Annotated in this window: 55 protein-coding genes (2 of these 55 only partly in view); 27 read left to right on the top strand and 28 right to left on the bottom strand. The window is 62.8% G+C overall.

Annotation, left to right across the window (positions count from 1 at the left end; all coding sequences use genetic code 11):
* The 7 genes from fdhD to hsaA all read right to left on the bottom strand — a co-directional run.
* On the bottom strand, positions 1–353 hold the start of the coding sequence (fdhD, locus tag FHU29_RS18385; RefSeq protein ID WP_064442545.1) for a formate dehydrogenase accessory sulfurtransferase FdhD. 484 nt of this gene lie to the left of the window's left edge; the window shows 353 of its 837 coding nt (coding positions 1–353); the start codon lies at positions 351–353; the stop codon falls past the left edge of the window.
* A gap of 15 nt (positions 354–368) precedes the next feature.
* Positions 369–2654, bottom strand: coding sequence for an FdhF/YdeP family oxidoreductase (locus FHU29_RS18390; protein ID WP_064442546.1), 2286 nt, complete (start codon positions 2652–2654; stop codon positions 369–371).
* Positions 2655–2840: 186 nt separating this feature from the next.
* Positions 2841–3638: an SDR family NAD(P)-dependent oxidoreductase gene (locus tag FHU29_RS18395; RefSeq protein ID WP_221195080.1), complete on the bottom strand. Its 798-nt coding sequence runs from the start codon at positions 3636–3638 to the stop codon at positions 2841–2843.
* A 2-nt stretch (positions 3639–3640) separates the two neighbouring features.
* A complete protein-coding gene (gene hsaB / locus FHU29_RS18400; RefSeq protein WP_341478981.1) occupies positions 3641–4207 on the bottom strand; it encodes a 3-hydroxy-9,10-secoandrosta-1,3,5(10)-triene-9,17-dione monooxygenase reductase subunit in 567 nt (188 codons plus the stop codon).
* A 2-nt stretch (positions 4208–4209) separates the two neighbouring features.
* Complete coding sequence (hsaC, locus tag FHU29_RS18405; protein WP_064442548.1) at positions 4210–5115, bottom strand: iron-dependent extradiol dioxygenase HsaC; 906 nt, start codon at positions 5113–5115, stop codon at positions 4210–4212.
* Entirely contained in the window at positions 5115–5981 is an 867-nt protein-coding gene (hsaD, locus tag FHU29_RS18410; protein WP_064442549.1) for a 4,5:9,10-diseco-3-hydroxy-5,9,17-trioxoandrosta-1(10),2-diene-4-oate hydrolase, read from the bottom strand. Before hsaD ends, hsaC begins: the two co-directional genes overlap by 1 nt.
* Positions 5978–7165, bottom strand: a complete 1188-nt coding sequence (hsaA, locus tag FHU29_RS18415; RefSeq protein ID WP_183377602.1) for a 3-hydroxy-9,10-secoandrosta-1,3,5(10)-triene-9,17-dione monooxygenase oxygenase subunit — start codon at positions 7163–7165, stop codon at positions 5978–5980. The genes hsaD and hsaA overlap by 4 nt, the downstream gene beginning before the upstream one ends.
* Before the next feature lie 273 nt (positions 7166–7438).
* On the opposite strand from hsaA, the gene kstD reads away from it, so the two are divergent.
* The 6 genes from kstD to FHU29_RS18445 are packed head-to-tail and all read left to right on the top strand — an operon-like array spanning position 7439 to position 13482.
* Positions 7439–9163 (top strand): 3-oxosteroid 1-dehydrogenase, encoded by a 1725-nt coding sequence (kstD, locus tag FHU29_RS18420; protein WP_064442550.1) that lies wholly within the window; start codon positions 7439–7441, stop codon positions 9161–9163.
* A complete protein-coding gene (locus tag FHU29_RS18425) occupies positions 9160–10290 on the top strand; it encodes a 3-ketosteroid-9-alpha-monooxygenase, oxygenase component (RefSeq protein WP_064442551.1) in 1131 nt (376 codons plus the stop codon). The genes kstD and FHU29_RS18425 overlap by 4 nt, the downstream gene beginning before the upstream one ends.
* A 3-nt stretch (positions 10291–10293) precedes the next feature.
* Entirely contained in the window at positions 10294–10665 is a 372-nt protein-coding gene (locus FHU29_RS22915) for a hypothetical protein (RefSeq protein WP_157095417.1), read from the top strand.
* Positions 10652–11731, top strand: a complete 1080-nt coding sequence (locus FHU29_RS18435; RefSeq protein ID WP_064442552.1) for a ferredoxin--NADP reductase — start codon at positions 10652–10654, stop codon at positions 11729–11731. The genes FHU29_RS22915 and FHU29_RS18435 overlap by 14 nt, the downstream gene beginning before the upstream one ends.
* 12 nt (positions 11732–11743) lie before the next feature.
* On the top strand, positions 11744–12619 hold the full coding sequence (locus FHU29_RS18440) for an LLM class F420-dependent oxidoreductase (protein ID WP_064442553.1): 876 nt from the start codon (positions 11744–11746) through the stop codon (positions 12617–12619).
* 5 nt (positions 12620–12624) lie between these two features.
* On the top strand, positions 12625–13482 hold the full coding sequence (locus tag FHU29_RS18445) for a MaoC/PaaZ C-terminal domain-containing protein (protein WP_064442561.1): 858 nt from the start codon (positions 12625–12627) through the stop codon (positions 13480–13482).
* A 98-nt stretch (positions 13483–13580) separates the two neighbouring features.
* On the opposite strand, the gene FHU29_RS18450 is transcribed toward FHU29_RS18445, so the two are convergent.
* Positions 13581–14960, bottom strand: a complete 1380-nt coding sequence (locus tag FHU29_RS18450; protein WP_064442554.1) for an MFS transporter — start codon at positions 14958–14960, stop codon at positions 13581–13583.
* Between the two features lie 169 nt (positions 14961–15129).
* On the opposite strand from FHU29_RS18450, the gene FHU29_RS18455 reads away from it, so the two are divergent.
* The 5 genes from FHU29_RS18455 (at position 15130) to FHU29_RS18475 (ending at position 21903) form a co-directional block, all read left to right on the top strand.
* The gene (locus FHU29_RS18455) at positions 15130–15705 is read left to right on the top strand and encodes an NADPH-dependent FMN reductase (protein WP_064442555.1); all 576 of its coding nucleotides are present in this window, start codon (positions 15130–15132) and stop codon (positions 15703–15705) included.
* Positions 15674–16315, top strand: a complete 642-nt coding sequence (locus FHU29_RS18460) for a DsbA family oxidoreductase (protein ID WP_064442556.1) — start codon at positions 15674–15676, stop codon at positions 16313–16315. Before FHU29_RS18455 ends, FHU29_RS18460 begins: the two co-directional genes overlap by 32 nt.
* Before the next feature lie 9 nt (positions 16316–16324).
* Positions 16325–19021, top strand: coding sequence for a helix-turn-helix transcriptional regulator (locus FHU29_RS18465; protein WP_064442557.1), 2697 nt, complete (start codon positions 16325–16327; stop codon positions 19019–19021).
* Positions 19022–19084: 63 nt separating this feature from the next.
* Positions 19085–20590 (top strand): HNH endonuclease signature motif containing protein, encoded by a 1506-nt coding sequence (locus FHU29_RS18470; protein ID WP_183377603.1) that lies wholly within the window; start codon positions 19085–19087, stop codon positions 20588–20590.
* A 185-nt stretch (positions 20591–20775) separates the two neighbouring features.
* Positions 20776–21903: a DNA glycosylase AlkZ-like family protein gene (locus FHU29_RS18475; protein ID WP_064441815.1), complete on the top strand. Its 1128-nt coding sequence runs from the start codon at positions 20776–20778 to the stop codon at positions 21901–21903.
* Here the strand turns inward: FHU29_RS18475 and FHU29_RS18480 are convergent.
* The 6 genes from FHU29_RS18480 to FHU29_RS18505 are packed head-to-tail and all read right to left on the bottom strand — an operon-like array spanning position 21900 to position 27884.
* Complete coding sequence (locus FHU29_RS18480; RefSeq protein ID WP_157095318.1) at positions 21900–23126, bottom strand: MFS transporter; 1227 nt, start codon at positions 23124–23126, stop codon at positions 21900–21902. The two genes, FHU29_RS18475 and FHU29_RS18480, sit on opposite strands and share 4 nt — an antisense overlap.
* Before the next feature lie 31 nt (positions 23127–23157).
* On the bottom strand, positions 23158–24324 hold the full coding sequence (locus FHU29_RS18485; RefSeq protein ID WP_064441817.1) for a lipid-transfer protein: 1167 nt from the start codon (positions 24322–24324) through the stop codon (positions 23158–23160).
* Positions 24321–24752 carry a MaoC family dehydratase gene (locus FHU29_RS18490; protein WP_269747861.1) on the bottom strand — a complete coding sequence of 144 codons (432 nt, stop codon included), beginning with the start codon at positions 24750–24752 and terminating at the stop codon, positions 24321–24323. The genes FHU29_RS18485 and FHU29_RS18490 overlap by 4 nt, the downstream gene beginning before the upstream one ends.
* Positions 24749–25675, bottom strand: a complete 927-nt coding sequence (locus FHU29_RS18495; protein ID WP_064441819.1) for a bifunctional MaoC family dehydratase N-terminal/OB-fold nucleic acid binding domain-containing protein — start codon at positions 25673–25675, stop codon at positions 24749–24751. The genes FHU29_RS18490 and FHU29_RS18495 overlap by 4 nt, the downstream gene beginning before the upstream one ends.
* Entirely contained in the window at positions 25672–26826 is a 1155-nt protein-coding gene (locus FHU29_RS18500; protein WP_064441821.1) for an acyl-CoA dehydrogenase family protein, read from the bottom strand. Before FHU29_RS18500 ends, FHU29_RS18495 begins: the two co-directional genes overlap by 4 nt.
* Before the next feature lie 2 nt (positions 26827–26828).
* Complete coding sequence (locus tag FHU29_RS18505; RefSeq protein ID WP_064441823.1) at positions 26829–27884, bottom strand: acyl-CoA dehydrogenase family protein; 1056 nt, start codon at positions 27882–27884, stop codon at positions 26829–26831.
* 109 nt (positions 27885–27993) lie between these two features.
* Here FHU29_RS18505 and FHU29_RS18510 point away from each other — a divergent pair, with 109 nt between their 5' ends.
* Positions 27994–28854 carry an alpha/beta fold hydrolase gene (locus FHU29_RS18510; protein ID WP_064441825.1) on the top strand — a complete coding sequence of 287 codons (861 nt, stop codon included), beginning with the start codon at positions 27994–27996 and terminating at the stop codon, positions 28852–28854.
* 3 nt (positions 28855–28857) lie between these two features.
* On the opposite strand, the gene FHU29_RS18515 is transcribed toward FHU29_RS18510, so the two are convergent.
* Together FHU29_RS18515 and FHU29_RS18520 are read right to left on the bottom strand one after the other, a co-directional pair.
* Positions 28858–30258 (bottom strand): WS/DGAT/MGAT family O-acyltransferase, encoded by a 1401-nt coding sequence (locus tag FHU29_RS18515; protein WP_064441827.1) that lies wholly within the window; start codon positions 30256–30258, stop codon positions 28858–28860.
* A 35-nt stretch (positions 30259–30293) separates the two neighbouring features.
* Positions 30294–32444, bottom strand: coding sequence for an acyl-CoA dehydrogenase family protein (locus FHU29_RS18520; protein WP_064441828.1), 2151 nt, complete (start codon positions 32442–32444; stop codon positions 30294–30296).
* A 159-nt stretch (positions 32445–32603) separates the two neighbouring features.
* Between FHU29_RS18520 and kstR the strand changes: the two genes are divergently transcribed.
* The 12 genes from kstR (at position 32604) to FHU29_RS18575 (ending at position 43113) form a co-directional block, all read left to right on the top strand.
* Positions 32604–33230 (top strand): cholesterol catabolism transcriptional regulator KstR, encoded by a 627-nt coding sequence (gene kstR / locus FHU29_RS18525; protein WP_083962468.1) that lies wholly within the window; start codon positions 32604–32606, stop codon positions 33228–33230.
* Positions 33231–33362: 132 nt separating this feature from the next.
* On the top strand, positions 33363–34127 hold the full coding sequence (locus tag FHU29_RS18530) for an MlaE family ABC transporter permease (RefSeq protein ID WP_064441832.1): 765 nt from the start codon (positions 33363–33365) through the stop codon (positions 34125–34127).
* A 2-nt stretch (positions 34128–34129) separates the two neighbouring features.
* Complete coding sequence (locus tag FHU29_RS18535) at positions 34130–35002, top strand: MlaE family ABC transporter permease (RefSeq protein WP_064441834.1); 873 nt, start codon at positions 34130–34132, stop codon at positions 35000–35002.
* 7 nt (positions 35003–35009) lie between these two features.
* On the top strand, positions 35010–35423 hold the full coding sequence (locus FHU29_RS23385) for an MlaD family protein (protein ID WP_232323044.1): 414 nt from the start codon (positions 35010–35012) through the stop codon (positions 35421–35423).
* Positions 35336–36178 (top strand): MCE family protein, encoded by an 843-nt coding sequence (locus tag FHU29_RS18540; RefSeq protein ID WP_232323045.1) that lies wholly within the window; start codon positions 35336–35338, stop codon positions 36176–36178. Before FHU29_RS23385 ends, FHU29_RS18540 begins: the two co-directional genes overlap by 88 nt.
* A complete protein-coding gene (locus FHU29_RS18545; protein ID WP_064441839.1) occupies positions 36175–37200 on the top strand; it encodes an MCE family protein in 1026 nt (341 codons plus the stop codon). Before FHU29_RS18540 ends, FHU29_RS18545 begins: the two co-directional genes overlap by 4 nt.
* A complete protein-coding gene (locus FHU29_RS18550) occupies positions 37197–38261 on the top strand; it encodes an MCE family protein (protein ID WP_064441917.1) in 1065 nt (354 codons plus the stop codon). Before FHU29_RS18545 ends, FHU29_RS18550 begins: the two co-directional genes overlap by 4 nt.
* Positions 38258–39526 carry an MCE family protein gene (locus tag FHU29_RS18555; protein WP_064441841.1) on the top strand — a complete coding sequence of 423 codons (1269 nt, stop codon included), beginning with the start codon at positions 38258–38260 and terminating at the stop codon, positions 39524–39526. The genes FHU29_RS18550 and FHU29_RS18555 overlap by 4 nt, the downstream gene beginning before the upstream one ends.
* The gene (locus tag FHU29_RS18560) at positions 39526–40620 is read left to right on the top strand and encodes an MCE family protein (protein ID WP_064441843.1); all 1095 of its coding nucleotides are present in this window, start codon (positions 39526–39528) and stop codon (positions 40618–40620) included. The genes FHU29_RS18555 and FHU29_RS18560 overlap by 1 nt, the downstream gene beginning before the upstream one ends.
* The gene (locus FHU29_RS18565; RefSeq protein ID WP_064441845.1) at positions 40617–42011 is read left to right on the top strand and encodes an MCE family protein; all 1395 of its coding nucleotides are present in this window, start codon (positions 40617–40619) and stop codon (positions 42009–42011) included. The genes FHU29_RS18560 and FHU29_RS18565 overlap by 4 nt, the downstream gene beginning before the upstream one ends.
* Positions 42008–42634 (top strand): flagellar basal body-associated FliL family protein, encoded by a 627-nt coding sequence (locus FHU29_RS18570; protein WP_157095320.1) that lies wholly within the window; start codon positions 42008–42010, stop codon positions 42632–42634. Before FHU29_RS18565 ends, FHU29_RS18570 begins: the two co-directional genes overlap by 4 nt.
* Positions 42631–43113: a hypothetical protein gene (locus FHU29_RS18575; RefSeq protein ID WP_064441846.1), complete on the top strand. Its 483-nt coding sequence runs from the start codon at positions 42631–42633 to the stop codon at positions 43111–43113. Before FHU29_RS18570 ends, FHU29_RS18575 begins: the two co-directional genes overlap by 4 nt.
* Here FHU29_RS18575 and FHU29_RS18580 read toward each other — a convergent pair.
* The 7 genes from FHU29_RS18580 to FHU29_RS18610 form a co-directional block, all read right to left on the bottom strand.
* Positions 43110–43538, bottom strand: coding sequence for a type II toxin-antitoxin system Rv0910 family toxin (locus tag FHU29_RS18580; protein ID WP_064441848.1), 429 nt, complete (start codon positions 43536–43538; stop codon positions 43110–43112). The genes FHU29_RS18575 and FHU29_RS18580 overlap by 4 nt on opposite strands.
* A 29-nt stretch (positions 43539–43567) precedes the next feature.
* Positions 43568–45109, bottom strand: a complete 1542-nt coding sequence (locus FHU29_RS18585; RefSeq protein ID WP_064441850.1) for a carboxylesterase/lipase family protein — start codon at positions 45107–45109, stop codon at positions 43568–43570.
* A gap of 157 nt (positions 45110–45266) precedes the next feature.
* Positions 45267–46892: a solute symporter family protein gene (locus tag FHU29_RS18590; protein ID WP_064441852.1), complete on the bottom strand. Its 1626-nt coding sequence runs from the start codon at positions 46890–46892 to the stop codon at positions 45267–45269.
* On the bottom strand, positions 46889–47260 hold the full coding sequence (locus FHU29_RS18595; RefSeq protein ID WP_064441854.1) for a DUF485 domain-containing protein: 372 nt from the start codon (positions 47258–47260) through the stop codon (positions 46889–46891). Before FHU29_RS18595 ends, FHU29_RS18590 begins: the two co-directional genes overlap by 4 nt.
* Positions 47261–47453: 193 nt before the next feature.
* On the bottom strand, positions 47454–49208 hold the full coding sequence (locus tag FHU29_RS18600) for a sodium/solute symporter (protein WP_064441856.1): 1755 nt from the start codon (positions 49206–49208) through the stop codon (positions 47454–47456).
* A 22-nt stretch (positions 49209–49230) separates the two neighbouring features.
* Positions 49231–49617 carry a hypothetical protein gene (locus tag FHU29_RS18605; protein WP_064441858.1) on the bottom strand — a complete coding sequence of 129 codons (387 nt, stop codon included), beginning with the start codon at positions 49615–49617 and terminating at the stop codon, positions 49231–49233.
* A 13-nt stretch (positions 49618–49630) separates the two neighbouring features.
* The gene (locus tag FHU29_RS18610; protein ID WP_423785885.1) at positions 49631–50437 is read right to left on the bottom strand and encodes a LytR/AlgR family response regulator transcription factor; all 807 of its coding nucleotides are present in this window, start codon (positions 50435–50437) and stop codon (positions 49631–49633) included.
* Positions 50438–50518: 81 nt separating this feature from the next.
* Here FHU29_RS18610 and FHU29_RS18615 point away from each other — a divergent pair, with 81 nt between their 5' ends.
* On the top strand, positions 50519–51232 hold the full coding sequence (locus FHU29_RS18615) for a 2-C-methyl-D-erythritol 4-phosphate cytidylyltransferase (protein ID WP_074390915.1): 714 nt from the start codon (positions 50519–50521) through the stop codon (positions 51230–51232).
* Here the strand turns inward: FHU29_RS18615 and FHU29_RS18620 are convergent.
* Complete coding sequence (locus FHU29_RS18620) at positions 51223–51927, bottom strand: IspD/TarI family cytidylyltransferase (protein WP_064441863.1); 705 nt, start codon at positions 51925–51927, stop codon at positions 51223–51225. The two genes, FHU29_RS18615 and FHU29_RS18620, sit on opposite strands and share 10 nt — an antisense overlap.
* A gap of 13 nt (positions 51928–51940) precedes the next feature.
* On the bottom strand, positions 51941–53143 hold the full coding sequence (locus FHU29_RS18625; RefSeq protein ID WP_064441865.1) for a sensor histidine kinase: 1203 nt from the start codon (positions 53141–53143) through the stop codon (positions 51941–51943).
* Positions 53144–53316: 173 nt separating this feature from the next.
* Here FHU29_RS18625 and FHU29_RS18630 point away from each other — a divergent pair, with 173 nt between their 5' ends.
* Positions 53317–54171, top strand: a complete 855-nt coding sequence (locus FHU29_RS18630; RefSeq protein WP_064441866.1) for a DUF7847 domain-containing protein — start codon at positions 53317–53319, stop codon at positions 54169–54171.
* A 103-nt stretch (positions 54172–54274) separates the two neighbouring features.
* Entirely contained in the window at positions 54275–55207 is a 933-nt protein-coding gene (locus tag FHU29_RS18635) for a hypothetical protein (protein WP_064441867.1), read from the top strand.
* Here FHU29_RS18635 and FHU29_RS18640 read toward each other — a convergent pair.
* The 3 genes in view from FHU29_RS18640 to FHU29_RS18650 are tightly spaced (at most 5 nt apart) and all read right to left on the bottom strand, a layout consistent with a single transcriptional unit that may run on beyond the window.
* Positions 55184–55747 (bottom strand): hypothetical protein, encoded by a 564-nt coding sequence (locus FHU29_RS18640; RefSeq protein WP_064441868.1) that lies wholly within the window; start codon positions 55745–55747, stop codon positions 55184–55186. The two genes, FHU29_RS18635 and FHU29_RS18640, sit on opposite strands and share 24 nt — an antisense overlap.
* Positions 55748–55752: 5 nt before the next feature.
* Positions 55753–56964, bottom strand: coding sequence for an MlaD family protein (locus FHU29_RS18645; RefSeq protein ID WP_064441869.1), 1212 nt, complete (start codon positions 56962–56964; stop codon positions 55753–55755).
* Positions 56961–57280, bottom strand: the final stretch of a protein-coding gene (locus FHU29_RS18650; protein ID WP_064441870.1) for an MCE family protein. Its footprint extends 724 nt past the window's final position; the window shows 320 of its 1044 coding nt (coding positions 725–1044); its start codon lies off the right edge, out of view; the stop codon is at positions 56961–56963. The genes FHU29_RS18645 and FHU29_RS18650 overlap by 4 nt, the downstream gene beginning before the upstream one ends.

Here is a 57280-nt window from a genome sequence, read left to right on the forward strand (position 1 = left end):
CACAACCCGCACGACGACGTGGTGTAAAAGTTGCGTTCGAGCGACGCGTCGGGTGGAGAGACATCCGGGGCGAGCGCAACATCGACCACGTTGTAGGTATTTCCGCCGTCTGCAGTAGCTCCAGCGCAGTACCGCATCGCGGCGACGTCTCCGGCCGAATGAACCACGCCTTCGCTTACAAGGAACCCAGCGGAAAGGTCAAAATCGTTCCCGGGTGTCCGCATCGTGACCGACAGCGGACGGCCCCCGACCCTGATCTCCAGCGGCTCCTCAGCAGCGAGGGTGTCGGGGCGCTGCGAGCACACACCGTCCCGGATTCGCAGCACGGGCTGCCGCGCGGTCAACCGGCCCATATCGCGTTTCCCTTCTCAGGTGATGGCATGCGCCGGCTCGAGCCGAACGACAACGCCTTTGGATGTTGGCGTGTTGCTGATGTCCGCGACGCTGTCGAGCGGAACGAGCACATTGGTTTCCGGATAGTAAGCCGCCGCGGAACCCCGGGCAGCGGGGTACGCAACCACTCTGAATTCCTCCGCGCGCCGCTCAACACCGTCGTGCCACACACTGACGATGTCCACGAGGTCCCGATCGACGAGACCCAACTCGTCTAGGTCCTCAGGGTTTACAAGGACGACTCGGCGGGCATTGTGAATGCCGCGGTAGCGGTCGTTCATGGCGTACGGGATCGTGTTCCACTGATCGTGCGAGCGCAGCGACTGCAGAACCAGATGTCCTTCCGGCGCCTGCAGCATCGAGAACTCGTTGCACGTGAATACGGCTTTGCCGCTGGGCGTACGGAAGATGTGTTCGTTGACTGGATTGGGCAGCCGAAATCCGCCGGGCTTCATTATTCGCTCGTTGAACGCGTCGAATCCGGGGACGACCCGGGAAATGGAATCACGGATAACGCCGTAGTCAGCTTCGAACTTCTCCCACGGAATGGCCACGCTCTGCCCCAGCGTGCGCCGGGCAAGGCGCGAGATGATGGCCACCTCGCTCAGGAGCGAGGCGGATGCGGGATCGAGTCGGCCGCGCGAAGCGTGCACTTCGCTCATCGAGTCCTCGACGGTGACGAACTGCTCTCCCGACGCCTGCATATCCCGGTCGCTGCGTCCGAGCGTCGGCAGGATTAGCGCGGTTTCCCCGCACACCGTGTGCGACCGGTTGAGTTTGGTCGAGATCTGCACTGTCAGCCGGCATCGGCGCAGAGCATCTTCGGTAACGAGACTGTCGGGGGTGGCTCGAACAAAGTTGCCGGCGACGCCGACAAAGACCTTCGCATGCCCGTCACGCATGGCCCGGATGGCGTCTACGGAGTCGAGGCCATGGTGCTCAGGCGGCGTGAAATCGAACTCCCGCCCCAGCGCATCCATGAAATCCTTCGGCATCCGCTCCCAGATGCCCATGGTGCGGTCACCCTGCACGTTGCTGTGCCCGCGAACCGGACACACTCCCGCGCCCGGTTTCCCGATGTTGCCGCGCAGCAGCAGGAAATTGACGAGTTCCCTGATGGTGGGCACGCCATGTTTCTGCTGGGTGAGCCCCATCGCCCAGCACACAATTACTTTCTTGCTGCCCAGAACGCGCTGGTGCACCTGTTCGATCTCATCCCGGGACAAACCGGTCGCAACTAGCACGTCCTCCCAGGAGACCTTCCTGGTGGCTTCGGCGAATGCTGCGAAACCGGTGGTGTGCGCCCGGATGAAGTCGTGATCAAGCACAGCGCCGGGTGCAGCGTCCTCAGCCTCTAACAGCAGCAGGTTGAGCGCCTGGAACAGGGCGAGATCGCCCCCGGGCCGGATCTGAAGGAACTGGTCGGCGATTGCCGTACCGCGGCCAATCATTCCCCGCGCATTCTGCGGGTTCTTGAAACGGATCAGTCCCGCTTCGGGCAGCGGATTGACCGCGATGACATGCCCGCCATTGCGTTTAGTTTGCTCCAGCGCAGAGAGCATCCGCGGGTGATTGGTACCCGGGTTCTGTCCGACCACGAGAATCAGGTCCGCGTCGTAGATATCGTCCAGCGACACTGTGCCTTTACCGGTACCCAACGTTTCATTCAGTGCGGAGCCGCTGGACTCATGGCACATGTTTGAGCAGTCGGGAAGGTTATTGGTGCCGAAGGCCCGGGCGAACAGCTGGAGCAGGAAGGCGGCTTCGTTGCTTACCCTGCCCGACGTGTAGAAGAGCGCTTCGTCGGGCGTATTCAGCGCGCGGAGCTCCTCGGCGATCACATCGAACGCCTCAGTCCAGCGGATGCGCTCATAGTGAGCGCGACCGGGCCGTTTGATCATCGGCTCGGTGAGCCTCCCCTGCTGATTGAGCCAGTAATCAGACTTCCCGTCCAGCTCATCGATTGAGTGCCTGGAGAAGAAGTCGTCGGTGACGCGCCGGGTCGTCGCTTCGTCATTGATGTGTTTAGCGCCGTTTTCGCAATACTCGTTCCGGTGCCGATGGGAGGGCTCCGGCCACGCGCAGCCAGGGCAGTCAATGCCCTTGGTCTGGTTGAGACTGAGCAAGGTCAGCGCGGTTCGCACCGGCGACGTCTGTGACAAGGAGTAACCGATCGCGTGCGCAACTGCGGGTGCACCCGCGGCCCATTTCTTTGGCGGGGTGACAGAAAGGTCGTCCCGCGGGTCCTCGATAGGGCTCATTTGCTTCGCCTCTTCCCTGCGCCACGGCACCTACGCGCATACCGAAAAGCCAGGATTTGACCTGGCCAACTACAGAATCCGCCTAAACGCAGGCCAAGTCAAAGCACTCAAATTGATGAGGTGATAAACAACTTCTATCCCACCCCAGATGCACCGAAATCCATCTGACGAGGAGTCCGGCTCAGGTCAGAGCGCCCGACGCAAGACCGCATCGGCAAGTCGCACCGGAAGCCGGTTGAACAACGCTCGGGCGCGGTCAGGTCTGATGGAGTAGCGGATCCGCGGATGGGGCGCTGTGGCCACCTCAACGACTGCCTTGGCTAGTTCTTTGGCGTCGTTCGCCTTCGCGTGCTGGCCAGCCGCGAGTCGGCCGGCTTTCTGGAGCCGCGAAGCGAAAGGAGACCCGTTGCTGACCGCGCTTGCGAACTCCGCCTGGATCGACACAGTCATGCCGGTGCGGAACGGACCCGGCTGGATAATGCTCACTGGAATGCCGAGCGGCGCGAGTTCCCGCCTGAGCGCATCGCCGTATGCCTCGACTGCGTGCTTACTCATCGCGTACGCGCCGTTGAAAGGCATTGCGCGCTGCCAGCCGGTTTCCGAACTCGTGAGAATGATGCGCCCGCTCCCTGCGCGCAGAAGCGGAAACGTCGCCCGGACCGCTCGATGGGTGCCCATGACGTTGACATCTAACACTTCCTGGAGCTTTTGGTCGCTCATCTCTGCGAGCGGACCGATACTGAGCACACCCGCGAGCGTCACCACGCAACGCAGACCGCTTGGGGAACGCTCGCCGACGTAACTAATCGCGCTGTCCACGGAACGCGTGTCTGTGACGTCCATTTTCACGGGAACCAGGCCGTTAGCTCCAGGTGGGGGGTTCAGATCGGCAGCGAAGACAGTCCACCCGTGCCGTACAAACTCGCTGGCGGCCGCGGCGCCAAGCCCACCACCAGCGCCAGTGATCAGCACCGTCTGAGCCATCACTACAACCAGTCATCTCCGCACGGCCACGTAAGGAAAGACTCGAGCGATTCCCGTGCCGGTGCGGGCGTCGTCCGTTCGGGTGCGGTGGACGTGTAGTTGCCCCGGTAGAACAGCAGCGGCGGCCCGGCTTCGGGCTCGCCGAGTTCAAGAACACGACCGACAACGATGTAATGATCCCCCGCGTCGTGCACAGCTTCGAATGTGCAGTCAATCCATGCGAGCGCACCTGTCAGCAGTGGTGCCCCACTAGCGGCGGGCCGCCACGTCACCGCATCGAACTTGTCAGCGCGTGGCGCACCGAATACTGAACTGACGTCGCGCTGGTCATCTCCGAGAACGTTGACAGCGAACATTCCCGCAGATTCGATGAACGGCCACGATCGAGATTTTTTCGCGGGGCAGAACAGCACCAGTGGCGGATCCAGGGAGAGCGCGGCGAAGGACTGACATGCGAAACCCACGGGACCATCATCACCGGACGCTGTGATCACGGCGACGCCCGTACAAAAGTGCCCCATCACTTTCCGGAACTGGCGCGGATCGATGGCCACTTCTGGCGCGCCCACAGCTATTGCTCCCTGTAACCGATACTGAAGTCGTGGCCCCACAAGCTCACGGCAGTGCTTTCCCGCGCGATCCACGAGTGGTCGTCGACGGTGCGTCCTTCACACCCGAATTCGACATCGAACCCGCCGGGAGTTTTCATGTAGAACGACAGCATCAGGTCGTTGACATGCCGCCCAAGCGTCGCGGACATCTTCACTTTCCGTCGGAGCGCCCGATCGAGGCATAGCCCGACGTCGTCGGAGTTCTCTACCTCAACCATTACATGCACGATCCCGCTGGGGGTCGGCATGGGCAGGAACGCGAGGCTGTGGTGGCGCGGGTTGCAGCCGAGAAACCGCAGCCACGCGGGCGGGTCGTTCTCGGTACGGCCAACTGCTTGTGGAGGAAGCTTCATCGAGTCGCGCAAGCTGAAGCCGAGCACGTCGCGGTAGAACCGTAGCGACGCGTCGTCGTCTTTGGTCGAGAGGACCACGTGCCCAAGTCCTTGCTCGCCGGTGACAAAGCGGTGGCCGTACGGGCTCACCACTCGGCGATGCTGCAAGGCCACTCCGTGGAAGACTTCCTGCGTGTTTCCGGACGGGTCTTCAAAGGTGATCAGCTCATCGACTCGACGATCGGCCTTCTGCTCGTCGGTGCCCTCTTTGAAGGGGACGCCATGTGCATCGAGGCGCGCTCGAACATCGTGGAGGTCTTCAGCGTTGGCAGCCTCCCAGCCGGTCTGCGCGAGGCGATCCTTCGAACCAGGCACGATCACGAGCCTGGCCGGGAAGTCATCCATGCGGAGGTAGAGCGCGTCGGGATTCGTTCCGCTGCCCTCCACCATGCCGAGCACCTTGAGCCCGTACTCACGCCAGGCGGCCATGTCCGTCGCCTCGATACGCAGATAACCGAGTGAACGTATGCCCATTACGCACCACTCCCCTCGCGAGCGTCGTTGAGGAAATCCATCGCGATCCTGTTGAATTCATCGAATTTCTCGAGCTGCGCCCAGTGCCCGCATCGGCCGAATACGTGGAGTTGCGCGCGCGGGATCGTTTTCAGCGCGACAAGCGCACCGTCGAGCGGGTTCACCCTGTCTTCGCGTCCCCAGATCAGCAGCACCCGCTGACGCAGCTTGTAGGCCTCACGCCAAAGCATGCCTAGCTCGTACGTTTCAGGATCGGTAAATGACTTGCCCATCGCGGCCATAGCGGCGAGTGACTCCGGTGTGCGGGCCGCTTCGAAGCGTTCCGCAATGAGTTCTTCGGTGATCAGTGACTGGTCAAAGACCATGACACGCAAAAACCTCTCGAGTTTTTCCTTGCTCGGTCCTGGCGGCGCCGCGAACGCAGCGAGATGCTTGACGCCCTCAGTCGGGTCGGGCGAGAAAGTATTGAGACTCAGCCCTCCCGGTCCCATAAGCACGAGACGGCCCGCACGGCTTGGGTTGTCGAGCGCGAATCGAACCGCGGTGCCGCCCCCGAGGGAATTACCGACGAGGTGCGCGCGCTCGACGTTCAGCGCATCGAAAAGTCCGCCTAGTGCCCGAGCGCTGTGGGCGAAGTACTGCGGGTGACCAGTCGGTTTGTCAGACCGGCCGAAGCCGGGCTGGTCCACTGCGATCACCCGGAACCGCTTCGCGAACTCGGGGATGTTGCGTCCGAAATTGCTCCATGCAGACGCCCCGGGGCCGCCGCCGTGGAGCATGACGACCATTTCGTCGTGCTCGGTTCCGGCCTCGTGATAGTGCAGGCGAAGGCCGGAAGCGACTTCTATGTATCTACCCTCAGTCATAGCATGCTGTCCGTGACTCGCTCGCCGAACTCGAAGGTGCCGAACATCTGGTAGGCACGCTCGGGGTCGTTTGCGGCATGCACGCGTCCAGCGTGAGCGTCACGCCAGAAACGCTGGATGGGTGAACCGGATTTCAGTGCCAGCCCGCCGGAGTTTTCGAAGAGCCGGTCGATTGCGGTGATAGCTCGTTCAGTACCGCGTACCTGGTCGCGCCGGACCCTGACCCGGGTTGCGAATGGGATTTTCTCACCTGCGCATGCGTGCCGGTATTCCTCGTTAATGTTGTGCATCAGCTGCAGCCAGGCTGCGTCGATCTCGCTGCCTGCCTGGGCGATGCGCACTTTGGCGAATGGGTCTTCTTTGGATTTCTCGCCCGCGTATGCGGCTCGTACTCGTTTGCGCTGATGCTCGACGTGGGCGTCGTAGGCACCTTGTGCCATGCCGATGATCGGCGCGGTGATAGTCGTTGGATGCACCGAGCCGAAGGGAAGTTTGTAAAGCGGGCTGGGGTTAACTTCCTGTCCGGGTACTTCGCATTTGGACATCGGCAGGAAGCTAAGTGCACGATGCTGCGGCACGAACACGTCTTCGACGAGGATGTCGTTGCTGCCGGTGCCGCGCAGCCCAACGGTGTTCCATACGTCGATGATGGTGTAGTCGCTGATCGGCAGCAGGTAGGTGCAAAAATCGACGGGCGCGCCTTCGGCGTTGAAGGCGGGCCCGCCGAGCAGTACCCAGGTGGCGTGATCGCACCCGGAAGAAAAGCTCCATTTGCCGGAGAGTCGGTAGCCGCCATCGACGACTGTGGCTTTGCCCATCGGCGCATATGAGGACGAGATGCGGACGTCTGTGTCTGAGCCCCAGACTTCTTCTTGGGCCTGGCCGTCGAAGAGAGCTACGTGCCAGGGGTGAACCCCGAGGATCGAGGAAACCCAGCCGGTGGATCCGCAGGCACTCGCGATGTTCCGGACCGCGGTGTAAAAGGTCTCAGGGGCTGCTTCGAAACCGCCGTATCGTACGGGTTGGAGAAGCTTGAAAAAGCCGGTCTCCTGCAGCGCTTTGATTGAGTCGTCTGGGATTCGGCGTGCTTCTTCCGCCTCCTGCGCACGATCGCGCAGTACCGGTAGTAGCTCGTCGATGCCTTCTAAGACCTCGCGTGAGGCTGGATTGTCCGGCATTGTCATCAAGCCCTACTTCCTGCGTTGAACTTAGCCTTGCGCCGCTTGACCGGCGCGGAGGCGTACGGCAGCTTCCTCCGCACGAAGCAATACTAGAACATGTTACTGTTTCTGTCGAGATCTAGGTTTGGGTACCTGAGCCGAACCCTAGGTATGCGCACGTCAGAAGCATCGAACATCGTTGCCTTGGCGCGCGGGCCTTTGAAAGATCACACGCTGTTTCTTCTCTAATAATGGAACGTGTTATAGACTCTGGTTACTCGTAGCGTGAGGAGACCCATGCAGGAGATCGATGCTGCCGAAACTGCGGAAGCCTTCGACATCGTCGTCGTTGGCAGCGGTGCAGCGGGCATGACGGCCGCGCTCGCGGCCGCACACCACGGGCTGTCCGCAGTGGTGATCGAAAAGTCAGAACGTTTCGGTGGCTCGACGGCGCGTTCGGGCGGTGGAGTGTGGATCCCAGGTAACGAGGCACTCGTGAAAGCGGGTGTTCCGGACAGCCTCGAAGCCGCAAAGGAATATCTCCACAGCATCATCGGAGACGACGTCGAACCTGAACGCATCGACACCTACCTCGACCGCGGGCCGGAAGTGGTGGAGTTCCTACTAGACACCACACCCCTTGAGCTTCAATGGGTGCCGAACTATTCGGACTATTATCCGGAAGCCCCGGGCGGCACAGTGCACGGCCGGTCAGTGGAACCCAAGCCTTTTAATGGGCGGCGCCTCGGACCTGAACTCGCGAACCTCGAGCCCGATTACGGCAAAGCGCCATTGAATGTCGTCGTGACCCAGGCAGACTTCCGCTGGCTGAACCTGCTGGCACGGAATCCACGCGGGATACTGCGGGTGCTGAGGATCGGCCTTCGATGGTTACGCGCGAAGCTCCTGCGGCAGCACCTCCTGGGACGTGGACAGGCGCTCGCGGCCGCGCTTCGCGCCGGACTGATCGAGGCCGGGGTTCCGCTGCTGCTTTCCACTCCCCTTGTTCGCCTCGAACAGCGTGATGGCCGCGTCGTGGGGGTCGTGGTCGAGCGGGACGGCGCCGAGCAAATCATCAGTGCACGGCTCGGAGTCGTCATGGCATCGGGCGGCTTCGAACACAATGAAGTGATGCGCAAGCAGTATCAGCGCAAACCGATCGGCTCCAAGTGGACTGTCGGCGCGCGCGGCAACACCGGCGATGGCATCCGTGCTGGTCAAGATGCTGGTGCCGACGTTGCATTCATGTCGGATGCGTGGTGGGGCCCGTCGATCCCGCTCACTGGTGGTCCCTGGTTCTGCTTGTCGGAAAGATCGCTGCCGGGAAGCATTATGGTGAACGATCGCGGTCAGCGGTTCGTGAACGAGTCCGCACCCTATGTTGAAGCGACGCATGCGATGTACGGTGGGAAGTTCGGTCAGGGCGACGGCCCAGCCGAAAACATCCCGGCCTGGATCATCTTCGACCAGCGTTACCGCAACCGCTACATGTTCGCTGGCGTGGGACCGCGGCAGAAGCTTCCGGGCCGCTGGTTCAAAGCCGGAATCATCCAGCAAGCGCGGACAGTCGAGGAACTTGCCGGCAAAATCGGTGTTCCGTCCGACGCACTGAAATCAACCGTCGAGCGGTTCAACAGCTTCGCAGCAGCTGGACGAGACGACGATTTCCACCGCGGCGAAAGCCAATACGATCATTACTACGCGGACCCACGGAACAAGCCCAATCCGAGTCTCGCACCTCTCGACTTTGGCCCGTTCTACGCCGCGAAGATCGTACCGGGCGATCTTGGCACCAAAGGTGGTTTACGCACTGACGAATGGGGCCGCGCCCTCCGCGCAGACGGATCCGTCATCGACGGGCTTTACGCAGCGGGCAACGCGAGCGCACCAGTCATGGGCCACACCTACGCGGGTCCTGGAGCGACGATCGGGCCCGCCATTGTCTTCGCCTATCTCGCTATCGAAGACATCCTCCGCACACAGCACCACACACTCACTGAGTACCGAAAGGGAGTGTCATGACGGCTTACCGCAGCATCGACTCGGGTAACGTCCCCACCCGCTTTGCCCGTGGATGGCACTGCCTCGGCCTCGCAGACACCTACAAAGATGGCGAGCCGCATGCGATCAGCGCGTTCGGAACGAAACTCGTTGTCTTCCAGAGCGCCGACGGCAAGCTGAATGTCCTCGATGGATACTGCCGGCACATGGGTGGTGACCTCACAGAGGGCACAGTCAAGGGCAACGAGATTGCCTGCCCGTTCCACGACTGGCGCTGGGGCGGCGACGGCAAATGCAAGTCCATTCCCTACGCGAAGCGAGTCCCACTGCGCGCACGAACGCGGTCATGGCTCACCTGCGAAGAGAACAAGCAGCTGTTCGTCTGGCACGACCCCGAAGGCAACCCGCCATCGGACGACGTCGCCATCCCCCGTCTGGACGCGGCTTTTTCCGACGACTGGAGCGACTGGACCTGGAACACCGTGCCGATCGAAGGCGCGAACTGCCGCGAACTCATCGACAACGTCGTCGATATGGCTCACTTCTATTACGTGCACTTCGCCTTCCCGACCTACTTCAAGAACGTCTTCGAGGGCCACGTAGCGACCCAGTACATGCATTCGCATGGCCGTCCCGACATGCTCGCGAACACCAAGTACGCCGACCTCGACTCACATTTGCGTTCCGAAGCCACCTACTTCGGGCCCTCGTGGATGGTGAACTACCTGTACAACGACTACAACGGATTCAAAGTCGACGTCATCCTCATCAACTGTCACTACCCGATCACTGAGAACTCGTTCATGCTGCAGTACGGCGTCATCGCCAAGAAAGTCGACGGACTCACTGACGAGCAGAACGCCAAACTCGCGAAAAGCATGGCAAGCAACTTCGGTGAGGGCTTCCTGCAAGACGTTGCCATCTGGAAGACGAAAACCCGCGTAGATAACCCGCTGCTCTGCGAAGAGGACGGACCGGTGTATCAGCTTCGCCGCTGGTACGAACAGTTCTATGTCGATGTCGACGACATCACCGAAGACATGACGCAGCGTTTCGAGTTCGAAGTGGACACAACGAAGGCGAACGAGGTGTGGGAAGCCGAAGTGGCGGAAAACCTTGCCCGCAAGAAGGCCGAGTCCGGGGTCTGACGCATGAGGGGTGAGAACGCGTCCAAGAAAAACGCGGCCAGAAAGAACTCCACTGCGCCCGGTGGGTGCACCACGTTCGGGGCGCCCGCGGGGCGGCCTGAGACGCTCACTGACCGGGCCGAATTCCTCACGGGCGGGCTCGTGCCACTGAAGTGCTACTCATGCGGCACCGAAGTGCTGGTCAAGAAACACAGCCCGAAACACACCAGCATCCAGTGGACGACCAGCCCTGCCGAGTCCTGCCCCATCTACGCGGAACGCCTCGCTGGTGGTGGCCGCACCGCATTGTTCGACACGTGCGATCGCCTCGCAGCCAGCATTGCGCGTGCGGTAACCGACGGCAAAATCAAGGTGGGTCCAGATGACCGCGAATGACCTGCCAGAACCGGACCTGCCCGATGCTGAATTCTGTAGGTTGCGCGTGTCCCGAATCATCGCAGAAACACACGACGCACGGTCACTCGAATTGGACGTGCCGAATGAACTGTCAGACCGGTTCCGGTACCGCCCCGGGCAGTTCCTGACATTGCGAGTGCCGAGCGATCGGACCGGATCAGTGGGCCGCTGTTACTCACTCTCCTCGGCTCCGCATGAAGACGGGCCGCTGAAAGTCACCGTCAAACGAGTTCGCGACGGTTATGGCTCGAACTGGCTGTGCGACAACGCTAGTGAGGGTATGGCGATCGATGTGCTGCCCCCAGCAGGGGTCTTCACACCCAAGTCGCTCGACAATGACCTGTTGTTATTCGCTGGCGGCAGCGGGATCACGCCAATCATGTCGATCCTGAAATCAGTCCTCGCGAGAGGAACCGGACGCGTCACCCTGATCTACGCCAACCGTGACGAAAACTCCGTCATCTTCGCCTCCGCACTGACCCAGCTCTCCGCAGCGCATCCGGACCGGCTGACGGTACTGCACTGGCTGGAAACCGTTCAGGGGCTTCCCACGGTCGAACAGCTGGCCGGGCTAGCCCAGCCCTGGGCAGACCGAGAAGTGTTCATCTGCGGCCCCGGCGCGTTCATGGACGCGGCGTCCGCTGCGCTCACCAGCCTGAACGTCGAGCGTCGGCGTATCCACATCGAAAAGTTCATTTCTCTGTCCCGCAACCCCTTCGAAGTTGAGGACACCTCCGAAACCGACGCTGAAGACACCGCGAGCGTTGCCGAACCCGCATCCCTCAAGGTTGACCTCGACGGCGGGCAGCATGCGTTTTCCTGGCCTCGCAACAAGAAGCTGCTCGACTTTCTGCTCGAGAAGGGCCTCGACGCCCCCTACTCCTGCCGCGAAGGCGCTTGCAGCGCGTGTGCATGCCGCATTGTTTCTGGTGACGTCAAAATGCTCCACAACGAAGTGCTCGAACCGGAGGATCTCGATGACGGAATTGTGCTCGCCTGCCAGTCACTTCCCGTCACCGATGACGTTGCCGTCAGCTACGAGTAGCAGGTATCCGCGATGAAGCACAGCGTCGTGCTCTTCACCAGCGACCGCGGCATCACCCCAGCGGTGGCCGCGAAGGCGGCCGAGGACCTCGGATTCCATGCCTTTTACGTTCCCGAACACACGCACATGCCGGTACGTCGTGAAGCAGTGCACCCTTCGACCGGGGGCACCGAACTGCCCGATGACAGGTACATGCGCACTCTCGACCCGTGGGTCGCCCTCGCTACCGCGGCATCGGTCACCCATCGGGTAAGACTTGGGAGTGCAGTGGCACTACCGGTCGAGCACGATCCCATTTCGCTAGCCAAAACCATCGCCTCACTCGATCATCTGTCAGGTGGCCGCGTGACGCTGGGCGTCGGCTTCGGCTGGAATATTGAAGAAATGACCGACCACGGCGTGCCACGAGGACGGCGCCGGACAATGCTGCGCGAGTATCTCGAAGCGATGCAGGCCCTCTGGTCTGAGGAGGAGGCGAGCTACGAAGGCGAGTTCGTGAAGTTCGCGCCCGCCTGGGCGTGGCCGAAACCGATGCAGCAACCCCGAGTTCCCGTTCTGGTTGGCGCTGCAGGAACTGAGAAGAACTTCCGGTGGATTAGTCGTTCGGCGGATGGCTGGATCACCACCCCAGCCGAAGGAACCGACATTGCCGATCAGGTCCAGTTGCTGACCACACTGTGGCGTGAGGCCGGGCGTCAAGGGCGGCCGCACGTCATGGCACTAGCGGGAAAGCCACAGCCGGACCTTCTCGCCCAATGGTCAGAACTCGGGGTCAGCGAAGTCCTTTTCGGCATGCCTGACCGCAGTGCTGATGACGTGCTGGCCTATTTGCATCGCCTCGCTGGGAAACTAGGTCTCGACTCCCGCACCAACGAAGAAGGAGCATGATTTTCGTGCCTATCGATCCGTCAGTGGCCGTCGGCGCCGAACTTGGCCAAACGTCGTTCTCATGGGAATCCAGCGACGTCCTGCTTTACCACCTGGGCATAGGAGCGGGCGCGGATCCGCTCGACCCGCGGGAATTGCGCTACGCCTACGAGAAGGATCTGCGGGTACTTCCCAGTTTCGCAACGGTGGCAGCCACCATGCGAGCCTCGGAGCCGCCCCGGGTTTCGTTTCCGGGCATCGAGATCGATCTCGCGAAAGTGGTGCATGGCAGTCAGTCCGTCACGGCTCACCGGCCGCTGCCCGTCGCGGGGAAAGCCACCGCCAGCAGCCGCATCACAGACGTGTTCGACAAGGGCAAGGCGGCTGTGATCGTGCAGGAAACCGATGTCACCAGTGAGGACGGTGAACCGCTCTGGACAGCGCAATCGCGCATCTTCGCGCGCGGTGAGGGCGGCTTCGGTGGTGAACGGGGCCCGTCAGAGCGGATTGACCTGCCAGATCGCGAACCAGACGTCACGGTCTCCACAGCGACACTTCCGCAGCAGGCCCTTCTGTACCGGTTATGCGGTGACCGTAACCCGCTGCACGCTGATCCCGGCTTCGCCCAGGCAGCCGGGTTTGATCAGCCCATCTTGCATGGTCTCTGCACTTACGGGATCGTCGCGAAAGCCGTCACAGACGCGGTACTCGACGGCGATCCCACGCTGGTGCGCTCGTGGTCCGCTCGCTTCGCGGGGATCGTGCTGCCGGGCGAGACGCTGCGCACGAAGATCTGGGAACTTGACGGCAAGTTCGTCGTGAGCACCGAGTCAGTGGAGCGCGGCGCACCGGTCCTTGCCGACGCGGTACTTCAGCGGGTCTGAACGGCCGCTTGGGGGCGCGAATCAGAACACTAATTGCCCACCTCTCAGCGACAGTTTGGTGTCGCTGAGAGGTGGGCAATCACTAACCCGATCCGGGATCAAGCGAGCCTGCTAGCCGCGCCTCGCCCCCGCGCCGCTAGCAGCGCAACCAGACCTAGTGCCTGGACGAAGACAAGCACCAGCACACCGGCGCGGAACCCAGCCACTCCACCGTCCGCCAAAGTCCAGGCGAGCGCGGCCACAGCTGGAGCGATAGTCGACGCCATCATTCGCGTCGTACCGCTAATGCCGCCCGCGGTGCCAGTAGCACCGGCAGGCGCAGCCGCCATAATCGCGGCGATCACCGGGGTGTTGAACAAGCCGAATCCGACACCCATCAGTGCAAGCTGCCAAGCAAGGTCGAACGTTGTTGCGCCCTCGCCTAACGTGACCATGATGAGTGTCGCGCCGACCGTCAGAGCAGCGCCGATCGCTGCGATCACGAGCTCGCCGTGACGGTCTGCGAGCCACCCAGCGAGCGGCGACACTAGTGACATTGCCGCGATCTCGATCAGCATCAGCATGCCCACAACTTCCGGTCCAAGCGCAAGAACGTCAGCGACGAAATACGGAACCAGGAACACCAACAACGCGACGTTAAAACCTAGAAAGAACAGTCCAGCGATTGTGAACCCGAAGGCACGCTGCCGCATCAGCTGAATGATGGCCGCCGAGGCTGGCTGGCGCTTCCACATCAGCATCAGGACTGCGGCCGCAACGGCGAGCGCACCTGCCAGAGCAGGCCTTTCCGCTACCCCATTGAACGCGAGCAGCACTGCACTCACCGCGCCGCCCAGCAGGAGCGCTTCCATAACCAGAGTCCGGCCCGGTGCAGGGAGACCCCGGTCGGTACGCGGCAGCGACCGGACGGCAAGTATCAGCACCGGAATGAGCAATGGAAGCTTCAGGAGGAAAACCGACCGCCATCCGAAAGCCCCGGCCGCTACCCCACCGATCGCCGCTCCGGCCATGCCGCCGGCCGTCATGATCGTGACGATCACCGAGACAGCGCGGCCGCGCACTTCTTCGCGCGCACTCTTGACCACGATCGGCATATACACAACAAGGACGAGGCCGCCGAACAGGCCTTGCAAGAACCGGGCAACCAGCAGCACCCACATGGCTGGTGCGGCAGCGGCGACGACACTCATCACCCCTGTCCCCACCATGGATATGAGAAACAGCGTGCGCGGGTCCGCCTGATCAGCCCAACGGCCCGCTGGTATCGCCATGGCCCCCATAGGAAGCGCAAACGCGAGGAGCACCCATGCAGCAGCGGCCGGTGTCACACCGAGGTCCGCTCCCAGCGTCGGCAGAGCCACCGCCGCGATGCTGATTTCTGAAGTCACGATCAGCATCGCAAGTGCCAGCGCGATGATCGGTGGCCAGGACGTGCGCGTACTGCCGTGGGCCGCGGGAGAGGTAACTGAAGTCGTCATACGAATGACGCTATTTCCGCGCGAACACACCCGAATCCGTCACATGACTGTAGGTACCAGCGACGTCAGTGACTGGCCTAAACCCAGTCATGTGACAGATGCCGCACGACGTGGCGAGCAATAGCGTCGAAGACACAGCAAGACACTCACGACACCAAGGAGAAATCCCATGTCTGCACTTCGACTGGCCGTAATCGTCGGAAGCACTCGCGACGGCCGTTTCGGCCCGACCGCGGCCCACTGGTTCGCGCAGCAAGCGCGCTCACACAGCGACTTTGAGATCGACGTAATCGACCTTGTTGATACCCAGCTGCCAACCACCATCACCGATTTCGGCGCTCCGGAGCCAGCCCAGGTCACCGCGCTCGCACCCCGGCTCGCGGAAGCTGACGCTTTCGTTATCGTCACACCCGAGTACAACCACAGCTACCCCGCAGCACTCAAAGTTGCGATCGACTGGTACCGCGACGAGTGGCAAGCCAAGCCTGTCGGTTTCGTGTCATACGGAGGCATGGGAGGCGGTCTGCGTGCAGTTGAGCATTTGCGCACAGTTTTCGCCGAAGTCCACGCAACGACAGTCCGAGACACGATCAGTTTCCACTCGTATTGGGACAAGTTCGACGAGGAGGGCCTGCCGCATGATGTGGAATCATGCGCGCACGCCGCCAAAGGGATGCTGGACCAGCTGTCCTGGTGGGGCGGTGCGCTCAAGGATGCCCGCACTCGCGCCCCGTACGGCGGGTGACATCATGCGCGTCGAGCTTGTTTTCGACTTCCCCTGCGTCTGGTCCTACTTCACGTTTCACCGCCTGCAGCGTTCACTGGCGCGGTACCGCGCGGCCGGGGGAACAGCGGACGTAATCTTCCGGCCATTCCAGCTCGCCCCCGAAGCGTCGAAGGTCGGGGAGCCGAAGCGTGACGTTTTACGCCGCATGTTCGGCAACAGCACCGAGGACGCAATCGCGGGCATCGAGTCACTCGCCGCAGCGGAAAATCTGCAGTTCAGGCACTCCAGCGCGGTGTGGTCGAATACTCTCGATGCGCACCGCTTAGCTCATCTCGCCCAGGCGCAAGGTCACGGCGAGCGCATGGTGGAGCGGCTTTTTCGAGCGCACCACACCGACGAACTCAATATCGCGGACCCGGCCGTGTTGCGTCGGCTTTCAGAAGCAACCGGCGTTCGGTGGCAGAACGTAAGCGATGCGGCTGTGCGTGCGGAACTCGACAGCGTGCGGCGCGAGGGCGTTCGGTCAATTCCAGCGCTCCGGTTCGACGGTGGTGAATGGGTGATTGGTGCCCAGTCCGAGACGGCGCTGCACGCCGCCCTGACGGGAACAGCAACGTCAGCTGCGTAAGGTGAAATCATGCTCCTCGGCCGCGATACCGAATTAGCTGAACTCCAAACGTGCGTGGAGCAGGCACGGCTCGGGCGCAGCTCGGTCGTTGTGTTGCGGGGCGAGGCGGGTATTGGGAAGTCCGCCCTGCTGGACGAGCTCGCTGTGGCCAATCCAGACGTCCGCACGGTCCGAGCCGCTTGTGTGAAGTCGGAGAACGCGATCCCATTCGCAGCCCTGCACATGCTCGTACATCCCCTGCGTGCGGGCATTGGTGGACTGCCCGCCCCACAAGCGAATGCGCTCCACACAGTCTTAGGGACTGCCGAAGCAAAGAACCACAACGATGGAGGCCGAACAGCCGGCGACCGGTTCCTTGTCGGGCTCGCTTTACTGACCCTGCTTTCTGATGCAGCAGAGGAGCGGCCACTGCTGTGTGTGGTCGATGACGCACACTGGCTCGATCAAAGTTCTGCCGAAGCCCTGCTTTTTGCCGCTCGCCGCCTCCGAGCCGAACCTATCGCCCTGGTCTTCGGGGTGCGGGAAGGTGACGCACCCGAGTTTCCTGCCGATGATCTCGCGGAACTGACCCTGAGCCCTCTGGCCGCCGATGCAGCTGCAGAGCTTCTCGACCGGCGTGACGCTGCACTGACGCCCGAGCAACGCGAAACCCTGATCGCCGACGCTCGCGGAAACCCGCTCGCGCTCCTGGAGCTCCCCGCGAGCCCCGATGCGGAACCATCATCACGTTTCCTCCGCCTGAAAAACGCTTTCGCCGAACGCATCCGCACCCTCCCGGCCGCCACGCAGGCTGCACTCGCCGTCGTTGCAGCGGATGACACGAGCCGGACTTCGGTGATACTCGCGGCCATCAGTGAGCTTGGCAATTCCCCATCGGACCTTGCGCCAGCTGAGAAAGCTGACATTGTTTTTGTGCGCGATGACCGCGTCGAATTCCGGCACCCGCTGCTGCGCGCAGCCGCCTACTATGCGACCCCCATCACGACCAGAACCGACAGTCACCGCGCACTGGCGAGCGCGCACCAAGCATTGGGCGACCATTGTCACTATGCGTGGCATCTCGCGGCCGCAACCACGAAACCCGATGACCACGTCGCAACGGTGCTCGCGGACGCTGCACAACCCGCAGGCGAACTGCACCATAACGCCGCAACCTCACAAATGCTCGAGCGTGCCGCAGAACTGACCATCGACACACGGCAGCGCGCAGAACGATTCACCCTGAGCGCGCAAAGCGCTGCGTCAGCCGGGCAGTTTGAGCGAGCTGAGCGACTGGCTGAACAGGCCGCCGACTACGCGCAAGATCCGCTGCAGCTCGCCGACATTGCCCTCGTGCGTGCCTCAGTCCTCGATGACCAGGACCAGCCGAAGCTGGCCTACCGGCTGCTTTCCGACGCGGCTGTGACAGTCGCGCCACTGGACGGTGAATTCGCTGGCCATCTTCTATTCCGAGCTGCCCGCTCGGCCGCCAGCGCTGGGGATCTCGATGTCCTTGCACGGATAGCGGAACGCGCCATAGATATGCACCTCCCTAACTTCCGTGCCGTGACGGCGCTCGCCAGCGCGTTCAACTCGCAACACACATTCGTTTCCAGCGCCAGCGAAGATCCGCTCGCCACACTCGTGAACATGCTTGATGGCTGCGGCGAAACAACCGAACTGCTCGAAATCGGATGGTGGCAGCTGCTGCGCGGCCACTTTCGCGAGGCACACGACCTCGCGCAGATGGTCGAGTCGCGTGCTCGATCTGATAGCGCGGCGGGAATGCTCGCTGCAGCTTTGCCTCTGCTAGCCCGGACGCAGCTCATACTCGGGCAGCTTGACGACGCTCAGGCCAGCGCGGAGGAAGCCACCACGATCTCACGAGATATCGGGGCCCGGCGCCACGGTCTCTATGTGTCGAACGTGCTGGGACACATCGCAGCAATCCGTGGGGACGTAGAAGCATGCGTTCGCCATACCGAAGAACCGTTACGCCGGAACATCGCGCCGGGAAACATGCACGCACTTGGCGCGCGGAGCCTTCTGGACCTCGGCTCAGGCCGCTACGAAAATGCGTTCACCACGCTGCAATCAATGATGAGCGGCGCGGGGCGGCAGGGCGCGATCGCGAGCCTCCCTGACCTGATCGAGGCCGCAATGCGGTTAGGTGACAGAGCTTCTGCCGTTGAGGCACTCGAGTGGTTCGATGCGTGGGCGCTGCGACTGAACCAGCCATGGGCCGAGTCCGCCGCGCTGCGGTGCCGCGCACTCACAGCGCCCGATGATGCGGCCGGTGATCTCTTCGCACAGTCGGTGCAACTCCATGCCCACCCGGGACCACCGTTCGAGTACGCACGCACCAACCTGCTTTACGGTGAGTGGCTCCGACGCCAGCGCCAGACGACAGAAGCACGCGTGTACCTGCGGCAAGCCGCAGAGACCTTCGCCCGGATGCGCGCGAAGCCATGGGAGGAGCGCGCGAACGCCGAATTGCGTGCCGCTGGCGGGCGTGTCGAGGGCCAGCCCGGTGAGGACAAGACCAGTGCGCTCACCCCGCAGGAGCGTCAAGTCGTCCGTCTCGCGGCGACCGGTTTGAGCAACCGGGACATCGCCGCGCAGTTGTTCTTAAGTCCGCGCACCGTGGGCTACCACCTTTACAAGGCGTACCCGAAGCTCGGTGTCACGTCGCGAGGAGAGTTGGCAACGGCGCCGGGGGTGGGCTGACGGATAGGCCGCGTCCGCCCTGGTGTCTGTTTTTTGTCAGGGGTGGTTGTTAGCGTCGCTCGTATGTTCGATTTGCTGGTGGGGGTGCTGGACGGTGCTGGGGTGCAGGATTTCGGGGAGCTTGACGATGCGGGGGTGATCGCGGTGGCTGCGGTGTGGCACCGGCTGGAGTCGGTGGTCGCGGAACGGAAGTACGCGGCTGCCGCGGAGCTGTTGCGCCGGTACCTCGCGCGCGACGATGAGCACGGCGGCTGGGTCGTCGACGCGTACACCCAGGCTGAAGCGGAAATCGGTGCCGCGCTTGGTATCTCCCGCCGCGCCGCGGGCGATGTGGTGAATTTCGGGGACACGCTTGCCACGCGTCTGCCCCGGTTCCGCGGCGCTATCGCCGCCGGGCTGATCACCGTGTATCAGGCCCGTCAGGTCGAGGTCGCGACCCGGAATGTGACCGAGACCGCGATCGGGACGGTCGAGGAACAGATCCTGGCGCGGGTCCTGGCCCGTGGCGGCACCGCAACCGGGCGGCGGCTACGTGATCTCGCGGACCGGGTGATCACCGCGGTGGATCCGGACGGAATCCGGGTACGGCGGCAGCGCGCGCAGGACGAACGATATGTCGAGGTCTCCGCCGCGGAGGACGGCATGGTGCATGTGCTGGCCAGTCTGCGCGCAGACGAGGGACGGTTCCTCGACGCGCGGGTCACGGAAATGGCGAAAGAGGTCTGCGCGCAGGACCCGCGCCCGTTCCCGGTGCGCCGAGCAGACGCATTGACCGCGCTGGTCCATGGTGAGCCCCGCCTGGTATGCCGGTGCGGCAGCACCGACTGCACCCAGCGCGGTGAGCTGCCTGCCCGCCGGAAACCGGTCGTGCATGTCATCCTCACCGACACCGCACTGACCGGGCAGGACCACGACACCCCGGCGTATCTCGACGGGTACGGCATCATCGACAGCGCCCTCGCCCGCGAGATCGCCGCCCGCGCGGTCATCCGCCCCCTGACCCCCAGCCAGACCCAACCCGCAGTCCCCGCTGATCCGCCTGTACTGAGCGATCCGGGTGCGTCGGAGCCGGCCTGCCAGGACGACGCGGCGCTGACGTACCGGCCCAACCGGCAGGTCGCCGATCAAGCCCGGGCCGAGCACGGCACCTGCCAGTGGCCGCACTGTGACCGGGTGGCATGGGAATGCGACCTCGACCATCACGATCCGTTCAACCACGCCGACCCGAAGGCCGGGGGCCGCACGGTCACGGCGAATCTGGGCCCGTTATGCCGCGGCCATCACCGGATCAAAACCTTCTGCGGCTGGACCTTCACCCCGGGCAGCCACGGCACCATGGTGCTGCACGCACCCAGCGGACTCACCTACACCCTCTACAAGTCCGGGCCCGTCGAACTACTCACCGGCACCCCACCCACGTTCCCCGCCCCGCACACAGCACCCGCACAACTAGCACGAAAAACCCGCACCCGCACCCAACACCGCGCCGCCCGTGTCCGCACCGAACGCGGCATCAACCACGCCACCCGCGGCCACACCACCACCACCGGCACCGAACCACCCTTCTAACACCCAACACACCCCACAACCCGGCCGGAAACACCCCACCCGCCGGGCACACACCCACACCCAAAAAACGAGCGGGCCCGACTATTGGGGAGCAAGCAGGCTTTTATGCAAACTTGGGTAAGCACCTCTCGCGATGGCGACACACCCACGGGTCTCGTCGTAGGTTGAACAGTGGAGGCAGCATCATGACGGCGGACGCTATTACGCGAGCTCAGGCACTCGCCTACCGCGCTCATATCCATGACCTCAACGCCCGCGGGACCGGACGCGCGGCCCTGCGAACAGGCCTGCAGGATTATCCGCCCGGACGCAGCGCGGGTCTCGCATTCGAACTGCGCGCTGGCAGAGCACCCGGTTCGGATATAGTCCTCGTTCATTCTGTACGCGGAGCACTCCATCTCCACGACATGGCCGATTTTCAGCTCTACGCATCCGCGCTGCGCACGACTGAAGCTCGCGATCTTGCAAGGCAGTCCATCGGGCCCTTCGCATCCGAACTGAGCGAGGCTGGCATTGGCTTTCCAGCTGCCCTGGACGAGGTCGCGTCCGCGATGCGGAACGTCATCGCCGACGTCTCGCGTCCAACGAAAGGTGAGCTCAGCAGCAGGGTCAGCCCACTGGTTAACGGCCACCTCACGCCGTGGTGCTCAGGCTGTGGTGCGGCACACGTGCATGACCATTTGTTTCGCATGGCTACCCTGCAAGCCGGTTTGGTTGTCGAACTCGCCCCAGAATTGCCGAGCCAGTTCCGTTACGCCGCCGCGAAGGAGTTCGACCGAATCGAGCCACAAGTCGCGCGCTCTGAACTGGTGCGACGCTTCCTCACTACCGCGGGTCCTGCTCACCCTAAGCACCTAGCGACGTGGCTGGCGATGGCACCCGCGGCGGCGCGGAAATGGTGGGACTTAGTTGTGCACGAGCTCGAGCCCGTCCATGTGGACGGCAAGGCAAGGTGGGCTCTCGCCGGCCAGTCTGATGCTGCTCGAGAAGCGCCAGCACCGCGAGGTGTGCGCCTGCTGCCTCCGTACGATCCTTTTCTCGAGCTGGCGGATCGTGATCTGCTGGTTCCGGATCCTGCTCAGCGGCGACAGGTGTGGCGGGCAGCCGCCAATCCCGGCGTGGTGCTCGTGGACGGGGCTATTGCGGGAACCTGGAGGCAGCGGCATCAGCGCAAACGGCTGACCGTGCGTGTGTCTGCGTTTGGCAGGCTTCCCGAGCGATGGCTCGAGCTCGCTGAACCTGACGCGGCAGTAATCGGACGTTTCTTCGCTGCTTCTGGTGTCGATATTGAGTTGACGACTGCTCGCTCTTAACGCCTTCGGGCACTCGCGACTGCCAGCGGCAGCGTGAGTATAGACAGCGCAGCCGCGGCGAGCATCGCCACAGAGAAGGTCGCCTGCGCCGCGATCACACCAATAAGCAGCGCCCCGATACCAGTTCCAGCATCGAAGCCGATATTCCACACCGCACTCGCCATCCCATACCTTTTGCGACCAGCAGCAGCGAATGTGTCAAGGAGGGTGAGGTTCTGCAGTGCCCCGTAGGAGATTCCGACAATCGCCATCCCAGCAATCAGCCCTGCCGACTGCAGTGCACCACTCCCCTGCACTGCCCAGGCAATGAGCGACAGTCCCGCGGCTGTGAGCCCTATCAGCGGCGTAACAAACGGCCGTGTGCCGTAACGGTCTGCGAACGCTCCGATAAGCCAGCGGCTCAAGGCGGAGATGACTGTGAACATGAGCAGGCTGGTGAAAACGAGCGTCGGGTTCGGCGTCATTTGCGGCGTGAATGTCAACAGGGCGCCACCGGCCGCAGTCACTGCAAGGAGGATCAGCATGGGACCGAACATCTGGATCGGGATCCGCACCCGGCGGCGTGTCCCGTGCACTGGCCTGTCGTCGGCCTCGCGACTGGTGGAGGTCACATGAGGCGCGACAGGGCCCGCCAGGAACCACCCAATCAATGGGCATGCGCCGGCCACGAAAACGAGGGTGAAGCCGATGTTGTCGGCAACCCAGGGCGCCGCCGGGATCAGGATGGCTTGTGGCGCGGCGATTGCGAGGCCATAGGCGCCGATAGCTTTGCCACGACGTGCTGGGTGAACGAGTTCAGCAACTGCGATGGCACCGCAGACAGTGAGCACTCCGAACCCGAAACCGCGCGGCACCGCAAGCGCGAGCGCACCCGCGAAACTCAGCGGGAGCAGGTGCAGCAGGGAAGGAACACCGAGAAAAATCATGCCGAGTTTCCACGTGATGTTCCAGCCGATGCGGCGGAGCGCGAAAGGAACTAATACCTGTGTCAGCACAGTGCACAGCATGAGGAGTGCATTGACGGCACCGGCTCCTGCCGAGTTCCCGCCCATCGTGACCACCCACAGCGGCACGGTCGGAAAGAGCAGTGCGTGACCGCTGAAGCCGAATGCGGTCATCACGAGCAGAGCAGGCATACCTGGCGCGGTCCACACCGGGCCCGCGGAAACTGCCCGCCATGCGCCGGACTGGCCCTGCTCTGCGTTGCGATCCGCCTCACCCATTGACGTGAAATCGTACGCCAGGAGGCCCGCGCTAGGTGCGCAGCACCAGCCCGCTGGTGGGAACTCCAGTTCCTGCCGTCACCAGCACATGCTCCACTGAGTCCACCTGGTTGACGGCAGTCCCCCGCAGCTGCCGGACAGCCTCGGCGATCCCGTTCATTCCATGAATGTAGGCCTCGCCGAGTTGCCCGCCGTGCGGGTTGAGCGGCAACGACCCGTGTAGTTCAAGAGTGTCACCACTGATGAAATCCCGTGCTTCCCCACGGCCACAGAATCCGAGCTCTTCCAATTGCATGAGAACATACGGCGTGAAGTGGTCGTACAGGACGGCAACATCGACGTCCCCCGGGCTGATTGCGGATTGCTCCCACAGTTGCCGCGCCACCACGCCCATTTCGGGCAGACCGCTGATGGCGTCACGGTAGTAACTGGTCATGATGTACTGATCGGGACCGCTGCCCTGCGCCGCCGCGGCGACGCGCACGGGCACTCTCGGCAGATCACGGGCGCGCTCAGCGGCGGTCACAACGAGCGCGACCCCACCATCGGATTCTTGACAGCAGTCCAGCAGGTGCAGCGGTTCCGCGACCCACCGCGACTCCTGATGCTCCTCCAAAGTGATCGGCTTGCCGTAGAACCAGGCGTTCGGATTGGACGCTGCGTGCTTCCGGTCGACGACGGCGATCTTTCCGAAGTCCTCACTGGTGGCACCGTACTCGTGCATGTACCGGCGTGCTCCCATCGCGACGGTGGCGGCCGGCGTCGCGATCCCCATTGGGTAGTGAAAGCTGTTGTCCACTCCCGATGTGTTCACCTGACCTGCGGCAACGGAGGACACCTGGCCGAAGCGGAAGCCCGAGCGCTCGTTGAATGCCCGGTAGACGACGACGACTTTGGCGACGCCGGTCGCGACGGCCATCGCAGCCTGTTGCACTGTTGCTGCGGCGGCGCCGCCGCCGTAGTGGATTCGGCTGAAGAACGTCAGCTCGGGGATACCGAGTTCGCGAGCGACCGCGATCTCGGCGTTGCTGTCCATCGTGAACGTCACGAGTCCATCCACATCAGTGGGCGCCAGACCTGCATCGTCGAGGGCGGACCGGATGCACTCAACGGCGAGCCGCAATTCGCTGCGACCGGAGTCCTTCGAGAACTCTGTCGCACCGATTCCCACGATCGCGGCCTTGTTCGCAATCGTCATTGACCAACTCCTTGCGGCACGGCGATCTGGACCGTCCCCGTGATGTGATCGCCAAGGCTGTTTCTGGCTCTGACCTCGATCACAAAGCGCGACTCCCGGTCGACTACGGTCTCATCGGCCACTCGTCCACTGAACGTCAGCGTGTCATTCGCATAGCACGGAACACCCAGCCGGATATTGATAGAACGAACCAGTGCCTCAGGGCCAGCCCAGTCCGTGACATACCTTTGTACGAGGCCGTTGTCGGTGAGGATGTTCAGGAAGATGTCTTTGGTGCCGCGCGCGATTGCAGCGTCACGGTCGTGATGCACGTCTTCGAAGTCACGCGTCGCGATCGCGGTGCTGATGATGAACGTAGGTGTCGCGTCGACAACTAGTTCGGGCAGCTCCATTCCGATGGAGATCTGCGCTGCCGTCAGGGTTTTCATGCCACCTCCCACGCTGGCAGAGTCACGTCGTCGTCGATGCGCAGGAACACCGCTTGGACACTCACGCCGATTTTGACGTCTTCCGGAGCGACGTTGATGAGCTCACCGAGGACACGCACTCCCTCGTCGAGTTCGACGAGGGCCACCACGAACGGGGTCTTTTTCCCGGGCACTTTCGGATGGTGGTGGACGACAAAGCTGTAGACCGTTCCAGTGCCACGGGCCACGATGTAGTCCGGGGTGGCCTCGAGGTCGCCGTTCGGTGCGACCGCGCCGGGCGGGTGCCGCAGTTCGTCGCCCCATCGTTGTATACGCAGCTCGCCTTTTTTCGTGCCTTCCCAGAAGAACGCGGTGTCACGCGAGATCACCGGTCTGAGTACGCTGGCCGCGTGCTCGGGCGCATCGATGATCCGCGCTGAACTCTTGGGGCGGAACTTCAGGACACGAAACACCATCTCCGCCACTGGCTCGTCTCCGACTGACCATGTGGTCACAGTGGTGACGAACCAGCCTGGACCGAGCGCTGTCTCCTTGGGGCCATTGATGTCTCGCAGTTTCGTTGATGCCGTGACACGCTCACCCGGATGCAGGTAACGGTGATAGGTCTGCTCCGTGTTCGTACCAACGACGGAGGTGAAACCTTCCTTGTCGAGAGCGGCGAGCATCGCCCCGAGTGGATCGTCGGCGTTGCGTTTCCCGTGCAGGCCCCGCATCGTCCACACTTGCGCCATCGCTGGCGGTGCAACGACCCCGCCGTGGATCGACGCCGCGGCGAAATCGGGGTCGGTGTAAACCGGATTGTTGTCGCCGATGGCTTCGACCCAGTTGTTGATCATTGCCTGGTTGACGGGGTCACGGGCAGCAACGGGTTTAGAACTGCCTTGCGCCGCAATCCTTTTTGCTGTTTCCCGAATGTCGGTCATCGAATCACCCGGGGCAGACCAAGTCCCATCGTGGCGATCAGTTCGCGCTGGATTTCGTTCACGCCACCTCCGAAGGTCAGCACAAGGTTTCGTTTCGCGGTGATGTCGAGCCACTCTGCGAGTTCCGCAGTCGCGGGGTCGTCGAAGTTGCCGTAGCGCGCGACGATTTCCTCAAGTGACGCACCGATCTTCTGAATCTGCTCGGAACCAAAGACTTTCGTTGCCGAAGCATCTGCGACGTCGACAGCCTGGGACGCATCGGCTGCTGCGACCTGCCAATTGAGAAGTTCGTTGATACGCAGGGCCGCCTTGGTTTTCGCGAGCGCGGCGCGAACATCCGAATGCTGAACAAGGTCATTGCGGTGCGCCCACTCGCGAACGCGGTCATACACGGCCCCGATGCGCCCGGCGGGACCAAGCATGATCCTCTCGTGATTCAGCTGGGTGGTGATGAGCTTCCAGCCCTTGTTTTCCTCGCCCACGAGCATGGATCTCGGCACCCGAACGTCGTTGTAGTACGTCGCGTTGACGTGATGCGCACCGTCGCACGTGATGATTGGCGTCCAGCTGAACCCTGGGTCGCTGGTGTCAACGATGAGGATCGAAATACCTTTGTGTTTGGGCGCTTTCGGGTCAGTCCGAACAGCCAGCCAGATGTAGTCGGCGTCGTGCGCGCCCGTGGTGAAGATCTTCTGGCCGTTAACGATGTAGTCGTCACCATCTAGTACTGCGGTGGTGCGCAGTGCGGCAAGGTCGGTGCCCGCTTCGGGTTCCGTGTATCCGATTGCGAAGTGCACTTCGCCCGCGAGGATCATCGGCAGGAAGCGTTGCTTTTGTTCCTCGGTTCCGTATGTCTGCAGCGTGGGACCCACAGTCTGCAGGGTGACGGAAGGCAATTGCACGTCGGCGCGGGTGGCTTCGTCAACGAAGATGTGCTGTTCGATGGCGCCGAATCCGTGGCCGCCGAACTCTCGTGGCCAGCCCACGCCTAGCCATCCGTCCTGCCCCATCCGGCGAACTATATTCCGGAACACCGGACCGTGGCGTTCCACACGCATCTCGGCGCGCTCATCAGCAGTCACCAGGTGCGTGAAGTAGTCGCGCAGGGTGGCTTGTAACTCGCGCTGACTCTCTGTGAGGTCGATGTGCATGGCTAGACCCCCAATCTTTCACGCTGCTGCTCGGCGCCGCCGAGCAGCCGGGCGACGTCTTTGAGGACGGAATAGTGCCGGTGCAGTGGGTATGACATGTCGACGCCAACGCCGCCGTGCAGGTGGTGACAGGTACGCAGCGCAGGCAGACCTTCGGCGATGAGCCAGTAGGCGGCGATCGTGAGATCGTCGTCGGCATCAAGCCCAGATGCAAGGCGCCAGGTTGCTGCTTTCAGCGCCAGATCCGCAGTGCGCGCCGCAATGTAGACATCGGCGATCTGCTGTGCGACAGCCTGAAATGTCGCGAGCGGCTTACCGAATTGCGTTCGCGTGCCGATGTGGTGGGTGGTGAGCTCCAGGGCCCCCGTTAGTGCGCCACAGCCGACAGCCACAGCACCGAGGGTCCCGGCGACGCGAAGCCATTCGACGGCGTCAGTCGACGCATCTGCACCGAGTACCTCGGCGGTCACGTTCACGAACCGCATGATGTACTCCGGGGCACCTGACGACGAGGGCACCCGGTGCAACGAAACTCCCGTGGCGTGCGGGTCCACGAGGAAAACACCGGACCGTTCACCGACTTGGGCTGGCACGAGAACACGCCGCGCCTGCTGCGCATACAAGACAGCAGCGGTGCGTCCATTCAAGAACCATTGGCCGCCGCGCGTCGCGTGCACGCTGAACGCTCCGGGCAATTCCGCGGTGAGAACGGCGTTGCCGGCCGCCACGTCAGGCAATATCTCCGCCTTCTGTTCGCGGGTCCCGAAAGCGCATAGCGGCAGTACCCCCATTGCGAGGGTCGGGAGAGCGGGAACGCGCGCGCCGGACTTGCCCACTGCGGAGAGGACGACACCGACTTCAGCGATGCCCAGACCATCACCTCCGAGGTCCGTCGGCATCGCGAGCGAGAGGAGCCCCGATTTGGCGAGCGATGCCCAGAGTGCATCGTCGAAATCTCCGGCTTCTGCAGGGGCAATGCCTTCCCCGTGAGCCTTCTGCAGCACTGCCTCGGTCAGCCCGAGGATGTCCCGCTGGATGTCATCGAGATGAAAGTCCACGTACCAGCTCCGTTTCACACCGGTTCGGCTACTGCAAAAGTGTAACACGTTCTAGTATTGTTTGAATCAACCTGTTGGAAAATGAGCAACCCCGAGGAGGGCACGTCGCATGAGCCAGTACAGGACGCCGCTCAGCGGCGCAGGGTGGCGCCTCATCGAGCGGCGGATCGCCGTAGCCCCCACAGTCGATATCCCTGCTCCAGAGCCAATCACCCTGCCTGGACGTGGGCAAACAGCGATCTTCGACATTGGTCCGCGCGACGCCGAGCCGATCATTCTCCTCCACGCACTCTCCTGCACAAGCCTATTGACGTGGTACCCATCGCTGCCGCAACTGTCACGCAAGTACAGGGTGATCGGCCTGGATCAGCGGTGGCACGGCGCGGGCATCAAGTCCAACACGTTCTCCCTTGAAGACTGCGCTGACGATGTTGCCGCACTCGGAACCGAACTCGGCTTCGAACACTTCACCGTGGCCGGGTACTCGATGGGCTCCATGGTCGGTCAACTCGTCGCAAAACGACACCCGGATCGCCTCACCGGCCTCGTCCTGTGCGCGACGACGAGAAACGTACGCCGAAGAGACCACATTGCATTCGACGCGTACATGAGGGTGACCGCTCGGATGCGTCCGCGTCCGCACCGGCGCGAACGGCCCCGCCTCAGCGACGGGGGCCACCGCTGGCTTTACAGCGAGTTCCGGCGAACCACTTTCTCGGCCAACATCGCGGCGATCAACGCGATCGCCAACTTCAATTCAGCCTCCTGGCTGCATGAATTGCGCACCCGCACGGCGGTGGTCGTGATGCGCCGCGACCGTGCAATACCGCCACGGGACCAGCGAGCCGTCGCGAGATCTATTCCTGGCGCCGCGCGGTTCGATGTTGACGCCGGACACGCGGGATGCGTCTTCTCGCCCGAACAGTTCGTCCCCGCGCTTACCGCTGCCTGCGATTGGGTACACAGCTAACGGTTATTGCTCCTCAGCACATCGTTTGAGTTCAGCGAGCGCCTCCGGTACGGCATCGGCCAGCGGCCACACGTCGGGCGCAAGATTCGCCGCCGCGATCACCCCGAAGTCGACCTTGCCCTCGCGTGAGATCACTGTGATGTTCAGTCCCGCGCCATGGAAAACTGGGCCGAACGGATACATGCCGGTGATTCGGGCCCCCAGGAGATACAGCGGCATTGGCGGACCAGGGACGTTCGACATAACCAGGTTGTGCACCACCGGATGCCGTTCGGCAAGGCGGAGCGACGAGTAGGCACGCACCGCAAGACCTAGCGTGCCGAACGACGCGAACTGCGCAACATCCTGGAGCAGGTCCGCGGGAACCATAGCGTGGTGCTCCTTCGCTTGCCGGTTCGCTTCTCCGAGAAAACGGAGCCGCTCGGCCGGATCCTCGATGTGCGTGGGCAAGGACGAAAAGATCGAGGAAACCTTGTTGGCGCCTTCATCCTGACGTTGCGACCGTCCCCGCACTGAGACGGGGATCGTGGCAAGCAGCGGGATGTCGGGAAGTTCGCCACGCTCGGCGAGGTACTTACGCAGCGCACCGGCACAAATCGCGAGGATCACATCGTTGACTGTCAGCCCGAAAGCAGTCCGTACTGCCTTGATGTCGTCGAGATCCACTGCGCAGTAGGAGACGCTGCGCCGCCCAGTGATCGTGGCGTTGAATGAGGTGCGTGGTGCGGTGAAGGGAATTCGCATCCCCTCGTTCCGCACCGCCTTCATCACGAACTTGGGGATCGGCCGCGCGGCCTCCGCTACTAGGCGCGCAACACTCACGGGCCTGCTTGCGATACCAAGCACCCCGTGCGCGAGGAGTTCCACCGGCCCCGGTGGTCCTGGATTCTCGCGCTGTTCCTTCGGCAGTTCGGGCAGCGGTGAATCCGGTTCCAGACCGGACAGGTAGGCCATCAGCGTCGCTCCGCTGACCCCGTCAATCCCTGCGTGATGCATCTTCCCGATCAGGAGGAGGCTCCCGTCGGCACTCCCTTCGACGACGTAAAACTCCCACAGCGGCCTCCGGCGTGACATCGGCTGACCCGCGACATGGGCGCAGAGTTCGGCGATTTCCTCACGACCGCCCGGCGCGGGCACAGCAATGCGATGAACGTGGTGCTCAATGTCGAATTCGTCGTCCTCAATCCACACCGGATGGTGCATGTTGAAGCGAGGGTTGTACAGCTTCCGGCGAAAAACCGGGATGTGCCGTGTGCGCTCCTCCAGGGTCGATTTCAGCTTCGCGAAGGTGTACCCGCCGGGGATTGTCTCCGGGTCAAGGGTCACCAGCGCACACACATGCAGTAGCTGTGAAGAAGTCTCGAAATACAAGAAGCTGGCGTCGAGCCCGGTGAGGCGCTGCATGGACGTACCTTCCGCGAGGTGGCGTGCTAGTCAATCTATCTGGGGAGGCCGAGAATTCGCTCGGCTGCGACGTTGCGGAGTATCTCCGTGGTGCCACCGGCGATGCTCAGACATCGGGTCAGCAAAAACTCGTGCTGGATGCTGCGCGCAATTTCGGATTCCGCGACCGCGCCCTGCACACCCAGCATCTCGAGTGCTGTCTCAGCGACGTCCTGCCGATGTGCCACTCCGATGAGTTTGCGCACGCTCGACTCCGCTCCAGGCCCTCTGCCGTCAAGCTGGCTGACGACCGCTCGCAGATCAAGCACGGCGCACGCGACACTGTCGACCACCAGCGCTCCCACGGCGGCATCACTGCTGGAATCCGCGAGTCCGAGGAGCCGCTCAAGACTCTCACCCAGCGTGGCGCTGCCGCTCATCGCGACTCGCTCGTTCGCGAGCGTTGTCCGCGCCAGCTTCCAGCCCGCTCCTTCTCCCCCAACGACGCATTCGTCGGGCACGAACACGTTGTCGAGGAAAACCTGGTTGAAGCGCTCTTCGCCGGTAATCTCTCGCAACGGACGAATCTCAATCCCGGCGCTCTCCATGTCGACCAGGAAATACGTAATGCCTTTGTGTTTGGCAGCGTCCGGATCTGTGCGGGCGAGACAGATTGCCCAGTCCGCTTCGTGCGCCAGAGACGTCCAGATCTTCGAGCCCGTCAGCCGCCAGCCACCGTCAGCCCGTACGGCCCGCGTCCGCAACGATGCCAGATCTGATCCTGCCTCAGGCTCGCTGAACAACTGGCACCACGTCACCTCACCGAGGAGGGTGGGCCAGAGGAATCTCTCGTGCTGTTGAGGGGTGCCGTGCTCCATGATCGTTGCCGCCGCCCACCCGCCGATCACCAGACTGGGGCGAGTTATTCCCGCAGCATCGAGTTCCCTTTCGATCACAATTTGCTGAACAGGCGTGGCACCCAACCCGAACGGTTTCGGCCAGTGCGGCGTGAAGTATCCAGCTTCGACCAAACGCCGACGCTGCTCCCCAGCTGGACTGGCCGCGATAGCCGCGATGTCGGTGCGGATCCCCACCGCATCGACCTCGACAGTGCTGAGATCAACGTCGATGCGCCGTCGCATGCCATCGCGCGCAAGCTTTGACACGCGCCGCAGCCAGAACGCACTGCCGCCGAGTAATTGCCGCAGCGCCACGGCACGCCGAAGATACAGGTGGGCGTCGTGTTCCCACGTGAAGCCGATGCCGCCGAGTACCTGGATACAGTCCTTCGCGGTGTCCACCGCAGCATCCAGGGCACCGGCCGCGGCAACTGCGGCGCTGAAGGTGAACTGGTCCCCGCTCTGGTCGGCGGCGCGCGACGCATCCCACGCTAGGGCTGTTGCCTTCTCTGTCCGGCACAGCGATGCCGCACAGAGATGCTTGATGGCCTGGAAGGAGCCGATCTTCGCGCCGAACTGTTCGCGCGTGCGCGCATACTCAGTTGCGGTCGCTAGGCACCACGCCGCTACACCGGCGGCCTCCGCTGCCGCGAACATCGCGGCGACATCGCGAACCCGCCCCGTCGTAAGTTCCGGAATGACGGCACCGGGGGCTAGGACGGCGCCATCGATGTCGACGTTTCCGACCACAGTCGACAAGTCGAGCACCTGCAGCTGAGTGACGTGCGCACCGGCCGTGCCCGGCGGAATGAGAACCCACACTTCCCCGTCAATGGTGTCTGCAGGTGCCAGTATGTAGGACTCCGATGTGGCGCCGGGAACGAACTCGAGCCTCCCGCTCAGCACGAGTTCCGTGCCCCCATTGCTGTCCGCGCGTAGAACCCCATGCGGGCCAATTGCTACTGCCGCGGTCGCGGTCCCCTCGACGAGTTCGGGCACCGTCTCCTTGGCAGCTGGGGCATCCGGAGCGCGGCCCAAGAGCGTCGCCGCGAGGAGCGTCGTTAAGACAGGTCCCGGTGCAAGCGCCGTCGCGGCAGCTTCGAGTCCCGCAGCGGCGTCGGTGATGGTCCCGCCGGCGCCACCGAGTTCCTCGGGGACGGCCACGCCGAACAGCCCGAGCGACGCGAGCGCGGACCATCCGGACTGGTAATCGCCGGCCCGGGCGGCCTCGATAGGCTGGGCTCGCGCCGCCCAGGTCCGCACCGCTTCCGTCAGCGCCCGCTGGGTGTCAGTCGTCGCAATTGGCACACGTCCTCCTTGTCATGGTTCCGCGCTGTTTTATAGTAGAACGTGTTCTATATAATGGCTAGGGGCCCGTAGGCAAAGGCAACCGCACCGCAGCTGCGGTAATCTTGATCAATAGTTCTGAACATGTTCTTTATCGACGCCGCTAAACAGGAGCGCCGGATGCCACCACGCACGCGAAACAAGACGACCGCACCCGGGGCAGCCGAGTCAGCCAACGGAACCGGGTCCGCCGCCCAGCGCGAGCGGCGCAAGCGCATCCTCGACGCCACCCTCGCACTAGCCGCCAAGGGCGGATTCGAGGCCGTGCAGATGCGCGCGGTTGCCGAGAACGCAGGCGTGGCACTGGGGACGCTTTACCGCTATTTCCCCTCGAAGATCCACCTGCTCGTTGCGGCGCTCGCTCAGGAATTCCAGCTGGCAGGCGAGAAACTCGACCGCAGCAAGATCCCTGGAGAAACCGCCGCCGACCGTCTTCTCTACGTGTTCGAACGGAACACGACCGCGATGCAGCGCAACCCGAATCTGACGGAAGCTATGGTCCGCGCGTTCATGTTCGCCGACACAACTGTCGCGCTCGAGGTCGAGCAGGTCGGCCAGCTGATGGAGGACATGTTTGCGCGCGCCGCGGGGATCGATAACCCCACAGAACATGATCGAGCGATATTTCACCTCATCGCCGATACCTGGATGGCTAATCTGATCGCATGGGTCACACATCGCGTCTCCTCGGCAGACGTGCATCACCGCATCGAACTAGCCGTTCGCCTGCTTCTCGACAAAGAATAGATCCGGTTCTTCTTTACGCTCCGCTTCCCACAAGATTCGGAGCGAATCTCGCGACTCCCGCCCATTTCTTTGACACAAGAACGTGTTCTACATAGTATTGCCTGCATCACAGCACGCACGGGAGCGAGGGCGATGAGTACAGCCGCGGGTGTACCGCTCAGAGCTGTCGGTGACTTCTTCGGTTTCGTCGCCCAGACAGCACGCGCGCTCCTTCGACCGCCTTTTCAGGCTCGCGAGTTCGTCGACCAAGCCTGGTTCATTGCGCGGGTCTCGCTCGTCCCCACCCTGCTGATGGCGGTGCCTTTCACGGTGCTCGTCACTTTCACACTTAACATCCTGCTCCACGAAATCGGTGCCGCTGACCTCAGCGGTGCCGGTGCGGCTTTCGGTGCGGTCACCCAGGTCGGCCCGATCGTGACTGTCCTCATCGTCAGCGGCGCAGGTGCTACCGCTATCTGCGCGGACATGGGAGCACGAACGATCCGTGAAGAAATCGACGCGATGCGCGTGCTCGGAATCAGCCCGATCCAGCGCCTCGTTGTTCCTCGCGTCCTCGCCTCGACGCTCGTGGCACTGATGCTCAACGGACTCGTGTGCACCATCGGCATCCTCGGCAGCTACGTCTTCTCGGTGTATCTGCAGGACGTCAACCCGGGCGCCTTCATCGACGGTCTCACGCTGCTCACCGGCTTCTCCGAGCTCATGATCTCCGAGCTTAAAGCCGCGATGTTCGGCATGATCGCGGGCCTTGTCGCCTGCTTCCTCGGCCTGAACGTCAGCGGCGGGCCGAAGAGCGTAGGCGCTGCAGTTAATCAGACGGTGGTCTTCGCGTTCATGGCGCTCTTCGTCGTCAACGTGGTCATCACCGCGCTCGGCATCAAGATCACGGCGGTGTAGGAATGGCAGCATCGAGAGAAACCGAGGCAGCCGTCTTCGCCGCGCGCTTTCCTAAAACAGCCCGTCGCGGGAAGCGCGTTTCCGGCGCGGTCGACGCCATCGGCGATCACGCGATCTTCTACTTCAAGGCACTCGTGTATGGACCGCGTGCTGTCATGCATGCACGGCGCGAAACTGTCCGCCTGATCGCCGAAGTCGGTATGGGCACCGGGGCCCTCGCGATCATCGGCGGCACCGTCGTGATCATGGGTTTTCTCACGATGTTCGCGGGCGGCACCATCGCGGTGCAGGGCTTCAGCTCGCTCGGCAACATCGGGATCGAAGCGCTGACGGGTTTCTTCTCGGCGTTCATCAATGTCCGAATCGCTGGTCCCGTGATCGCGGGCGTTGGCCTGGCCGCGACGATCGGCGCGGGATGCACCGCGGAACTCGGCGCGATGCGCGTCTCCGAGGAGATCGACGCCCTCGAGACAATGGCCGTGCCCTCTCTCCCCTACCTGGTGAGCACCCGTGTTATAGCCGGAATGATCGTGATCCTCCCGCTGTATTCGCTCGCCATCATGGCGTCGTTCTTCGGTGGCCGCTTTGTGACAGTGCACATCTACGGCCAGTCACCTGGCCTGTACGACCACTACTTCTCCACCTTCCTGAGGCCTGTCGACCTTTTGTGGTCCTTCGGGCAGGTCCTGGTCATGGCAATTGTGGTGATGCTGATCCATTCGTACTACGGGTACTACGCGTCGGGCGGCCCGGTGGGTGTCGGCGTTGCGGTCGGCAAAGCAACGCGCGCTTCCCTCGTCGCTGTCGTGACAGTCACGCTGATCATCTCGCTCGCGGTGTACGGTTCATCGCCCAGCCTGGACCTGACGGGCTAGGTGCACAGTGGGGGAATCAAGTAAGCAGAAGAAGTTCGCCGCGCTCGGACTCGTAGGCCTCCTCGCTGCGATCGCGATCCTGACGTACGCGATGTTTACGGGGCGGTTCACCGCAACCGAACCGGTGACGGTCTTCTCGTCGCGGTCCGGGCTGGTGATGGCGCCCGACGCCAAGGTGAAGCTCCGTGGGGTCGACATCGGCCTGGTGCGCGCCGTCTCTGAAGTGCCTGGTGGTGCCCAGCTGGAACTCGACATTTATCCCGCACAGCTGGAAAAGCTCCCCAGAACGTGCGGGTTGAGATCAGCGCGACAACCATCTTCGGAGCGAAGTACGTGCATTTCATCGATCCCGAAAACCCAGACCCCACGCCCCTCCCGGCGGGTGCCACGATCAATGCCGACGCCGTCACAGTCGAACTGAACACGGTCTTCCAAAACCTCACCGAGTTGCTCCAGCGCATCGAGCCCGAGAAGCTGAACTCCACGTTGGGCGCGATTTCCACCGCGCTGCAAGGACGAGGACAGGAAATCGGGGACCTCATCACCCGCTCGCACGCATACCTCGGAGACATCAACCCGAGTTTGCCGGACCTGCACAACACCACCGCAGCGAGCGCCGAAGTCACCGAACTCTATGCCGCTGAGGTCGACAATTTCCTCAACGTCGTCCGAAATACGACCGGCATCAGCGGAACAATCGTCGAGGAGGAACCAAGCCTCGATGCGCTGCTCCTCGACATCATTGGTCTCGCCGACACCGCCAACAGCGTCGTCTCAAACTCGGAGGACGACATCACCACAGCGCTCAGTCTGCTACGGCCCACGACACGACTGCTCGACAGGTACTCGCCTGCACTCAACTGCATCATCGAAGGTCTCGATAATGCACGCCCGATCGCAGAAGACATCTTCGGTGGAATGCAGGAGGGCATCGCCCTGAACTCCGGGTTCATGTACGGGGCTGAGCCGTACACCTATCCGAATGACCTTCCTAAGGTCAACGCTGGCGGCGGGCCCAACTGTTTCGGCCTCCCGAACCCGGTACCAGGAGCGATACCGAACTATCTCGTCACGGACACCGCGAATACCCCGTATCTGCCCAGTACACGCCTCATTACTGACGCTCCCCGCGTGTATCAGATCATGTTCGCTGGCATCCCGGGGGTCGGCGAATGACCTCACGCGGCGCGGGCATCAAGATGCTGATCTTCAGCCTAGCTATGGGGCTGGTTTTCGCTGGACTGGCAATCGTGTTCAGCGAGGTGCGCTTCTCAGCCACCGAACCGTACTCAGCGACGTTCACCAGTGTGTCTGGGCTGCGCCCCGGTGACAAAGTGCGCATCGCCGGCGTTCAAGTTGGAACAGTTCGCGATGTCCGCGTCGAAGACGACAATCTCGCACACATCGACTTTCGCGTCGAATCGCGCTATTCAATTCTCACCAGCACGAACGCCACCGTCCGGTACGAGAACCTCGTCGGCGACCGATATCTGGAACTACTCGAGGGGCCCGGCCCCACGGATACGCTGGCGCCTGGGGACGCAATACCCGTGTCGCAGACATCGCCAGCGCTGGACCTCGACACGCTGCTCGGCGGGTTCCGGCCGCTGCTGCGCGCCCTCGATCCCGACGAAGTCAACGAACTGTCGTATGCATTGCTCAACGTCTTCCAGGGCCAAGGCGACACGCTCGTATCACTGCTGGGCAGGTCAGGTTCCTTCACCCAGACCCTCGCTGACCAGGATGAGCTCATCGGCAGCGTAATCAGCAACCTGACCGCCACACTCGAAATGCTTGAGCAGCGTGACGACCAGTTCTCCGACACGATCGGTCAGCTGCAACGACTTGTCTCTGACCTTTCCGAAGACCGTGATCCGATCGCGGGTGCCGTGCCCCGGCTCGCGCAAGCAACCGGGAATCTCGCGGAGCTCTTCGAGTACAACCGCCCGCCAATCCAGGAGGTACTCGCGGAAACCAACCGGACCGCAACCCAACTCGACGCAGGCCGGGACGAGATCCAGTGGGTCCTCGACAACCTGCCAGAGACGTATCGCATGCTCACCCGAATCGGCTCGTACGGCTCATTCCTGCAGCTGTATGTGTGCTCGGTGCAGGCGAAGTTCACCGGTCCGGAAGGCACCGAAATCATGGTCCAGCTTCCTGGCGCTCAGGTGACAGGGAGGTGCGCGCCGTCATGAGTGTTCGCAAGCCAATGCGGCCGGAAATCAAGGGCATCATCGGGATCGTCGTCACGATCGTGATCGTTGTCGCCGCACTGCAATTCGACAACATTCCGCTGTTCCGGTCGGAGGCCCACTACACCGCCAACTTCGCCGACGCGGGGGGTTTGCTGCCAGGCGATCCCGTCGAGGTGGCCGGTGTCAAAGTCGGCGAGGTCGACACCGTGGAACTCGACTTCGACAAAGTTCTTGTTTCGTTCACTGCGAATCGATCGCTGCAATTCGGCGATCGCACCTCCGCAGCGATCAAAACCAACACCATCCTCGGCCGAAAGTCGCTGCACGTCCTTCCTGAAGGTCGCGGAACTCTCAGCGCTGAGGACACTATCCCCCTCGACCGGACCACGTCCCCCTATTCGCTGAACGACGCACTCGGCGATCTGAGCACCACAGTTCATGATCTCGACACTGACCAGCTGGCAACAACTTTCGATGCTATGGCCGACTCGCTGACTGACACTCCACCGCATGTACGTGCCGCTCTCGACGGTGTCAGCCGTCTCTCCGAGAGCATCGAGGCCCGCAACGAGGAACTCTTGGCCCTGCTGGCTTCCGCCAGCACCGTCACCGGGGTGCTCGACGAACGGGCCGACCAGATCAACAGCTTGCTCGTGGACGGCAATCAGTTGCTCTACGAACTCGATCTGCGGCGGTCCGCGATCAGCGAACTGATCACCAACACTTCCGCGCTCGCCCAGCAGCTCAGCGGACTCGTGCGCGACAACGAACAGCAAATGGGCCCCACGCTTGAGCGGCTCAATTCGGTGCTCACGCTGTTGCGGGAAAACGACGACAACCTCAAGCGGTCGATTGACGGGCTCGCCCCCTACTCGCTCGCCCTCGGTGAGCAGGTCGGAAGTGGCCCGTACTTCCAGGCTTACGTCTCTAACTTCGGGTCAGGGAAACTGCTGCAGGGTCTCGTGGATGCACTGGTGTGGCCGGAGAACGTCCCCAACGATCTGCGCCACTACCTGCTCGAACCTCCGCCATCGATCGAAATCCGGGACGGTGAACGATGAGGGCAATCCCGTTCGCGTCGCACTTCAGCAGGAAACGAGCAATCGTTGCGGGCATCGCCGTGTGCGTGGTCCTCATCGCCGCAATCGCCGTGCAGCTCTCGCGCGGTGATCGAACCGAAATCGCTGCGCTTTTCCCGTCAACTACCGGACTTTATGTCGGTGACGACGTGCGCGTGCTCGGCGTGACAGTAGGGAAAGTCGACGAGATCGAGCCGCACGATGGCGCGACGCGCGTCACCATGTCGATCGATCCGGAGGTCATGGTTCCTGCGGATGCGTACGCCGCAATCATCGCGCAATCGCTGGTATCGGGACGGTTCATCCAGCTTGGCCCCGTCTATACCGGTGGAACGCCATTGGAGGACGGCGCGGAGATTCCGCTTGAGCGGACGACGGTGCCCGTCGAATGGGATGACATCAAGACGGAACTCAGCAGCCTCGCAGGTGCACTCGGTCCGGTGGATGACGACACCGATGGCTCATTCAGCCGCGTCATCAGCACGGCAGCAGAAAACCTCGACGGCAACGGCGCTGAACTGAACCGTGCGCTGTCCGAACTCTCGCAGAGCATGGCGACACTCGCTGACGGACGGCACGACCTGTTCGCCAGCGTTCGCAACCTCCATCGATTTGTCGCGGCGCTGTCGGGTGCGAATGACCAGATCGTTCAATTCGGGGGACGGCTCGCGTCGGTGTCAGACGTTCTCGCCAGCAGTTCCGATGCGCTCGGTGGCGCTCTCGACGATCTCGACATCGCGATCGGTGATGTGCACGGTTTCGTGTCAGACAACCGCGCCGCCCTCGCCGAAAGCGTCGACCAGCTCGCACACACCACCGAAGTGCTGGAGTCGAAACGTCCAGAAATCGAGCGGGTACTGCACAGCGGCCCAACATCGCTGACGAACTTCTATCAGATCTACAACCCCGCGCAGGGCACCTTGACAGGCGCGATCGCGCTGAACAACTTTGCGAACCCCGTCAATTTCCTGTGCGGTTCAGTTGAAGGGCTTCAAGCCAACCAATCCGATCACAGCGCCAACCTGTGTGTGCAATACCTCGCACCGATCCTGAACTCGCTCGCCCTCAACTACCCACCGCTGCTGCTGAACCCTGCCACCGGAGTGCAAGCGTTCCCAGAGCAGATCCAGTACAGCACGCCCGAACTAGCTGGCCGGGTCCCTGCTGAGCCGCCCGCGGCTCCAGCACCGGCACCGAATCAGGTCCCCCGCGATCTCGCGTCGCTGCTGATGCCGGGAGGTAACTGATGAGAATCACCCGCAGTGCCCTCGCTCGCGCCATCGTCCTGCCGACCGCGCTGGCCGTCACCTTGACCGTGTCAGCGTGTGAGTGGCAAGGCATCAACTCGCTGGAACTGCCGGGCGCCCCGGGCACCGGAGGTGATTCGTACTCCGTTCGCATCGAAATGCCCAATGTCACCACATTGACCCGCAATTCACCGGTTCGGGTGAACGACGTTGCCGTCGGTTCCATCACTGGCATCGAGGTGCAGGACTGGCAAGCCATCGTCACGGTCTCCATCGAGGACGGAGTTGTCCTCCCAGCCAACGCGACGGCAAAGATAGGCCAGACCAGCCTCCTTGGGTCCACGCACCTCGAACTCGCTGAGCCGGTGGACGAACTGCCCGAAGGCAGGCTCGGCGATGGTTCCTTCATCCCGCTCGAACGTGCGGGCGTCTACGCGACAACGGAACAGACCCTCTCGGCGCTGTCTGTGGTGCTCAATGGTGGTGGACTCGCTCAGCTACAGGACATCACGCGGGAACTCAACCTTGCGCTCGGGGGCAATGAAGCAGAAGCCCGGGAACTCGTCAGCCACCTCGATGTACTCGCCGCAGGTCTCGACGAGCAGCGCCACGACATCATCGACGCGATGTCCGGCCTGGACCGGCTCAGCCACTCGCTGGCCGCCGAAACGGACACCATCTACGCCGCGCTAGACGAAATTCCCCCTGCACTCGATGTGCTCATCGAACACCGCCCCAACCTGACCCAGGCGCTGATTTCGCTCAGCGAACTCGGGGACACCGCCACGCGGATCACCGAAGAATCCGCAGAGGACCTGCAGGCCAACCTCGAGAGCGTCGTGCCTGTCCTCGAGGCGCTCGCAGATAGCGGCAACAGTCTGACCGACGTCCTCAGCCTGATGTTCACGTTCCCTTTCCCCATGAAAACCGTCGGCAACGCCGTCAAAGGTGACTACGCGAACTTGATGATGACGCTCGACCTCACCGGTCCGCGAATGGACTCCAACTTCCTCACCGGTGGGCCGCTTGGCGGTTCGCTCGGCGGAGTCGAAGGGACTCGCGGTAGCGCGTCAGGGCAGGTGAGCGGGCGATGATGCTCACCACGTTTGCCCGCGCGCAGCTCGCGATTCTCGCGATGCTGTCAGTGATCGGTATCGTCACGGTGTCAGCGGTGTACATCAGTTTGCCCGCGCTCGCGGGTGTGGGCCGCTACGACGTCACCGTGGAGTTCGAGGGGTCTGGCGGCCTGTACCGGCACGCGAACGTCGTTTACCGCGGAACCACCATCGGGGAGGTACGCGGCGTCGAACTCACCCCCGAGGGAGTGGCCGCACGGCTCTCGATCAGTAGCAATTTCAGCGTGCCCGCCGACCTCAGAGCGACAGTCCGCAGCGTGTCCGCGGTGGGTGAGCAATACGTTGACCTGATACCGCAAAGCACCGGCGGAGAACGTCTCGCGCACGGCGCCGTCATCCCCGCCTCGGAAACGGAGCTGCCGCAGGACGTCGGTCCGCTCCTCGACCAGCTCGACCGCATGGTCGACAACATCACCGGCGCCGATCTGCAACTCGTCGTTGATGAAGCGTTCGATGCGTTCGCTGGTGCTGATTCGGATATTCAGCGGCTGATCGATTCGGCTAATCTCCTCCTCGAAGAAGCAGAGCTGCACACTTTCGAGACGCAAGAACTGCTCGCCCAGGCTGGACCGCTTCTCGACACGCAGGTAGCGAGCGCTGACGATATCCGGGCCTGGACACGCAACCTGTCAACATTCACCCAGCAAGTCCGGGAAAGCGACGCGGCACTGCGCTCGGTGATCCGGCAGGGACCCGGCGCCGCCCAAGAAGCCAACATGCTTTTTCAGGACATTCGGCCGACACTTCCGATCCTGATGGCGAACATGGTCAGCTTCGGCGAGGTTGGCGTGACTTATCATCCAGGAATCGAACAGGTACTGGTCACTTTCCCGCCACTGATCGCAGCGCTGTACCGGGCCGCCACTGGCGGGCCGCGGGACGAAGGCGCCCTCGTGGACTTCCACCTGCAGCTGAACGATCCACCGGCTTGCACGACCGGTTTCCTGCCACCAAGTGAACGCCGCTCCCCCGCAGACTTCACCACACCGGACACGCCGCCGGGCCTGTTTTGCCAGGTCGCGCCGGAAGGCCCGGAAGCGGTTCGCGGTGCACGCAACACGCCCTGTATGGAAGTGCCTGGACGCCGCGCCGCGACACCTGAACAGTGCCGGTCCGGGTACACACCGCTGGGCACGAATCCACCGATCGGGGACCCCGCGCCAGTCACCCAGGGAACGGTGACGCCAAGCAGCTACGATCCGCGTGCCACCGCCCGGCCGTACGACACGTCAACCGGTCTGTTTACGGGACCGGATGGGCGAACGTACAGTCAGCCAGGTCTAGCTGGACTCGACGCGGGTGACAGCACCGACTGGAAAACCATGATGATCAATCAGCAGGGTTTATGAACACGATCGAAAACGAAGAGCACACGGCCCGCAGCAGGCCCCGGCGCCGCGCCCAGCGCCCGGCAGGTCCACCCGGTGCTGCAGCTGATGCCGCAGCTGAGATGACTGCGCGCGCGGAGGTTCAGCAGGCACCCCCCAAGTCCAGAGCCAGAACTATCACGCTCGCGGTGGCCCTGGTCGTCATCGTCGGTCTTGGCGCTGCAGCTGGGTATTTGTTCTTCCAACTGCGGGCAGCGGATGCCCGCGATGCGCAGCGTCAGGACTACTTGCAGGCCGCGCGGCAAACGGTGCTGAACCTGACGAGCATCACCCCCGAGACAGCGCGGGATGACATTGACCGAATCCTCGCCACGGCCACGGGTGAGTTCGAGCGCGAATTCGACGGGCGCATCGACCCCTTCGTCAGCGTGGTCGTCGAAGCGAATGTCGCAACCGAAGGCGAAATCATCGAAGCTGGGCTCGAAAGCGAAACAGACAGCGGCGGGACAGTTCTCCTCGCTGCCCGCACCTACGTCACCAACGTCGCGCAGACCGAGCCCCAGCCGCGTGACTTCCGCCTGCGGGTGTCGATCGTCGAGGAAGACGGTGTGATGAAGACATCGAACGTGGAGTTCGTCCCATGAGCCGCTCGCAGGTCCTCACCACCGTGGTCGCGGGCGTGCTCGTCGCACTGATTGCGCTCGTGGCGTTTCTCGGTTACCGCGTGTGGGAAGACAACACTGCAGAGCAGGCGCGGGAGCAAGCGGTCCGCGCGGCGAGTGAACAGGCCGTTGCCATTCTCGGCTACGACCACCACACCGTCGAGACTGAATTACCCACCGCGGCCGAAGGACTCACCGGCAGCTTCCGGGACGAGTACGAGACGCTGATACGCGAAGCGATCATCCCCGGAGCACTCGAGCAGGAACTCAGCGTTGACGTGACGGTGGCAGGGACATCGATCGTCTCCGCAACAAAAGACACCGCTGTAGTGCTGTTGTTCCTCAACCAGGTCACCACCAGCAGCGAGAACCCGCAGGCAGCACTCACCGGCAGTCGTGTTCGAGCGCATATGGAGAAGTCCGGGGAGCAGTGGCTCATGGCGGGGCTAACCCCGATCTAACTCAGTTTGTCGAACCGCTCGAGCGATTTCTTGATATCACCTTTGAGCGCACGAGATACCCCGAACCCGATCGGTCCGGCAACGAGCGGGCCGGTGAAATCAACGTCCAGTTCGACTGTTGACCCGTCCCCCGATGAACCGATCTCCAGCGCCAGGGACACTTTCGTGCCACCGACGCCCTCACCACTAAGAGCCACACGACGCGGTGCCGCATACTCGGTTACTTTCCAGTCGATGCGATTACGCATCCCCTTGACTGACACCACGGATGTCACCGCGGTGCCCTCGCCGATCTCAGCGGGCAGTTCGCCACGCCAGCCGTCATGTAAGGTCAGCCACTCGCCGAAGCGCGAGAGATCCGAGGCCCGCGCCCATGCCTCGCCGGGTGTGAAGTGAGTCTTGAGCGAGACGGTCGTGCTTGCCATCAGGGGGACAACCTTTCAGTCGGTGCGCGTCACCGGTAATTCTGATACCCACGCCACGCTCGGCGCCGGACGGCGCGCGGATCATTTTCGACCCTGTCCTCCGAATCGAAGATCTTGGTGCTGCGGGCAGACGCTTCGTAGGCTGGCCAATCCTTCATCGGTGTCCCCTGCTGCGCGAAACTCAGCCAGTGCTGTTGCATACGTTCGCTGAGGCTGGCGAGCTGAGAGCGCCCTCCGACCGTGGTGAGGGCCTTCGCCGCCCTGCTGTCGAGTGTTCCGAACACGGCGGGGAGTTCCGTGGCGTGGGTTGCACCCATTCGCAGCATGCGCAGCAGCCGCGGCGCGAAGTCGTACCGGTACATGTAAGTAGGTGCCGCCTGACTGTGGCCCTCGGCCGCCTCGACGGTGGGATGCCAGAAGATGACGTCGCCACCGATGTCAGTCGCGGCCCGGCGGCCCGGGTAGTCCGGATATGCGGCGATCACGTCGTCACGTTTGCTGGGGTCGGTCTGGGCGAACATCAACTCGATCATCGGCACCGTCGTAGGGATGGTCTCCCCCATGCGGGCGAACAAGGCACCTTCCCGGTCCGTCGTGCCGATGATGAGCGGAATCGGGTGCGCCTCCCCCGCGGCGAAAACCTCCGCCGGCCGCCGCGGCAGAAAGTCACCGTCGATGACGGGGCTGAACGTCATCGTGCCGGGGAATTTGCGGACCCGGCGTTCCTTCAAATCAGCGCTCGCCTCCACGAACTCCTCAGCAGGCACGCGGCCAAGCACTTCTGTGGTGTGTGATTCGAGCACGTTGAGGATATCCAGGAAGTCCCGTGCGGTGCCTTCCGCTCGTTCCGGTTCGTAGGCAGCCGCGACCGCGGGACTTTGCGCGATTGCACGCGCGAAAAGTCCACGTGCCTGCGGCACGGTCATCAGGGTGGTGACCGAGATCCCTCCTGCGGATTCACCGAAAAGCGTGACGTTGCTGGGGTCACCACCGAAACCTGCGATATTGTCGCGCACCCACTCCAGCGCCCTCACCTGGTCACGGAGCCCAACGTTGGTGTCGAATCTGCGGCCAATTCCGGAGAATGAAGAAAGGTCGAGGAACCCCAGGGCTCCCAGGCGGTAGTTGAAGGACACGAACACCACTTCGCCGCGTTCGACAAGCCGGGAGCCGTCGTACACATCAAGGGCCGCGGAACCACTCGTGTACGCGCCACCGTAGATGTACACCAGCACGGGGAGTGGCTTTTCGTGGCGCCGTCCGCGTGGCGCGATCACGTTGATCGTGAGGCAATCTTCATCCATCGTGACGTCCGAAGACGCGGGAGCCGTTATGCCGCGCGGAATCTCCTGCGGGGGAATCGCTCCGAACTGTGTCGCGTCACGGACGCCCTGCCAGCGGTGCGGCAGCTCGGGCGCCCGGAAACGTAGTTCCCCGACGGGCGCGGCGGCATAGGGTATGCCTCGCCAGACCCGGGCCGTGTCTGTGACATAGCCCCGGACCGCGCCGCTCGTCGTTTCGACGTCGGTTTCGGCAACCGACGTTTCGGGATGGTGGGTCACAATGCCCACTCTCGCGCCGATAGGTGCGTGATGTCCAACGAGCGACGAAATCGATGCCAAGGCGATAACAATTTCGTGCCCACAGTCACAGCGAAGCCCCGGAGTGACGGCGTGTCACTCCGGGGCTGGCTTTTGGGCCTGTTGATGGTGCCTGGACCTCTCCGGTCTAGTGGGCTACTGCTTTCTCTGCGCCCACACCGGTGAGAGAACGAACCTCCATTTCAGCGTTCTTCTCGGCGTTGCCCGTGTCCTTCGAGAGGACCGAACCGAGGTAACCGAACAGGAAGCCGAGCGGGATGGACACGATGCCCGGGTTCGACAGTGGGAACCATGCGAAGTCCATGTTCGGGAGCATGGCGGTCGGGGCGCCGGACACTGCTGGGGAGAAGATGATCAGAATGATCACGGAGGCGAGGCCACCGTAGATGCTCCACAGCGAGCCGGTCGTGTTGAACCGCTTCCAGAACAGGGAGTACAGGATCGTCGGCAGGTTCGCGGAAGCGGCCACCGCGAAGGCGAGAGCGACGAGGAACGCGATGTTCTGACCGTTGGCGAGGATACCCAGCCCGATTGCGAGGGCACCGATCACGACGGCGGTGATGCGGGAAACCCGAACCTGCTTCTTCTCATCGACATCACCGTTTTTCAGCACGTTCGCGTAGATGTCATGAGCGAACGAAGCTGAGGCGGTGATCGTGAGACCCGCGACAACCGCGAGGATCGTGGCGAACGCGACCGCCGCGATCACTCCGAGGAGGATTGTGCCGCCGAGCTCGTAGGCCAGCAGTGGTGCAGCAGAGTTCTGTCCGCCCGCTGCGCCGAGGATGCGTTCCGGCCCAACGATAGCCGCCGCACCGTATCCGAGGATCAGGGTGAACAGGTAGAACGCGCCGATCAGGGCGATGGCCCACACAACCGACTTACGGGCTTCCTTTGACGTGGGCACCGTGTAAAAGCGCATCAGGACGTGTGGCAGACCCGCGACACCAAGGACGAGCGCGAGGGCTAGCGAGATGAGATTCAGCTTCGACATTTCGCTGATGCCGTACTGCGCGCCCGGTGCGAGCACATCGCGGCCGCCTTCAACTGTGGAGTTGACGGTGTCCTGTGCGGAGCCGAGCAGACTGGAAATGTTGAAGCCGAACTTCCACAGCACCAGTGCGGACATGACGCCTGCGCCTGTGATGAGCAGGAAGGCTTTGATGATCTGCACCCACGTGGTGCCCTTCATTCCGCCTACGAGGACGTAAACGATCATGAGCGCGCCGACGACGGCGATGATCAGCGACTGGGTGGCGCGGTCGTTGACGTCGAGCAGCAGCGCAACGAGACCACCTGCGCCCGCCATCTGGGCGAGCAGATAGAACAGCGAGACGACCATTGTCGAGGTCGCAGCGGCAGTACGGACAGGCTTCTGGCGCAGCCGGAAACTCAGCACGTCAGCCATCGTGAACTTGCCGGTATTGCGCAGTAGTTCGGCGACAAGAAGCAGAGCGATCAGCCAGGCGACGAGGAAACCGATTGAGTACAGGAATCCGTCGTATCCGAACACAGCGATCGCGCCAGCGATTCCGAGGAAGCTCGCGGCAGAAAGGTAGTCGCCAGAGATCGCGATGCCGTTCTGCGGTCCGGAGAATCCGCGGCCGCCGGTGTAAAAGTCAGCGGCGGTTTTGTTCGTGCGACTGGCGCGGATGACGAACACCATGGTCGCCGCGACGAAGAGCACGAAGATCGACATGTTGATCAGCGGGTTGCCGACCATTGAAGAGGACTCTTGAGCGAGGATGTTCATGCCGTTGTTCCTTCCATTTCCTCGCGGATCGCGGCAGCACGCGGATCAAGATTGCGGTTGGCGAAGATGATGTACCACGCGGTGATACCGAACGTGGTGATGAACTGGCCTAGCCCTAGGAGCAGGCCGACGTTGATGTTGCCGAAAACGGGCGTGCCCATGAACCCGGTGGCGTACACCCCGAGCAGCACGTAGAGCAGGTACCACCCCAGGAAGAACACGGTCATCGGGAAGACGAAGCGGCGGAGCCTCCGGCGGAGGTCCTGGAACTCTGGGCTTGCCTGGACGCGGACGAAATCTTCAGCAGTGACAATCCGGGGCTCGGGAGTCTGCTCGGCCGGTGAGGCGAGGACTGGCGGTGCGGTCACGGTAGCTCCTCGACGGTTGCGGGCCCGGCCTTACCGGCGCCCTTGGGATTTGACGTGATGCCCCGACGTTAATGAGAGCTGAGTCACAAATGAGGGCTGTGGTTCGGGTCACACGCCGAGCAGCACGACCGTGCGCTGAGCGGTCAGTGGGGCGCGACGAGCGGTGAACGGTATGTGCCTGCAGACGCGGTTTTCAGCCCCGGCCCCAGCGCTCGATCGCGCGGTCGCGCACCATCCCGAATCGCTCCGGGATATGCATGCGCGTGAAGGTCCGGGCGACGTCCGGGCGGACCGTGGAGGCGGTCGCGCGGCTCACCGTAATCATGGTGAGGAATGCGAGTGGCACTGTCACCGCGGCGGGGTGTGTGAGTATTGCCGCTGCCCAGCCTGTTGAGGGACCGAAACCGAGCACTGTGACGAGCACCGCGATGAGGCTGGAGATCCCGCCCGCAAGCAGTCCGCTTGCTGCGCCGGCGACAGTGAGGCCACGCCACCAGATTCCCAGCAGAAGCAGCGGCGCGAATGTTGACGCGGCAACCGCGAACACTAGCCCCACAGATTGGGAGAGGTCGAGACGGGTGGCAGCGAGCGCGAGGCCCATGACAGTGACACCGGCGATCAGGGCGCTCAGCCGGAAATCGCGGACCCTGCCGCGCAGAACGTCAGTCGAAAGCACACCCGCCGCACAAACCAGGAGACCGGATGAGGTCGACATGAAGGCAGCGACCGCACCAGCCGCCACCATCGCCGCCAGTATCTGCCCCGCCAGTCCCGTGAACACAGCAGAGGGCAGCAACAGCACCGCTGCGTCTGATGTTCCGGTCAAAAGTAGTTGCGGCACGTATACGCGCGAGAGCACGCCGAGGATGACGGGAAACAGATAGAAGATCGCGAGGAGGCCGATCACGATCAGGCTGGTCCAGCGCGCGAGACTGCCGGTTTTATTCGTGTAGAAGCGGACGAGCACGTGCGGCAATCCGAGCGTTCCAAGGAAAGTCGCGAGAATCAGCGAATACACCTCATACAGCTCAATCCCCGCGCCATCACCGCTGCCCGTCCCCAGTCCCGATCCGGGCTGCAGCCAGTCGGCACCTGAAATCGGCGCACCGGCAACGACGGGCACTGGGGTTCCTTCCGGAAGCAGCAGCTCGGTACCCGCCTGTATCGAATGCTCACCCGGCAGCAACGTGGTGGCGGTGCCGTCCATGGTCAGCGCGACGGGCACGTCGGTGCGCACCACGACATCCGTTTCGACGCTGATCGTGGTATCAGAGCTGACGACGGGTGGGAGGGGTTCACTGAGTGGCCGTTGCTCTGTCAGGAAGAACACGGCGATCGCGATCGCGGGTATCGCGAGTGCGGTGAGCTTCAGCCAGTACTGGAATGCCTGAACAAAGGTGATGGAACGCATCCCGCCGGAGGCAACATTCGCGATGACGATGCCGCCCACAACCGCGACCCCCACCCATTCGGGGAAGCCCAGGATGATCCGCAACGTGAGACCGGCGCCCTGAAACTGGGGCACCATGTAGAGCCCCACAATGAGCACAACGAAAACCATGGTGAGCTGTCGAAGACGTTCGGACGCAAGCCTGAACTCGGCGAAGTCCGGAACAGTGTAGGCACCCGAGCGACGCAGCGGTGCTGAAACGAACATCAGCAGAAAGAGGTAACCAGCGGTGAAGCCCACTGGATACCAGAGCGCATCCGCGCCGTATTTGGCAATGAGCCCGGCAACGCCGAGAAACGATGCGGCAGAAAGGTACTCACCTGAGATCGCGGCAGCGTTCAGGCGCGGGCCCACCCGGCGCGACGCAACGAGGAAGTCCGAGGTTGTGCGCGCGAAACGGACCCCGAGTGACCCTACGATGACGGTTGCGAGCGCCGCCAGAAGGACAGCGGTCAGGGTGAGCACCGCGCCACTGCCGTACTGCTGAAGGCCACTCATCAGTGTCTGATCTTCTCAGTGTCTAGTCTTCGACAAGTTCGGAGAACTGCTGTTCATTACGTTCGGCTTGACGTACATAGACCCAGCCCACTCCCGCGAGCAATGGATAGATCGCGGCACCGAGCAGCAGCCACGCCAGCTGAACACCTCCTACTGTCGCCGCCGCAAGCCCCGGCACCAGCCAGAAAGCGAGCGGCAGCACGCCAACGCTGATGATGACGAGCAGCGCCAGGCGCAGCGCGAGACCGAGCTGCGTCCGCATGAGCCCCGCGACAAGTACCTCGCCGACGCGTGTTTGTTCTTCCAATTCGATCCGCGTACGGACTGGCCGGGCACCGGCGCGATGGGACAGGACGACGCGCTCACGCTGCGGTCGCGGGCCACCCCGCGTGCTTTCGGGATCGGGCATTGTGGCCTCCCTGCTATTTCGCTTGCCAAGATTGCATCGGGCCGCGCACAAGCCGGTCCTTCAGCGCTCGGGTGTGCCTGCGACTCACCGGCAGTTCCACAGGCCGCAGTTCCCGCTCACCCCGAAGCGTGACGACGTACCCGGTGCCCGCGCTCTTGAGTCCCGTCACGAGGCGTAACGACACTAGGTAGGAGCGATGGACGCGAATGAAACCAGCGTCGGCCCACCGATCTTCCAGAGTGGCTAACGGAATTCTGACCAGGTGTGAACCTGCCGTGGTGTGCAGCCGCGCATAATCACCATCTGCCTCAACCCACCCCACCGTGGAGCGTCGTACGAGGGTGGTGACGCCGCCGAGTTCTACCGGGATGACCTCATCGGAAGGCTGCGTGGCGGGAGGCGGCGGGGCAGGTTTCTCAACTGTGCTCACCTGTTTTGCCCGGTGCTCGTGGATTCGGCTCATCGCCTGCGCCAGCCGTTCAGTTCGCAGCGGCTTCAGCAGATAGTCGACGGCACCGACATCGAAGGCGTCGACGGCACGGTCGTCGTGCGCGGTGACGAACACAACGAAGGGCGGCTTCTTGAAAGCACTGATTATTCCAGCGAGCTCGACGCCGTCGAGTCCAGGCATCCGGATGTCGCTGAAGACCGCATCAATACTTTCGCTGCGGAGGATCCGCAATGCGCTCGTCGCATCGTTCGCCGCGTGAACCTTCCCGATCCCGTCCTGCTCACGTAGCAGGTACACGAGCTCATCGAGGGCAGGGACCTCGTCATCGACAGCCAGAACCGTCAGCGGCGCGGAGTCGGCTCTTTCCATGCTGTCCATCATGCCGGGCCGCCTGTGCCATGGGGTACTAGTGGTCAAGATCAGCCACAATTCGCACGTTAGAGTGTTGGCGTGGTGAATCCTGCGCGTTGCCGTGCCGCCGCTGTCGTGCTCGCGGCTGGGAGTGGCACCCGGATGGGCAGCGAAGGAAATAAGGTCTTCTTGCCGCTCGCCGGCCGGAGTCTCCTCTCCTGGACACTCGACGCCGTCTCGCAAACCCCTGAGTTCGTTCGAACCATCCTTGTTATCCGCCCCGAGGATCGTGCACTGGTCGAATCGATCCTTAAGCGCGACACCGCTGACAACAGCGTCGAGGTGATCGAGGGTGGTGCTTCTCGACACGAGTCGGAGTACAACGCACTGAAATATCTGGCATCAGATATCGAGGCGGAACGAATCGATGTCGTGGTGGTACACGACGCAGCTCGGCCGCTCGCTGGGGTTGCGATGATGCGGGCAGCGGTGGCGGTGGCGCACGAATTCGGAGGCGCGGTTCCCGCTCTGCCCGCCGCAGAACTGGTGCATGTCACCTCGGAGGGTGAGATCTGCACAGTTCCGGAACGGCACCTTGTCCGCGTCCAGACACCCCAGGCATTTCGTGCCCAGCCACTGCTCACGGCGTTCGAGGCCGCTGTCGCGGCCGGGTTCGAGGGGACCGACACGGCCGCAAGCATCGAGAACTTCGCAGATCTCACCGTCCGGACATTTCCAGGGAGCGAGCGCAACCTCAAAGTCACCTTCGCGCATGACTTGTCTCTCGCCGAGCGGCTGCTGGATCAGCGCTGACCTTCCCGGCGGCAATCGATGATCGCGTTCGCGAGGGCGCTGTCTTGGGGGATCTTCGCGGCGAACGCGTCAGGGTCACCGGCAACCAGTGCGACCGTGAATCCGCCCCGGACCGCCGCGGTGAGTTCATCGTATGGGGAATGATCTGCGGTGTTCTCTGTGATCTGCCGCAGGGCCACCGCGCGGAACCCGCGCGGGAACTGAACGGACCGCAGCAGCGACCGATCGACTGTTTCTGCAATAACCCCGGAATGATCAACGGCTTTCACACTGTCGACCATCGAAAGTGCCGGAACCACCACGTCGCAGTTGCCCTCGTCCAACCGGTCCACGACCCTGTTCCAGAGCGAAGGAGACGCCAGGGGGAACCGCAAATCGTGCAGCACAACCTGAGTTTCTGACTCGTCTGATCCGGCAAGCTCAGACAGTGCAGCACTCACACAGTCCCGTCGCGTGCCCTCCCCCGCCACAGCAATCAGCTCGACTGAGCGAAGTTCTGAGGCGGCGACCACCTCTCGTACCTCTGCAATCAGGGGCGTGGCGACTGGAACCAGGGTTCTCCTGCCGACGGCCCCGTCGAGCATGGCGCGCAGACAGTGGACCAGTAGCGTGTTGTTGCCCAGTCGCGAAAATACTGCTGCCGGGTTGTCCGCGAAGTCGCGGGGAACCGGTAATACCAGTACAGGATTGGTCATGTCCTCGCATCCCTTACGCTGTCACACCCTGCCGGAACTTCGGCACGCGCAACACGACCCTAGTACCGGCCCCGACTGCAGTTTCGACGACCAGCCCATAATCATCACCGAATACTGCACGTAAACGTTCGTCCACGTTGCTCAGCCCAATATGGGTGTCGTGCGGGTCGGAATCGAATGCGCCCGAGCGCAATCTTTCGGGGTCCATTCCGATTCCATCGTCTTCGATACTCAGAACGCATTCCGCACCGGAGTCCGTCGCGTTGATCGCCACTGACCCGCCTTCCGGGTTTCCAGCGATGCCATGCCGCACCGCGTTCTCCACAAGGGGCTGCAGCACGAGGAACGGGATGACAACGTTGAGAACCTCCGGCGCGACCTGCAAACGGACCGAGAGTTTTTCTCCGAAGCGTGCCTGCTCCAGGGTCAGATATCGCTCGACGTTCTGCAGCTCTTCTGCCAGCGTGGTGAACTCGCCAGCGGATCGAAACGAATACCGCGTGAAGTCCGCGAATTCGAGAATCAGCTCCCGCGCGCGCTGCGGGTCAGTGCGCACAAACGAGGCGATCGTGGTGAGAGCGTTGTAAATGAAATGCGGACTGATCTGTGCCCGCAGCGCACGAACCTCGGCGTGCGCGAGCCGTTCCCGTGACGCGTCGAGTTCGGCGAGTTCGAGCTGACTTGCCGCGTAGCGCGTCACCTCTGCGAGGGTACGCACAAGTCCCGGGCTGACAGGACCGGTCACGACGGCGGTGAGAACCCCGACGGTTTGGGGAAGATCCGATGCTTCACCGGTGATGAGGGGCTGGGCGACGAACGCCCACACCTCGCAATCGTCACGGTTGCAATCCATGTCGTCGTGCCGGATCAGCCGCTGCCTTCCGGTAGCAACCACGTCTCGCGCCACTGCCGAAAAACTGCTCTTATGCTGCCGGCCTTGCCCCTCCCACGCGAGTACCTGCCCGTCCGCACCACAAATCGCCATTCCCTGGGAACCAACCAGCAATGACAGGATGGGGGCCGACTCAGCTGCGGATTCCGCGGTCAGTCCGCGGCGCAGCACCTTCGCCGCCTCACCCGCCGTGGACAGCGTCGCATGCACGGCGCGCTCTGTGGGCGTCGTGAAACCCTGGCGGGCACGCAGCCAGACGGCTATCGCAAGGACCACCAGGACGGCGAGCACGACCGCGCCGACAGCCACCGCGACAGAAGACATAAGGTGAGATTACTTACGCGAGATACTTCGTGCTCGCAGGCAGGGACGTTTGATCTTGTGACACACCCGTAACTCATTTGGCATCACTCGTGTTGCGCAAGTCCGCATCGTTGGACAGACTCAGCCGAAGCAAGCGATACCTTTTCGCGCAAAGCGGACCAAAGGAGTGCTAGATGACGCAGTACCCTCCCGGCGGGCAACCACCACATGGTGGCGGTCCCGGCGAGCCGGATGACAGCGGAACGGGCGACCAGGGCTGGAATCCACCGTCAGAGCCCGGTGGCTACCCACCACCTCCACCGCCTCAGTTCGGCGATTACCCACCCCCACCCCCTCCCGGCGGTTTCGGGCCGCAAGGCTCATACCCGCCACCCCCTCCCGGCGGGGGCGGTTACGGACAAGCCAGCGGCGAATTCCGCATCGGCGACGGTATCCGCTGGGCGTGGAACCGGTTCGCCGACAACTGGGCAATCTGGGTGGGATTCACTCTCATCATCGGTGTGGTGAACATCGTCTTCTCATTCGCTGGATCAACTGGCCGCGACCCCGACGACATCTTTGCGTTCGGGTTCGTTGACCTCCTCGCGACGATCATTTCCGCGGTGCTGGGCTGGATGATGATCCGCGGCGCGCTGTACACCGCGGACGGCATGAAGCCCAGTTTCGGGGACTTCGCGAACCTGAACAACATTCTCCACCTCGCGATCGCCTCGATCCTCGTCGGCATCATGACGGCAATCGGCTTCGTCCTGCTGATCATCCCCGGCCTGATCGTCGCGTTCCTCTCGATGTTCGTGACGCACTTCGTGCTCGATCAGAACGTGGACGCGATCACCGGAATCAAGAGCAGCTGGTCACTCGTCTCCAAGAACGTGGTGCCGCTGCTGCTTCTGATCCTGACGCTGTTCGGACTCGGCCTCCTCGGCGTAATCACCTGCGGCCTCGGCTTCCTCGTGATTCTGCCGCTGATGACGATGCTGTCGGTCTACGCATACCGGACGCTGACGGGCCGTCAGCCAGCCCTGTAGGTGCCGACTTTGGACTAGACGCGCTGGCGCGGGACACCTGTCCCGCGCCAGTAGCGTCTTAGCAGTCATACTTGATGGCTGAGGTTCAACGAGATGGGGACAGATGTCGAGCAATCCACCCAGCGGTGACAGCACCTCCGGAGAGTCCGGCTTTCCGACGCCTGAAGACATCCCGCAGCCCGGCGCGACGCCGGAACCTGGCGGTTACCCGCCGCAGGGCGAATATCCCAGGGCAGGTGGTTCTCTCAGTCCCGGCGCGAAGCCGCCCCCAGGCAACTATCTGGACCCGGGCGAGCAACCCCCCGCACCCTACGGTCCGCTCAAGGGAAGTGGCGGGAAGGGCAAGCTGCGCTATCGCGGGGCGGCTGACGCCACCTTCGACATCGGCGACGCACTGCGTTTCGCGTGGGACAAATACGTCAACAATGTGGGGGCGTGGATAGGGTTTCTGCTCCTCAGCCTTGTTTTCGGCCTTCTGGTCGCCTTCCCCGCCTCCATGATTTTCCTGGCTCCTGCTGGCGAACCCGACCGCAATCCTCTGGTGGTGGTCTCGCTCGCTGCGGCCGGAATCGCGATCATCGTTGGGGTACTGATGGTTCTGAGCGCGGGCGTCGTACGGGGAGCACTCGATGAAAGCGCGGGTGAACGCCCAGCGCTCCGGGATTTCCTGCGGCTGACGAACATCGGTCAAATACTGCTCGCCACCGTTGTGGTAGCAGCCTTGACGCTGGCTGGCCTGCTGCTGTGCGTGGTCCCTGGGCTGATCGTCGGGTTCCTCAGCATGTTCACTGTGCACTTCGTTGTCGATCAGAACCAGAACGCGATCGAGGCGCTCAAGTCGAGCTGGCGCACCGTGATCGACAACGTAGGGCCGCTGCTGCTCTTGACGGTCGCCTGTTACCTCATCGTGGTGCTGGGCACCGTGGTGATCGTAGGCTTCCTCATCACCATCCCGGTAACAGCGATCGCGCTCGCCTACGCTTACCGGACGGTGACAGGCAGCCGGGAGACGTCAGGAACCTCCGACGTCGTGTAAAAGCCACTCGCCGTCGACCTTGTGCAGCGTCACAAGAAGGCGGCTCTTGTCGAGACGGCCGTCAGGGGCGAGAACGTTACGCACCTGCTGGTCCAGAAAAACCATTACTTGCGCGCCATCGTCAGTCTGACGATAGACCGCGGCATACTCGACCGTGCCCTCGGAGACACCCTCCGCTTCGCTGAGAAACTCTCTCAGCGATTCCGCTGCGGTTCGGTACTCCTCTTGGAATTCAGGGGTTGAGATCGCGGCGACAGAATCGTAATGCTCATCGAAGTTGTCGAAGGAATAGGTGCTGACCATTTCCGCATACTCGGCGCCCGCAGCGGCAGCGCCGGTGAGCTCCTCGCCCTCGAACTCGCTCGCGCTGGTGTCCCGGGTCGCGTCCCAGTAGAGGTAACCCAGTACCGCGCTGAGGCCCGTCATCACTGCCAGTGCGATTGCCAGAAGGGTGGTTCCGCCACGCTTACGAGGTGCCGCTGGAGACGGTACCTCCGCTCCGTCTGCCGGACCATCGGATTGTGCGTCAGCATCGGACATGTTGGTCAATTCGGTGTTCCCATCTCAAGCAATTCCCGGAACGCCTCGATTCCGGTCGGTATCAGCAGCGGATCATCGACGATCGGTGGCCCGACAGTCTGGAACCCTGGCGTCGTGTAGCCGAGCAGACCCAGCCCGTCCGGTCTCGGAGCGGTGAGCGCGCCACGGTTAGCGTGGTGTTCCCCCGGCGGACAGTACACGCCCAAATTGGGCTCGCGTGGACTGACGTCACCGACCACGCGGCGCGGAGTTTCGTAGTAGCAGACCGGGCCCTGGGTGACGACAAGGGTGAAGTCCGCGCGGTCCCCGATCCCGATCCTGGTGAGCTTCTCCAACGCAACGGGCATGGTGTCTGCCATCGCCAGAAGCGCGGCGTCACGACCACCCAGGATCTGAAAGACATCGGCGAGTCCACGGGTGAGTCGTGCGTCATCACTCGGCAGTTCGTCGAGCAAACGGGTCAAGCGCTGCATCACCCTCGGACCTTCGTCCAGCAGATAGTCCAGAGCGGGCCCGCCTTCGGTGAAGTCCTCCCCCACCACGCGCATCGATCGCGCGGTGCCCGGCAAGGCATCTGAGGCGTCAGCGAGCGCCGCCATCGTTCGCTGCCCGTTTTCGCCGAACCAGTCGAAAGTTTCGTCGTGGTCCTCGAGTACTCCAGCGAGCGCGTGCGCGTTGTCCACGATGTCGCCGATGTCATCGGACCTGTTCGCCAGCGCGGCCGACATCGATTCCGCGAGCGACCCGATTGATCCGGCGTCCAGGGAATCGATCAGTACGCGCACTTGGGCGAGGGATTCGGTGAATCCGACGTTTTGCATCTCGACAGGAGCTCGTACGAGGTCGCCGTCCTCCAGGTTTCTGTCACTTTCCGCGTCGGCCCGGAACTCCAGCACAGACAAGCCAGCAGGATTCAGCATTGACGCGATCGCGTAAGAGTCAGCCGGTATTTGCGTACCAGGGTCAAGTGCGACATTGATATCCACGCCGCCGATTTCCGCGACGTCCACTGAGGTCACCTTTCCGGACACGATCCCGCGGAATGTTACGGGCGTGCCTGAACCAATCCCCCTGGCGTGATCAAAATGCGTGACAACGTGGATCGTTGAGCCGAACGGATTCGCTTGCGGCCCCAAGGAGTAGCGAATACCTGCAGGAACGACGACGATCGCGATGGCGAGAAACAACGCCAGCTGAACAAGCACTGCTTTTCTCATCGCGTGCCCTCCGTGAGTTGCCTTAACAGTGCGTTCGGGTCGCTTTCATCCGCGCGGGTGCCAAAAAGCACCTTCGCGACCGATTCGGGAAGGTCGAGCGTCCCGTCGAAGCGAAGGTAATCACCCTCCTGAGCGTTGGCGAAGCCATTCATGAACGCAGCCAGGACGATATGCAACTGTGTGAGTTCGTAGTTCACGGATTCGAACGCGTCAACGACGCCCCGAAGCCGCTCAGGGAATTTAGGCAGCTCTTGTTCTGTCTGGCCGAGCAGCGTCGCGAGATCTGCTCCGGCGGCGGCAAAGCGGTCAACGAACG

Source organism: Hoyosella altamirensis (assembly GCF_014191505.1).
In the GTDB taxonomy this organism is placed as follows: Bacteria; Actinomycetota; Actinomycetes; order Mycobacteriales; family Mycobacteriaceae; genus Hoyosella; species Hoyosella altamirensis.

Coding starts and splice junctions, on each gene's coding strand:
- FHU29_RS18390 (WP_064442546.1), bottom strand. CDS start 2,654: ATGAGCCCTATCGAGGACCCGCGGGACGACCTTTCTGTCACCCCGCCA.
- FHU29_RS18395 (WP_221195080.1), bottom strand. CDS start 3,638: ATGGCTCAGACGGTGCTGATCACTGGCGCTGGTGGTGGGCTTGGCGCC.
- hsaC (WP_064442548.1), bottom strand. CDS start 5,115: ATGGGCATACGTTCACTCGGTTATCTGCGTATCGAGGCGACGGACATG.
- hsaD (WP_064442549.1), bottom strand. CDS start 5,981: ATGACTGAGGGTAGATACATAGAAGTCGCTTCCGGCCTTCGCCTGCAC.
- hsaA (WP_183377602.1), bottom strand. CDS start 7,165: ATGACAATGCCGGACAATCCAGCCTCACGCGAGGTCTTAGAAGGCATC.
- kstD (WP_064442550.1), top strand. CDS start 7,439: ATGCAGGAGATCGATGCTGCCGAAACTGCGGAAGCCTTCGACATCGTC.
- FHU29_RS18425 (WP_064442551.1), top strand. CDS start 9,160: ATGACGGCTTACCGCAGCATCGACTCGGGTAACGTCCCCACCCGCTTT.
- FHU29_RS22915 (WP_157095417.1), top strand. CDS start 10,294: ATGAGGGGTGAGAACGCGTCCAAGAAAAACGCGGCCAGAAAGAACTCC.
- FHU29_RS18435 (WP_064442552.1), top strand. CDS start 10,652: ATGACCGCGAATGACCTGCCAGAACCGGACCTGCCCGATGCTGAATTC.
- FHU29_RS18440 (WP_064442553.1), top strand. CDS start 11,744: ATGAAGCACAGCGTCGTGCTCTTCACCAGCGACCGCGGCATCACCCCA.
- FHU29_RS18450 (WP_064442554.1), bottom strand. CDS start 14,960: ATGACGACTTCAGTTACCTCTCCCGCGGCCCACGGCAGTACGCGCACG.
- FHU29_RS18455 (WP_064442555.1), top strand. CDS start 15,130: ATGTCTGCACTTCGACTGGCCGTAATCGTCGGAAGCACTCGCGACGGC.
- FHU29_RS18460 (WP_064442556.1), top strand. CDS start 15,674: ATGCCCGCACTCGCGCCCCGTACGGCGGGTGACATCATGCGCGTCGAG.
- FHU29_RS18465 (WP_064442557.1), top strand. CDS start 16,325: ATGCTCCTCGGCCGCGATACCGAATTAGCTGAACTCCAAACGTGCGTG.
- FHU29_RS18470 (WP_183377603.1), top strand. CDS start 19,085: ATGTTCGATTTGCTGGTGGGGGTGCTGGACGGTGCTGGGGTGCAGGAT.
- FHU29_RS18475 (WP_064441815.1), top strand. CDS start 20,776: ATGACGGCGGACGCTATTACGCGAGCTCAGGCACTCGCCTACCGCGCT.
- FHU29_RS18480 (WP_157095318.1), bottom strand. CDS start 23,126: ATGGGTGAGGCGGATCGCAACGCAGAGCAGGGCCAGTCCGGCGCATGG.
- FHU29_RS18485 (WP_064441817.1), bottom strand. CDS start 24,324: ATGACGATTGCGAACAAGGCCGCGATCGTGGGAATCGGTGCGACAGAG.
- FHU29_RS18490 (WP_269747861.1), bottom strand. CDS start 24,752: ATGAAAACCCTGACGGCAGCGCAGATCTCCATCGGAATGGAGCTGCCC.
- FHU29_RS18495 (WP_064441819.1), bottom strand. CDS start 25,675: ATGACCGACATTCGGGAAACAGCAAAAAGGATTGCGGCGCAAGGCAGT.
- FHU29_RS18500 (WP_064441821.1), bottom strand. CDS start 26,826: ATGCACATCGACCTCACAGAGAGTCAGCGCGAGTTACAAGCCACCCTG.
- FHU29_RS18510 (WP_064441825.1), top strand. CDS start 27,994: ATGAGCCAGTACAGGACGCCGCTCAGCGGCGCAGGGTGGCGCCTCATC.
- FHU29_RS18515 (WP_064441827.1), bottom strand. CDS start 30,258: ATGCAGCGCCTCACCGGGCTCGACGCCAGCTTCTTGTATTTCGAGACT.
- kstR (WP_083962468.1), top strand. CDS start 32,604: ATGCCACCACGCACGCGAAACAAGACGACCGCACCCGGGGCAGCCGAG.
- FHU29_RS18530 (WP_064441832.1), top strand. CDS start 33,363: ATGAGTACAGCCGCGGGTGTACCGCTCAGAGCTGTCGGTGACTTCTTC.
- FHU29_RS18535 (WP_064441834.1), top strand. CDS start 34,130: ATGGCAGCATCGAGAGAAACCGAGGCAGCCGTCTTCGCCGCGCGCTTT.
- FHU29_RS18545 (WP_064441839.1), top strand. CDS start 36,175: ATGACCTCACGCGGCGCGGGCATCAAGATGCTGATCTTCAGCCTAGCT.
- FHU29_RS18550 (WP_064441917.1), top strand. CDS start 37,197: ATGAGTGTTCGCAAGCCAATGCGGCCGGAAATCAAGGGCATCATCGGG.
- FHU29_RS18555 (WP_064441841.1), top strand. CDS start 38,258: ATGAGGGCAATCCCGTTCGCGTCGCACTTCAGCAGGAAACGAGCAATC.
- FHU29_RS18560 (WP_064441843.1), top strand. CDS start 39,526: ATGAGAATCACCCGCAGTGCCCTCGCTCGCGCCATCGTCCTGCCGACC.
- FHU29_RS18565 (WP_064441845.1), top strand. CDS start 40,617: ATGATGCTCACCACGTTTGCCCGCGCGCAGCTCGCGATTCTCGCGATG.
- FHU29_RS18570 (WP_157095320.1), top strand. CDS start 42,008: ATGAACACGATCGAAAACGAAGAGCACACGGCCCGCAGCAGGCCCCGG.
- FHU29_RS18575 (WP_064441846.1), top strand. CDS start 42,631: ATGAGCCGCTCGCAGGTCCTCACCACCGTGGTCGCGGGCGTGCTCGTC.
- FHU29_RS18580 (WP_064441848.1), bottom strand. CDS start 43,538: ATGGCAAGCACGACCGTCTCGCTCAAGACTCACTTCACACCCGGCGAG.
- FHU29_RS18590 (WP_064441852.1), bottom strand. CDS start 46,892: ATGAACATCCTCGCTCAAGAGTCCTCTTCAATGGTCGGCAACCCGCTG.
- FHU29_RS18600 (WP_064441856.1), bottom strand. CDS start 49,208: ATGAGTGGCCTTCAGCAGTACGGCAGTGGCGCGGTGCTCACCCTGACC.
- FHU29_RS18605 (WP_064441858.1), bottom strand. CDS start 49,617: ATGCCCGATCCCGAAAGCACGCGGGGTGGCCCGCGACCGCAGCGTGAG.
- FHU29_RS18610 (WP_423785885.1), bottom strand. CDS start 50,437: ATGGAAAGAGCCGACTCCGCGCCGCTGACGGTTCTGGCTGTCGATGAC.
- FHU29_RS18620 (WP_064441863.1), bottom strand. CDS start 51,927: ATGACCAATCCTGTACTGGTATTACCGGTTCCCCGCGACTTCGCGGAC.
- FHU29_RS18625 (WP_064441865.1), bottom strand. CDS start 53,143: ATGTCTTCTGTCGCGGTGGCTGTCGGCGCGGTCGTGCTCGCCGTCCTG.
- FHU29_RS18630 (WP_064441866.1), top strand. CDS start 53,317: ATGACGCAGTACCCTCCCGGCGGGCAACCACCACATGGTGGCGGTCCC.
- FHU29_RS18635 (WP_064441867.1), top strand. CDS start 54,275: ATGTCGAGCAATCCACCCAGCGGTGACAGCACCTCCGGAGAGTCCGGC.
- FHU29_RS18640 (WP_064441868.1), bottom strand. CDS start 55,747: ATGTCCGATGCTGACGCACAATCCGATGGTCCGGCAGACGGAGCGGAG.
- FHU29_RS18645 (WP_064441869.1), bottom strand. CDS start 56,964: ATGAGAAAAGCAGTGCTTGTTCAGCTGGCGTTGTTTCTCGCCATCGCG.